Origin of the sequence: Bacillus timonensis, assembly GCF_000285535.1 — a bacterium.
Lineage (GTDB): Bacteria > Bacillota > Bacilli > Bacillales > Bacillaceae_L > Ferdinandcohnia > Ferdinandcohnia timonensis.
The window spans coordinates 219,079-276,749 of sequence record NZ_HE610988.1; the positions used below are offsets into that span (position 1 = coordinate 219,079).

The window sequence follows — 57,671 nt, forward strand, 5'->3', positions numbered from 1 at the left end:
GTCTTCAGGTGACATTGTTTTAACAGTCGCAAGCGTTCCAACAGGCATGAATGCTGGTGTTTCAAAGGAACCATGTGGAGTGTGTACAATTCCAAGCCTAGCACCGGTCTGCTTACAAGTTTTTATATGTTCGTATCTTATTGCTGTCACGTAATATTTCTCCTTTATCACGGGTGATGGAAAGTCAACACCCTAAATATCTAATTTTCATGGTTTTTTATTTAATGAGCATAGCGTCGCCAAAGCTAAAGAAACGGTATCGTTCTTTTACTGCCTCGTTATAAGCATGAAGGATATTTTCGCGCCCAGCCAATGCACTCACCAGCATGATGAGCGTAGATTTTGGGAGATGGAAATTGGTGATTAGTCCATCAATTGCCTTATATTGATATCCTGGATAAATGAAAATATTTGTCCAACCGCTCGTTTCAACGAATTTTCCGTTACTTTTCACAATAGTTTCAAGTGTTCTTGTAGAAGTAGTACCTACAGATATAATTTTTCCACCGTTTGCTTTTACGTCATTTAGCAACCTAGCAGTTTCCTCATTCATTTGATAAAACTCAGAATGCATATCATGTTCTTCTATTGTATCTGCACTAACCGGGCGGAAAGTTCCTAAACCAACATGTAATGTTATAAAGGCTGTATGTACTCCCTTGTCCCTAATTTCTTGTAGAAGTTCTTCCGTAAAATGAAGACCCGCAGTTGGTGCTGCAGCAGAACCACGATGCTTTGCATATACGGTCTGATAACGTTCTTTGTCATCTAGTTGCTCATGTATGTATGGAGGCAAAGGCATTTCACCTAATGCATCTAACACTTCATAAAAAATCCCCTCATAATGAAAGTCCAACATTCTTCCACCATGATCACCAAGTGCGGTACATGTTGCTTTTAACCGTCCATCACCAAAGCTTAATACAGTACCTTCCTTCACACGCTTCGCAGGCTTAACAAGAGTCTCCCATGTGTCCCCGTCTTTTTGTTTTAAAAGAAGGACCTCTACTTTCGCTCCTGTGTCCTCTTTCACACCATATAGTCGTGCTGGTAATACTCGTGTATCATTTAACACCAAGCAATCCCCTTCATTCAGATAGGAAAGAATGGAGCGAAAATGAGTATGGGTAATCTCACCTGTCTCTTTGTCTACTACCATTAATCGGGAAGCTTCCCGATTTTCCAGAGGAGTCTGTGCAATTAATTCTTCTGGTAAATAAAAATCAAACAAATCTAATTTCATGTTTTTCACCTTATTCCTACTTACTTTTTAACGAAATCGACCGAACACGTAAAAAATCAATGATAATATAATGCTAATTACAATAGATGTTACGATTGGAAAATAAAAAGTTGTATTTCCCTTTTTTATTACAATATCCCCAGGTAGTTTTCCTATAAAATGCATTACAAAACCAACAACTAATAATAAAATCCCCATTATCATTAGCATTTTACCCATGATTCATTACCTACTCCTTTGGAACCTCAATTTGAAAGTGTTGATACACAAGCTCTGTTACAACTCGCCCCCGTGGTGTCCGCTGTAAAAAGCCGATTTGTAAGAGATATGGCTCATAAACATCTTCAATTGTATGTGCCTCTTCCCCTATTGTTGCAGCGATAGTCTCAAGTCCAACTGGTCCACCACGAAACTTCTCAATGATTCCTTTAAGTAATTTATGGTCAATATGATCAAGTCCTAAACGGTCAACCTGCAGTAATTCTAACGACTCATTTGCCAATTTTGTTGTGATTATTCCATTTCCTCGTACTTGTGCGAAATCTCTCACCCGTCTAAGTAAACGGTTGGCAATCCTTGGTGTTCCTCTGGACCGTCTTGCAATTTCATGTGCCGCATAATCATCGATTTCAACGTCCAGTAGTTCTGCCGTTCTGATTACAATATGAGCTAATTGACTTTCATTATAATATTCAAGTCTGCTAAGTACACCAAATCTATCCCTAAGTGGTGCAGATAATGAACCTGCTCTTGTTGTAGCTCCCACTAAGGTAAAAGGAGGCAAGTCAAGTCGGACAGAGCGTGCTCCCTCCCCTTTACCAATCACGATATCTAAACAGAAATCCTCCATGGCCGGATATAGTACTTCTTCAATGGATCTTTGAAGGCGATGAATTTCATCAATAAAAAGGACATCACCAGGCTCAAGTGCTGTCAAAATAGCCGCTAAATCCCCTGGTCTTTCTATAGCTGGTCCAGAGGTTGTGCGTATATTAACTTCCATTTCGTTCGCAATAATAGTGGCTAGTGTTGTTTTCCCAAGGCCCGGCGGCCCATATAATAAAACATGATCAAGGGTTTCTTGTCTCATTTTCGCTGCTTCAATAAAGATGGATAAATTGGATTTTACTTTTTCTTGTCCAATATATTGGGATAGAGTTTGCGGTCTAAGGCTTTGTTCGATTGCTGACTCTTCGTAATTAGCACTACCTGAAACGATTCTGTCCTCCATTCAAACATCCCCCTTATTTTAAAAGCTTTTGTAATGCCTTTTTTATATATTGATCAGTTGATAACTGTTCTTTTCGTAATCCCGGCAGCACCTTATTGATTTCTTTTTCTGCATAACCCAACACTCTGAGAGCTTCAACTGCCTCATCGAGCTCATTTTGGCCAGCATTGACATTAAACTCATGATCCTCAGAAAATAAATCAGGATGTAGCGAAGGCATTAGATCGTGAAGCTTCCCTTTTAAATCTAGAATGATTTGGCGTGCTGTTTTTTTCCCTACTCCAGGAAACTTTATCAGGAACTTCTCATCCTCATTTTCAATTGCCCGAATCACTTGTTCTGGTTCACCAGAAGCCAAAATGGCAAGTCCACCTTTTGGTCCTATACCTGTAACATTTAATAATTTCAAAAATAAAGCACGCTCTTCACGTGTCTTAAAACCATACAAAGCTAAAATATCTTCTCTAACATGCTGATATGTATAAACGGTTTCCTGAGTCTCCCTTTTAAAAACAAATGGATTGGGTGTGTATATTTGATAACCAATTCCGTTATTTTCTACAACAACGTATTCCGGGTTAATGTATTCCACCGTTCCTTTTATAAATTCAATCAAACCTCTTCTCTCCCCTACTTTGCTGTACCCCATTTTATCATATTCATCGAAAAAAGACTAAATTGAATGCGACTTGGCGTATTTGCTCCAGACTTTTCAAAGGTGGGATACTAATGGCTAAATTAAAAAAGAGACTAGAAGGATTACTAGTCTCTACAATACGCCATTATTAAGGGGAAGATGTATAGGTTTTATAGGTTTCAATGACATTGATATATTCATCCTTCGAACCAACCTTGATTCCATTTTTTAACAAATCATGCTGATAACTTTCAAGCTTCTCTACATCGATTTGAAAGAATGATTGGATAACATTATCAGATCCACCAGGTTTTCCGTTGAAGATAGATAAAATTCCATCTTCCGTCAAGCCAAAATAGCCATTTGTTTTAAGCAATGGCGAAATATCATCTATACGCTGTTGAAAAACAACTTGCTCTTCGTCCTGATGAACTAAATCCCAATCCTCATATTGAGCCCAAAAATCTTCCATCGATAGGATTGTTTCTTTAAGTATCTCTTCACTAACTTCACCATCGACATAAACTCGTTCAAGAATAACTGTAACTTCTAACGGTCCATTCACCTCTTGTACAGCATCATTATTTTCTTTTGTTAATTCTGCACTGTTTCCCGAAAAGCTAGGAAAAATTAAAATAACAGCCAAACAAACAATCACTTTTCCAATCGTTCTCACTTTGGCATCACCTCTTACAATTAGTTGCCAACTATTTTCACAACGCTATAACAGCCCTCACATAGTAGTGTGACCAATATTAACAGTATTATCCATACGAACAACTTAATCCACAAAAAAAAGGATGCCCCTAAGGACATCCATTATACTTTATTAACCCCTATTGTGATTTGTGAATGGTGCTTTTAATGTATTCCCAATGTTGTTAAACAGGTCTTTTATGTCGGTATCAATCGTTTCTCGTCTGTTGCCATTACGAATATCATTATCGATATCACGAACACGTGTAAAAGTACCCTCATCTGTTACAACATTGACATTTCTATCTCCTGCTAGTGGCGCAACTGCCTTTTCAACAGCATTTTGAACGTTATTTCGATTACTATTGTCATTCGTATCGACTGCAACTAAAACGTTATCGTCTGTAACTATGACACGCGCATCATCAACATTTTTTACCTTTGAAGCACGTTCAGAAATTTTACGAACTAACTTTCCATTATCGTCGTAATAACCGTATGTTTGTACTTGGTGGTTATTGTCATTAAGATGGCTATGATAGTTGCGATCAGCATATCCATGGCCATTATCTCTCATTGTGTTTGGATTGCCATCATTATAAGGGTTAATTGTGCGGCCGTCACGATTATTCATGATACCACTGCGGCGTTGCTGATCCCGATAATTCATGATCCCAGAACGATTCTTTCTTGTTTTATTATTGTCCATAACACCGGTATGATCATTGTTTCTGTTGTTCATGACCCCAGTGCGGTTGTTATTGCCGTTTCTGTTGTTCATGACTCCGGTGCGGTTATTGTTGCCATTTCTGTTGTTCATGACTCCGGTGCGGTTATTGTTTCCGGTACGGTCCATAATTTCTGTCAATGGGCCATCATTGTCACGAGTACGATATCCGTTCCCATTACGATCCCGACCATTTTCGTTTGAGTAATAACCGATTGGTCTGGCATTATCATTATAATCCGTATTTGGCGATGCCCCTTGATTGGTATTACAAGCCGTAAGACCTCCAAGCAATAATGCTGTAGTCGAAACTGTATAGAGTATCTTCCTCAATACAATAACCCCCTTTTACCTTTTGAACATAACTAAATGTTCATCATTAGGTTGGCTCTTCAGGTGGGGGAATATTTCTGTTAGATTTTTGCAGATAACTTAACGGTACTTTTCCATTAATATTGTCAACTTTTATCATATCTGATACAAAAAATAGAAGGACGAATTTTTATTCGCCCTTAAGAATTATATCTGTGTGTTTTAATCATCTAAGTCATCATCAAAATCTGGCATATTAAACATTGGATTAAATGCCATTTGCTGATTTGGGTTCATACCCAATGGTGACCCTTGGAATCCACCTTGAAATTGTCCAGGATATCCAGGTTGCCCCATCGGAATGCCTTGTTGCGGATAAGGTCCCATGTATAGTGGCTTTGGTCCACCGCATCCACAGTCTCTTTGGTTATAAAATTGTGATGGCATCATTTGTGGTTGCCCTTGAAACATTTGTGGATTCATTGGTCCTGCAAAACCTTGTACCGGACCAACTGGGTTGTTACCTACCGCTGGGCTAACTGCTTGTGGCACATTCTGCATCGGCACACCTGGTCCAAAGCCCATTGGTCCTGGAAATCCGCCATAAAAGCCAGAACCTGGCATAACCGGTGTCATAGGCACACATGGCCCCATTGGTAATGGTGGTGCTTGCATCGGTGCCATTTGAGGCATTTGTGGGAATGCAGGCGCTTCTTCTATTTCCTCTTCCACACCAGCTACCATTTGCGGCATTTGTGGCATTTGCGGCATTTGTGCCTGCATGATATTGAAATTGTTAATATCGATTTCAAATGGATTCTGTTGTGGCATTTGAACTGGTGGCATTTGAACTGGTGCCATTTGAACCGGTACCTTTTCTTCTTTAACTTCCTCTTTTACACCTTCTGTTCGGAATCCACCCATTGGAGAATAGGGTCCTTGTGGTGGAAAACCTCCTTGAAATCCTGGAATATAATTAAATCCATAACCAGGCATTACCGGTGTGACAGGCACACAATTATTAAAATTCCAAGGCTGTTGTACTGGCATTTGTGGTGCCATTGGCATTTGTGGTGCCATTGGCATTTGTTGCATTTGCGGCATTGGTGGCATTTGTGCTTCATACTCCTCTTCTTCAAGTTCAAAGTCTTCTTCCTCTGGGACCATCATACCAGGTAAAACATTCTTTGGTGGTGTTGGTATTTGCGGCATGCCCATTAAATTAAAATTATTGATATCAATTTCTAATGGCTGAAATTGCGGCGTCTGAGGTGCTACTGGCATTTGCGGCATTTGCGGCATTTGTGGCATTTGTGGCATTACTGGCATTTGTGGCATCTGCGGCATCTGCGGCATCTGCGGCATCTGAGGAATATAAGGTCCTGTCTCGACACCTTTTACTTCCTCTTCTACCTCCGGAACCTCTTCCTCTTCCAATTCCATTACAGGAAACGGCTGAGGAGTGATTTCAGCAAACGGATGCTGAATTTGTGCCTCCTTTTTAGGTGCCAAGTTAATTTGTGCTTCTTTTTTGGCTCCACCAATTTGTGCTTCTTTTTTTACATGAACTGTCCCGGTAGGTACCTTGATTTTCATTCCTGGCATAATCATATCCGGATTACTTAACTGAGTGTTGACAGCCTTTAGTTCTTGAAAGTCGACCCCATATTTTTTTGCAATTTCCCATAAGGTGTCTCCTTTTTGAACGATATGGATTTTCACGCGATTTTCCCTCCTATACATAAGTCCATACATACTATGTCAAAATAGGCAAATTGCCACTATTTCTCATCACAACTTATGCATAGGCTTCACAATTTATGTGTAGCAAGAAGGCGGGTCAAGCTTTAAAATCTAAGAAAAAATAAAAACTCGACTAACGCCGAGTTTAATGATTAAATTCGATAATATGGATAACTACCTAACAAAGTTACCCCACTTCCCAATGCCTCTAATTCCGCTATCGCACTTGGGATTAAAATTTCATCCATTTTTTGTTCAATATCAATTAAAAATAAATAATTTCCTAGCCCTGTTTTCATCGGTCTTGATTCGATTTTTGATAAATTTAATTTTCTCCAGGCAAATACAGATAATACCTGATGTAAGGCACCGGCCTGATCAGAAGGTAAAGTAACCATTAGGGTTGTTTTATTTCCGGAGTTGTTCCTGGATAAATCCAAATCTAACATCTCTTTATGTAGAACAACAAATCGAGTATGATTATTGTCAAAATCATGAATATCCTGTTTAACAATTTTCAAGCCATATTCTTCAGCAGCAAAGGAATTTGCAATAGCTGCAATCTTTTGTTCTGGATTCTCACTTACCAATTTAGCAGCTGCACCTGTCGAACTTACTTCGATGGGTTGTATATTTGGAAAGTTATTATATAAAAATTTATAGCACTGTGCGATTGCATGTGGATGTGAATAGATTCCTTGTACTTCTTCCCAAGTATTTGTGTTGTCGGGATGCACCATTAAATGTTGTTTTATCGGAATAATCACTTCACCAACTATTTTCAATTGTTTTACATGAATGAGATAGTCAATTGTTAAATTAACCGTTCCTTCAATTGTATTTTCAATTGGAACAACTGCTACATCTACTTCCCCTTTTTCCACCGCGTCAATACATGCAGGGATTGTTCGATATGGCTTATTTTCCTTACCAGGAAACAATGCAGAAACCGCTTGTGCAGTAAACGTTGCATTTGGCCCTAAAAATCCTATGTTTCTTATACTCATCCATCTTTCCCCCTATGCTCCTGTTCCAAGAATTTCAACTTTATCTACGAATTCGAGTTTTCTAAGTTTAGCAAGGAGGTCAGTTACTTCACCGTGCATGCCTGATGTGTTTAATGAGAGTGTTACATTCGCTTTTCCCCTAAGCGGAATTGTTTGATGGATTGTTAACACGTTACAACCCGTATCTGCTACAGTTCTCAACAATTGAGACAGAGTACCTGATCGGTCCTCCAAGTGAAAAAACAAAGAGATAATCTTCTCCTTAACAGTTGTATGAAAAGGGAAGACAGTATCTTTATATTTGTAATATGCACTTCTGCTTAAATCTACTTTTTGGGTAGCTTCTGCAATCGATTGTGCTTCTCCACTGTCTAATAATTCCTTTGCGTCCAAGGTTTTTCGAACCGCTTCTGGAAGTACATCCTCACGAACAAGATAAAATTTGCCATCCATGCAAACTCCCCCCTTTACCTTCCTTTGCGCTTATTCTACAAATTCAAATTCGTAATCAAGTAATTTTACAATATCCCCGTGTTTTGCACCTTTTTCACGAAGTGCGTCATCGATTCCCATGCCACGTATCTGACGGGCAAATCGTTTTACAGATTCATCTCTTGTAAAGTCCGTCATCTTAAAGAGTTTTTCAACTCGTTCTCCAGTAATTACAAATGAACCATCACTTTCACGTGAAATAACAAAATCAACTTCCTCTTTTTCATGGCGGTACATGACGCGATGGACACTTGTATCTTCCTCAACTTCAAGTGGAAATTCTGGGGTCGTTTCAAGTAAGTCTGCAATTGTAAACAATAAGTCACGAAGACCTTGTCTTGTAACAGCCGAAATAGGAAAAATCTTGACATCATCCTGTAACTTCTCTTTAAATACGTTTAAGTTTTCTTGTGCTTCAGGAATATCCATTTTATTTGCTACCACAATTTGTGGACGTTCAGTTAAACGAAGATTGTACTCTTTTAATTCTTGATTTATGGTGAGGTAATCTTCGAATGGATCGCGCCCTTCCATTGCTGACATATCAATAACGTGAACAATGACTCTTGTTCGTTCGATATGTCTTAAAAATTGATGTCCAAGCCCAACACCTTGGTGTGCCCCTTCAATTAGACCTGGAAGGTCAGCCATCACAAAACTGCGTCCATCCTCTGTTTCAACAACACCCAGATTTGGGACTATCGTTGTAAAATGATACTCCGCAATTTTCGGCTTTGCAGCTGAAACAACAGATAATAAAGTAGATTTCCCTACACTGGGAAAACCAACAAGACCGACATCAGCTAAAACTTTAAGTTCAAGTCTTACATATCGCTCCTGTCCTGGCTCACCATTTTCCGCAATTTCTGGTGCCGGATTGGCTGGTGTCGCAAATCGAGAGTTTCCTCTTCCTCCACGTCCGCCTTTAGCAATGACTGCTCTTTGACCATGCTGGGTTAAATCTGCAATCACCACACCTGTATCATCATCTGTCACGACTGTTCCTGGGGGCACCTTTACAACCATCGGCTCTGCGTTTTTCCCATGTTGGTTTTTTGACATTCCGTGTTCCCCACGTTGTGCCTTAAAATGGCGTTGGTATCGGAAATCCATCAAGGTTCTTAAACCTTCTTCAACCTCAAAAATGACATCCGCCCCTTTTCCACCATCTCCACCTGCAGGACCGCCCATTGGAACATATTTTTCACGACGATAAGCAACCATCCCGTTACCACCGTCTCCACCTTTTACATACACTTTGACTTGATCAACAAACATCTTTTACCTCCGGTTATTATGCACCTTAATCTTTCATGCAATATGTATTGTTATATTTACTTCTTCTTTATGTACTTTATACTCTGTTATTTGTGGGAATTGATCAGATTGGCTTATCGTAGTTAACCAATTTGTTAGGTATTCCCTATCTTTTAGTATTCCACTAAAATCAAAAAAGAATCGAGTTTCCTTTGTTGAACAGTCGATAGTGAGGGATAAGTGATTTTCTCCCATTTCATCTACTGTTTCTTCCAGTATGGTAAAAAATTGTGTGCACCATTCTGTTAGTTTCGTATCATAGTTTGATAAATTTCGAATATCACCGACAACATCATAGTCCAATTGATATTTATGAGGCTCCCAATTTAAGGTCATGATTAGTGCAGCAAAAGTTGGAATTTGTAAATTTGTGAGATGTGTTTCATTTTGAGCGTCAATTACAATTTCTTCAATTATAGTCTTAACCCGATCAATTTTATTTAGTGAGATGTTCCCTTTGATTAACTGTATTTTATTTAACCAATCATGACGTGTATGTTTTAGAACTTCAATCGTACTCCAATTTTTATTCATGTCATTTCCCCTAAATTTCAATGTGTCAAAAACCACATTTAGATTTCGAATCTTGTCTAAAAATTATATCAAACCTTGGAAAATAACACTACATTCTAATCTTCATAAAAATAAAAACTCTAACCATGTGGTTAGAGTTTTGTACGATTACGCTTCTTGCGCAGCTGGGTATACACTTACTTGTTTGCGGTCACGGCCTAAACGCTCAAATTTAACAACTCCGTCAACTTTTGCGAATAGTGTGTCGTCACCACCACGGCCAACGTTTACACCTGGGTAAATTTTTGTACCGCGTTGACGGTATAAAATTGATCCACCAGTTACGAATTGACCATCAGCACGTTTTGCACCAAGACGTTTCGCGATTGAATCACGACCGTTTTTTGTACTACCTACCCCTTTTTTAGAAGCGAAGAATTGAAGGTCTAATCTTACGAACATTATTGTCCACCTCCTATTATAAAGTTGTATTTATGATTGAATTTTCATATATTGTCCATAATCAAGTTCAATCGTTTGTAGTGATACAAGCATTCCCTCTAAAAGAAGCTGTACCTTTTCCTCAATTGTATCATCCTCAAGATGAGGAATCTGACAGCGGAGAAAACCACTTTTTTCTTGCTCCAATATTGGCTCTACTTTACATAAAGCATATATCGAATTAATGGTACCAAAAGCAACAGCTGAGGCACCCGCACAAACGATATCCTTTCCAGGAACATCAAATTCAGCATGTCCACTCATTGTAAATGAGTCGATTCTACCAGAACTATTACGGTTAATAGTTATTTTTATCATGATAGAAAGCCTTATGCGTTGATTTTTTCGATTGTAACTTTAGTGTAAGGTTGACGATGACCTTGTTTTTTACGGTAGTTCTTTTTAGCCTTATATTTGAAAACAATGATCTTCTTAGCGCGACCTTGCTTTTCAACTTTAGCTGTAACAGTTGCACCTTCAACAGTTGGGCTACCAACTTTCACGTTTTCGCCACCTACGAATAAAACCTTGTCAAAAGTAACTGTTCCACCTTGTTCTACGTCAAGCTTTTCAACATAGATTTCTTGGCCTTCTTGAACTTTGATTTGCTTACCGCCAGTTTCAATAATTGCGTACATATTTGCACCTCCTAATAGTATGACTAAGACTCGCCAATACACAGGCGTTTCGGCAAATGATAAGCTGCGAACTTCTGTGTTGGCTACGCCAGTACGTTCCTCACGTAGCACTAACTACGCTCCGCTACTCCTGACTGCGCCGCCTTGAATTTCTTGCTTCTAATTTGCCTCGGTTTGTTTACCCAAAACCATGAAAACTTAAATACCTGGAATGAGCGGTTGTAGCAATGGGTGCTACAAACAATAACATGAAAATATTATCACAAAGACACATTGGAGTCAATATAAATTAGAATTTGTTGAACTATGATAAATTGTTTAGTCTTGCTTTTATGTCAGCATTACTTCCCAATTGTCTGATTTCATATTCATGTATAGGTGAAACTTTTTCCGTTAAATAAATGTGAAAGGATAAAGCTTCTTCTAGCCTTTTTTTATGCTGATTATGCTCTCCTTGAAATACATGTTTCACGTCCTTAGTTGTTTCAATCCAAATAGCCTCATAGTCCATTCCTTGAAGTTCCCATAACTCACGTTCAAGTTTAAACGCAATTGTTTCGGCAGAGTCAATTTTTCCTGTTCCTAGGCAGGTTGGACAATTCGTTTGTAAAATAGCTGAAAGATCTTGCCTTGTCTTTTTACGGGTTAGCTCGACTATACCTAGTGTAGTAAACCCATGAATCGTCACCCGATTTCTGTCATCCTTCGCAGCTCCACGCAGTGCTTGGATTACCTTTTGACGTTCATCCTCTTGCTTCATGTCAATAAAATCAACCAAGACAATTCCACTAATATCACGTAACTTAAGCTGACAAGCGATTTCTTTTGCTGCAGCAATATTTGTTTTAAATACCGTATCTCGCAAATTTTCTTTACCTTTAAATTTTCCAGTATTCACATCGACAATTGTTAAGGCTTCCGTTTGCTCAATTAACAAATATGCACCATTTTCGAGCCATACTAAATGCTTTAGTGCTCTTTCGATTTCCCGCTCAATTCCGTACGATGAAAATATATCTTCTTTTCCTTGATAAAAAGAAACCTTATCTTCACCAAATTGATTCTTTAACTGTCTAAACCACTCGGCATTATCAATCACAATTTCCTTTATATTCTCCGGGTGATGTTCAAGTAAGATTTTTTCAACTAGATTATTGGCATCAACTAAAAGACTTGGTGGCTTAAGGCGTTTTTGTTCTTCTAGTATGGCCTTGTAACGGCTTCGCCCAAATTCAAGCTCATTGAAGATTTTTGCTTCATCTTGATTTTCACAAGCGGTTCTCACAACAAGCCCCTCAGGATATTGAAGATATGTTTGTCCAAAGCGGCGCCATCTATCTCTTTCTTCCTCTTTTTTCATTTTCCGCGAAACTGCCACATAATTTCCAAACGGCAAATAGACAAGGGATGCCCCAGGAAATTCAATTAATCCGGTTAATTTGGGTCCTTTCCGCTCTGCACCCTCTTTCGTAACCTGAACAATGATTTCCTCGCCTTGTCTAATAAAATGAGAAATATTTTTTTCTTTGTCATTTGGGTCGGATAGATGGTAAGTTGCAAGCTGTTCCCTTCCTATATAGCCATTTCTGCCTAAACCAATATCGACAAAGGCCGCCTGCATACCGGGAAGAACATCAATGACTCGACCCTTGTATATATTCCCTACGATTTCTCTATGTTTTGGTTGTTGAATATTCACCTCAAGAACTTTATTTCCCTCAAGAACGGCTATTCGCTTTTCACTTGTTTTTGCATTTACAATAATTGTTTTCAAACTGCTAATCCTCACTTTGACGGAACATTTTCCTTATCAATGTACCTCAAGATGCAATGTTAATACAAGTAGAGGAGTTCACCAACCGGCTGAGTAATTTTTTTCTCATTAAAGTAAGCATGTAAAAGTTCATTTTCATCAAGGGGTTGCTGGTTTTCCCCATCCTTTCGTATCACAATTGGGTGCTTACACCCTCGTTGAAACATTGAGAGGACCGAATATACCATTTCTGTTTCATCCACAATCAACGGTTTTAATTTTGTAAAGGTATCCTGTTTTCCATAGTAGCGTTCAAGCAAAAATCTCATGAAGACAAAATGACGTTTTTTCCATTCCATAATAATTGAAAAGAAAAGGAAAGATATGATGACCCAGAGATTTAGATTGTTTGGACTATAAAATAACATTCCAATGAAAAGAAGTCCCGCTATTAGACTTGATACAAAAAGCGTCCGTTTATGCGCTTCAAAAAAAGAATGTTTATATGAAAAAAACAAATAAAGAAGCTTCCCACCGTCTAATGGCCAAATTGGGAGTAGGTTAAAGAAAAAAAGAACCACATTATGATATAAAAAGAGATCAAAAGTTTTCGGGGAAATGATAGATCCTAATAATAAGAAATAAGCAACAGTCACCATCCAAATATGCTGCAGTGGTCCTGCTAAAATAACGAATAGTTCTTCCTTGAGTGGACGGTTTCCATGCTCATCCATCTCCGCCACACCCCCAAAAGGGAGAAGTTGAATCTTTTTAATTCTCCATGAAAAAAAATGGGCACATGCAGCGTGTCCCATTTCATGGACAAATATGATTAAAAAAAGCATCAATAATTCTCTGAAGTGTGCGGTAACAACTGCAATCCCGACAATAAGCCAAAATAATGGGTGAATTTCTATTTTTCTGAGGAGATTTACATATTTATTCAAATTTTATCACCTGTATTGGATCAATAAATGTTTCACCTTGCTTGATTGCAAAATAATACGTTCCTTTTTTTCCCCTTGCGGCTCTTGAACCTTTCCAACCTCTTGACCTGTTTCCACATAATCATAAAGTTTCACTTCAACACTTCCTAAATTTCCATACCACGTTTCGGAGCCATCACTATGCTGAATAACAACTGTTTCTCCAAGATCACCTTTAACTGCAACCTCAGTAACATTACCTGCATTCATTGCTTCAACTACCTCGCTGTCGGTTTCAACAATAATTCCTTGGCCGTTTGCTTCAAAGGTTTCGGTCACTTTTCCTGCTGCGGGAATAGCGTATTTACCTGTAGCTTGAGTATCGACTTTTTCTTTATCTTGATTCATTGGGATTAGTGCAAGCGGGCTGCCAAAGGTATCTTTATACCATTCTGTTACGGCAGCAAATTGAAATTCAGTTTCCATAGTACTGGTTACAAAATGCCTGACATTTTCAAACTGTGGTGACTGATTTTTAAATATTATGCCAATCGATAACACAAGAATAGCAGAGAGTAACACCTTAAAAAGAAAAACTTCCATTCGAAAAAGAGGATGTCCTCCTTCACCAGACCCACCACCATCGAATGAGGTATATGCACTTCCACCGTATCGTTCCTCATCACTTGCTATAAAGGAAGGACCTGTTTTTTTTGGAGTAGCTGGACTGGAATATTTCGTACGCTTTCTCTTTGCAATTCGCCTTCTAATTTCATTTGCTCGGTTACTCATCTTTTTACATCATCCCTTGTCCATTTTATTTGTACAAGTTTATGACTAAAGGCGTTTAGTTATGACATTATCAAGCTAATTATCTAGTAAAACGGGCATCTTTGAAAATGAAAGAAGGATGAGATTTCTCCACATCCTTCTCCTACTACTAAAAATTATTTATTTTTTACCCGGTTTATCAGGTTTTCCTGGTTTATCAGGCTTTCCTGGCTTTCCTTTTCCTGGTTTCCCATCATCTTCTTGCACATTGATGATTAACTTACCAGTTGCAATTTGTCTTGATTCGTTACCAAACTCGTCTCTTACAATTACTTCGATTTCAGCACCGTCTGCAACTACACTAGAAACCGCTGTCCAGTATCCTTCATAGACACCAGGTGAAACTTCCTGTAGTGGAAGTTCCGTAACATCGCTCACACCTGCTGTATTTGTTAATGGTAAACGAATAGCGTAGGTTGCGTTTAATCCATGCTCACTTGTGAATTCAATCTTCACACTCTCACCTGATTTTAAATGCACATCCTCTGTTGGTTTTAAATCAGCTATGGTTAAATCGCCAAATTTAGCAGTTACAGTAATTTGGTCACTCGTTGAGTTACCTGCTTTGTCAGTTGCAACTACTTCAATGTTATTTTCACCATTTTCAACAAGAATTCGCTTTGTAAAGCTTCCATCAGTAATAGTTGCACCTTCACCATTTACTGTTACAGTATCGATATTTTCGTCCTGTACAGTACCTGTTACAGTAATTGCTTCTTTATTTGTCTTTAAACCATCTTCCGGGCTTGTAATGACGAGTTCCGGTGATGTTTGGTCAAGAATCACAACAACAGGTTCTGATGCATCGGTAATACCCGTGTTAGTTGATGCCTTAGCTGTAAGTGAATTCTCACCATCTTGTAATTCAACATCCACAGAAAAAGTACCTGCATCAGTTGTATCTGTTGTCACTACCTCTTCTCCATTGTTAAAGACATGAACAGTAGTTGTAGGGGCTGCCTTTCCTTCAACAGTAACAGATGATTCATTCGTGAAAGCTCCTGTTATTGGAGAAGTAATGGTAGGAGCTGTTACCTCATAATTGACTGTAGCACGAATCATATAGTTACCCTCAGCCTCTGGGGCTAATGACCAGGCTCCACCAACAAACTGCCAGCTACGACCTGAATACTCACCATCTTCGTCAGTTCCAAGTCCTGGTGCATTTGGATTTGGATCTGCTTGAATGTAAACCATATAGAAGTCTCCTTCTACGATGATTCCTTCAGCAGCTAGGTCCACATTTGTCCATTCGCCAGTTCGAAGAGCAGTCGCATCGATTGGCCCAGCAAGCTTCTTACCTGGAGCTCCATCTGTTCCAGTAGCATCCCAGACTTCTACTTTGAAGTTAGATCCTCCTGGTGTTGGCCATGTTGTATCCCAGAAACGGAATTGCCCTCCAGTAACGAGCGCTGCATCCTGCTCTTCACTTAATGACATTTTTACTGCCCAACCATTGCCAGCATCATAGAATGCACGTGCATTTTCTGCAGTTCCATCGTCATAACCGATTTCACCAGGATAACCAATGAATGGTCTTAATTCTATGTTTTGTGCTACTTCGCCATTTCCTTCGAGTACAACTTCAAATGATTCACTATAATAGGAAGGTGCCATTACACGAACTGTATACGTACCTTCATATGCGGTAAGTGAATACTGACCATTTTCATCTGTCTCAACTGGAGTTACATTTGCATCTTCTACAAGTAATAATGTTGCTCCTGGTACAGGTTCACCCGTTGCTGCATTGGTAATCGTACCTGATACCGTTCCTTTTGCTTTCTCCTCTAAAACGAAGTTTGCTACAGCTTCACCATCTGCCTCGACTGTTACAGTTTGTTGTGCTGCATGATACCCATAGCTTTCCGCTACTACTGTAAATTCACCTGTTCCGTGGATTAATTCATATGCACCGGTAGCAGGATTAGTTGTAACAGATCGGCCCGACTCTAACACACTCACTTGAGCGTAAATTGGTAAGGCTTGTGGACTAGTTTCATCAACATTTACTTCCTTGAAGTCGATGTGAGAACCTTCTGGCTTAATTTTTGCAGGGTCAACTTTTTCTCCTTCTTTTACTGCAACTGAGCTGTCACCACTATCAACGCTGTCACCCTTCGTAGGTTGTACTCCTAATTGGGCTTTGCTTTGAACTGTAAGTGGCTCATTTGAAAGACGAACATCATCAATGTACCAGCCATCGCGAGTAACACTGCCGTCAGTGGTTACATTGAAACCGATATAAATTCTTTGACCCGCATACTCAGATAAATCAACCTCTGCAGCTTGCCAGTTTGAAGTCGTATCTGTGATACGAAGTAATTGTGTCCAGTTTTCCATATCTGTAGAAACAAATACATGACCGTAATCCCAGTTGCGTTCAAGATTAAACCAGTTCATGTATTGTAGGTATGCTGGTCCTTCAGCTGGTAGGTCAATTGGTGGCATTACAAGAGTCATATTCGCTCGACTGCTATATTGTCCAGCTAGATTCGTAGCATATACTTTTTCTCCAGAATGTGCACCATTAGGACCACTTGTAGGAACACCCCATTGCCAAGTATCCTCGGCACCATAAGAGAACCAACCAACAGGAGTATCTTCAAAGTCTTGGAAATAACCGACAGAAATTCCTGGTTGTACAGTAACTTCATATTCATCAGTCGTTACATCATTCTGACCAAAATCAACAACCTGCCAACGATATGACACAGAAGGCTCTCCAATATCTTCTCCTGGAATCACCGCTTCGTATGTTCCTTCATTATACGTACCTGATGTTTGAGTAGCAGATACATTCGCCCATTTGCCATCTAGATTTTCATATTGAAGCACAACAGCTGTAATGCTTACGTTGTCATGTACTGAGATAGAAAGTGGTAAGTCCATGCCTGCATAGGTTTCAGAAGGCGCTGTATGTTCAAACGTTGGAGCCTCTGCATCCACACCATCTTTCGCAACTTGACCTTTGATTTTTCCAAGTCCAGAAGCAACTGAGGAAACAGCTAAATATGCATTTACCAAACCATAACCGTAACCAAAGTTAGGTGATTCTGGAAAAGTACCATCGGTTAAAGATGTTGCAGTTGAAGTAATAATTTCTTCAATTTGTTCGATCGTTAATGATGCATTTGCTTGTTTTAATAAAGCTACTACGGCAGAAATATGCGGACCTGCCATTGATGTTCCATTCCATCCACCTTCATATCCACTACCAGGAACGGAAGAACGAATATTCACACCTGGAGCCGAAATATCCGGTTTAATATCTCCTTCATATGGTGAAGGTCCTTGTAACGAGAAGTTTGCTAAACGATCATTGATATCAGTCGCTCCTGTTGCAAACGATTCAGGATAGTTTGCAGGTGTCGCAATTGACCCTGGGCCACCTGGATTAAATAAGGTTGTATTACCTGCAGAAAACTCTGGGAAAATATCGGCTGCTCTCCAGTTTTGGACCATTGGACGATACCATTCATCTAAACCAGGTCCTCCACCCCATGAGTTGTTAACAACATCTGGTGCCATATCAGGGTTGCCCCCTGGAGCTATAATCCATTCCCCTGCTTCTAATAGGTCTATATCTGATCCTCCATCTTCCGTGAACGCTTTAACAGCAATCCACTTAGCACCTGGAGCAACACCAATTTGATTTGCACCATTTGGCTCTGCACCCACCATTGTACCTGTTACATGTGTTCCATGTCCGATATCATCGTATGGAGTAGATTGACCAGTCGTTGCATCAAACCAGCTATACTGGTGGTTCGGATTATTTGGATTAGCTGGATCATAGCCACGATACTGCTCCATCAATGCTGGGTGATTCCATTGAACACCCGTATCAATACTAGCAACAACCGTACCAGATCCATCGATCCCCATCTCCCATACCTGTGGGGCCCCCACACGATCAATATTCCATTCAATGTTTTGAGGGGTTGCTTTAGATTCGACCGCTAGTGAAGATTCTTTCGTTACTGGAACATGCAATGTTCTTGTTTCATTTGGTAACACTTTTTCAACCTCAGCGAATGATGCAATTTTCTCCATAACATCTTTCGTTGCAGTTACAGCCATTCCGTTTACAATGAAGAAGGATTTAATATCCTTTGCATTACCGGATGCCTCTTCTTTTTGAAGATACGTTTTAACATCACCTTGTGTTTCAATCGCTGTTGTACGTAGCTCTGAAACAATTGCATTTCGTTTGATTGATTTTGTTTTGGCTATAGTAGATTTTTGTAAACTAGCTTTTTTAGCTGCATCATTTGCTACTTTATTTGAATCAACCTGTTCCTTGAATTTGATTAGAAATGTAACCATCTTCTCATCGGCGAATTGGTCTTGTAAGCTTTTAGAAATTTTACTAGAAGCCACATCCTTATTATTTCCTAGATAAGATGTGGAGGGTTCCTTTGCCTGAGCAAATGTTTGAGAAGCCATTACACTAGGTGCTAGTAATAACGCGCACATTACAATACTTGCAACCTTTGTTAACCTACGTTTCCCTTTTTTCCTCATCAATTTTCCTCCCTTAATTTTAATTAGCTCTGAATTTTCCTCCTCTCGATAGATTCCTATACTCCAATGTATTTGGGTCCTTCCCCATTTCTCTAAGATAGATTCCGCGTATTGCAATCGGAAATCACATTATGTAGAAGTACAGGTATGAATTAACTTTAGCTGAAAAAATACGAAAATAGTGTCGAAAAAAAGGAAAATAGTTTGAAGATTCGGAATTTGGTTAATTTGTATTATATGAAAAAAGACAAATAAGGAGTTTAGAACGAATATTATATATTCGTATGAGTTTTATTTTTTAGAGGGGCTATATTCCACAAAATGAGGTTTTTACTATATTTTACCAGTATAAAACAGATATTCTGTTTCCTAGGTAGAATGGCTTAATTGGAGATGATTAGTATGAAATAAGTTAAAAAATGATTATTTTTTCCTTACAAAATTTTAAATAAATTTACAATTAGGTTAAATATAGTGAGTTATTCCTCACTCTTTTATGTCAACAATAGGTAACACCCCCTAGTTTCCTCACTATTTTCACAAGTTTTAGGATTATATTCTTATCGATGGTGTATGGTTTACAAAGCGAGGGGTTTCTGAGTTTGATTGAATAGAAGAAAAAAATAATCTTTCGGTCACTTCTGACCAAATTTGCTTTTATGAACTTACGACTTTGTCGAAATAAAAGAAAAAACCACCCTTTTTTGTAAGGTGGTTTAACGGACGCCAAAGAATTTTTTAATCTTTGAGAACATACCTTTCGGATCGTTTTCAAGAGATTGAAGTGGAATAGATTCTCCTAAAATTCTTCGTGCGATATTTCGATATGCAATTGCTGTTTTACTGCTTGAATTTAAGGCGATTGGCTCACCACTATTGGAAGCTTTAATTACTTCATCATCATCTGCAACAATTCCAATTAAGTCAATTGAAAGATGTGTGATGATTTCATCGATATCAAGCATTTCACCTGACTTCATCATATGATTTCGAATACGATTCACAATTAGCCGTGGTGGCTCGATTTCCTCTTTTTCTAGCAATCCAATAATCCGGTCTGCATCACGAACTGCTGAAACTTCTGGTGTTGTGACAACAATTGCTTTGTCTGCTCCAGCCACAGCATTTTGAAAGCCTTGTTCAATACCAGCGGGACAGTCAATGATTATATAATCAAAATCCTGTTTTAACTCCTCGACCAATTTCTTCATTTGGCTAGGCTCTACTGCAGTTTTATCACTTGTTTGGGCAGCTGGCAGTAAATAAAGATGGTCATCGAATCTCTTATCCTTTACTAAAGCTTGTTTAAGCTTACAACGACCTTGAACAACATCCACTAAATCATAGATGATACGGTTTTCTAAGCCCATAACAACATCAAGATTTCGTAGGCCAATATCTGTATCTATTAAACAAACACGTTTTCCAAGCACCGCCAAGGAAGTGCCTACGTTAGCAGACGTGGTCGTCTTTCCGACTCCACCTTTTCCTGATGTAATAACTATAGCCTCTCCCACAGCTAGATTCCCCCTTCTAACCTTGTTAAATTAGGTCTTAAATGAGTTAACTGTTGCAATCTATCAACTACAATCATCTCATTTTCGTCCACATACGCACATTCCATAATATTGGCTTCTGTTTGAACAGAGTCTGGTGATCTATTCATAATATCGCCAATTCGAAGCTGTGTCGGTTTCATAACTGAGGCTGCAATAATAGCGTCTCGTCTCCCATAGAAACCAGCATGTGCAATTCCACGTAAGGAGCCTAATATAAATATATTTCCGCCTGCAATGACTGTGGCACCAGGATTTACATCACCGATTAGCATAAGGTCACCCTCTACCTTAATTACTTGTCCAGAACGGATTACCTTAGCGACGGAAACAATTTCATTCTTCTTTTTCATCTCTTCTGCTTCTTGTTTTGTAATCACATTACTATCGATTTCGTCCACCACTAGATGCTTTTTATTTCGAATGATGGAGCGTATTTGTTCGTCTTGATTTTGAGTTAAATACCGATTACCAATTTTTACTTTAACAGGAACAAACGGAACATCATCATTCCGTTTCTGATTCAAAGACAACTTAATTTCTAAGTCTGAAATTAGCTCTTTAAATGAACAAGAATCATCGAGATGCAACGTTAATCCGTCTTTTGTCCCTTTTATTGTCACATACTGCTGTTTTTGTCCTTTCACGACGTTCACCTCAACGATATATACTTCAACAAATGACTCCATTTTTCCTGTTAATTATCAAAAAATTTTTACAGAACCTTTTTCACTTTATTATTCTTCGATATGTAGCTTCCCTAGTAATTTCTTAAATGGGTATGCAAATACTAGTATAAATATACTATTTAATAGAATTGTCGGCAAAATACGGAATTGGAGAAATCGTTCCACTGTGATAGTCGTTGTACCTATTGCTAAATTTACACCATAAACACAAAATTCCAAAGCAAAAATACCGATAAGACTTAGAAAAGAAATTACAACAATATTTGTTTGTAAAATCCGACTTGCCCAGGAAATAAGATATGCCATAAGTGTGTAAAGAAAGAAATAAACACCTAAAACCTCTGTGTAAGCAATATCATAAAGCAGTCCAAAAATACCCCCATAAACAAGTCCCATAGGTTTATTAAAATAAACTGTAATAAAAGCTATTAAAACAAATAAAAACCTAGGAACATAAACATTTTCCTGATGAAAAATGTCCGCTGGTACTAAATCAACAAAGCTGCTTTCAAATAAAAAACAAAGGACAAAATAAGGGGAAGAACGAAACGCTTCACGATTCTTCCTCCTCTTCTTCTGGAACATTCATTGTTCTCTCAACAATAATAACATGGTCGATTTCATAAAAATCAGCCGCAGGCTTGATATATGCAGTTTTTGTTAATCCGTAATCATCTGGAACAACATCCATAACCTCACCAATATAAAGTTCACTTGGGAATATTCCGCCTAAACCAGATGTAAGCACCTTTTGATTTTTTTCGATTTTTGCATCTGGTGTATTAATTTTGAAAAGAAGAGCCTCTTTTTCTTCATCATACCCCTCTATCAGCCCCATGATTTTTGCTTCTCCTTGAATATAAGCGGAAATACGATTAATTCGATTAGGAGAACTCAATAACTGGATAGTAGATGTAAATGTATTCGCATGCTTTACTTTTCCAATTAAACCTTTTGAAGTGATTACAGCCATGTCAACTTGGACACCATGCTGCGTACCACGATTAACCGTAATGATTTCATGCCATTGATCAGGGTTTCTTCCGATTACAGTGGCCTGTATTTTATTAAAGTGATCAAGTGATTCTGTTTTTTCTAGAACATCACGTAATTTTTGATTTTCTTTCTCTAACTCCTGCACATTTGCTTCTAATTGCCCGTAGGAATCAAGCTTTTCCTTTAAGAGTTTGTTTTCTTCAAATGTATTTTCAATATGATTCACATTTTCAAAAAATCCAGCAATGGCCTGAGAGGGTTGATGAAATATACTTTGAACCCAGCCAACAGAATCCTTGATAAATTGCTCTGGCCATGATAATTTTTCACGCTCTTGTAAAGAAAATCCAATCAATGCCACTAGAACGATGATGCACACTAGTAATATAATTAATCGTTTATTGAGAAAGAATTGTGGCATGTGTTACACCCTCTAACTTTAACTTGATTTCAACACATATAGTGGGGAATAAAATTCCCCACTATAATAAGTTCATTATCGTTATCGTAAATCCTTTGATTTCCCTTTAAATAAATGAATATGGTCAAGTGCTTTACCTGTACCAATTGCAACACAATCTAATGGATTTTCTGCAATAAGGACAGGCATACTTGTTTCTTCACTAATAACCTTGTCTAAATTACGTAATAGGGCTCCGCCACCAGCTAGCACAATTCCACGATCCATAATATCTGCCGCAAGTTCAGGTGGTGTCTTTTCAAGCGTATTTTTAACGGCATCGACGATTGCGTAAACAGTATCATGGAGTGCTTGTGAAATTTCTTCTGCAGTAATTTCGATTGTTTTTGGCAATCCAGTTAATAAATCTCTTCCTCGGATTTCCATGTTTTCAACACCCTCTGGTGCTCCGGCCGAGCCAATTTCGACCTTGATTGCTTCCGCTGTACGATCACCTATCATTAAATTGTAGGTTTTGCGAATATATTGAATAATTGCATCGTCCATCTCATCACCAGCGATACGAATGGACTGACTTGTAACAATTCCACCCAAAGAGATAATTGCTACTTCAGTAGTTCCACCACCGATATCAACAATCATACTTCCAGTTGGTTCCCATACAGGCAAATTTGCCCCAATTGCAGCTGCAAATGGTTCTTCAATCGGATACGCATCTCTAGCACCAGCTTGACGTGTTGCATCGATTACTGCACGTTGTTCAACTGCTGTAATTCCTGATGGAACACAAACCATAATATATGGCTTTCTAGAAAAAAAGCTTTTCGTTTTAACTGCTTGATTAATGTAATATTTCATCATCGTTGCAGTTGTTTCATAATCAGCAATGACACCATCCTTCATTGGACGAAGGGCTACGACATTGCCGGGCGTACGACCAATCATATTTTTAGCATCATTTCCAACTGCAACAATTTGCTTTGTATCTGTTTGCATTGCAACTACAGACGGTTCTCTTACTGCAATTCCTTTACCCTTTATAAAAACAAGTGTATTAGCAGTACCTAAATCTATACCAAGGTCCCTTGTACCTATTCCAAACATAATATGTATCTTCCTTTCTGATACCGAATAAAAAGTGTTAAGTTGCGAAAAACTCATAACCAATATTATATCGTACAAAATTAAAAATTAATAGAGGATGTTCAAAAAGTCAGTCGAAAAAGACACATTGAATTTCTGCGTTAGATTGCTTCTTCGGTCCTCACGTATTAACTGCATACGCTCCAGTCTTCAAAGCTGCACCGCCTTGAACTTTTGGGTCCTTTTTACCTTCCTATTGAACACTCGTTAAATAGTCACACATAACCTTTTTCTTTTAGACTGACAAATTTGTGTTCACCAATTATTAAATGGTCTAAAAGCTCTATTCCAATTATCCTGCCACATTCAACTAACCGCTTCGTTACCTCTATATCCTCACGACTTGGAGCAGGGTCGCCGGATGGGTGATTATGAATACAAATGATGGATGCTGCTGATCTTCGAAAGGCTTCCTTATACACCTCTCTTGGATGAACAATCGAAGCATTTAAACTTCCGATAAAAATTGTTTGTCGATGTATCACCTGATTTTTTGTATTTAAATAAAGACATACAAAATGCTCTTGTGTTAAAAAGCGCATATCCTCCATCACATATTTAGCACCATCTTCAGGGGATCTAATTACATAACGGTCTTCATATTGAAGTTTACCAATTCTTCTTCCTAGTTCAACGGCAGCCATAATTTGTACGGCTTTTGCTGTCCCAATGCCTTTAATAGAGGTAATTTCTTCAACTGAAGCATCCTTTAATAATCGAAGACCTTCAAAACGATGCAATAAGCGATTTGAAAGTTGAATGACCGATTCTTCCTTTGAACCTGTTCGTAAAAGAATCGCTAAAAGCTCATGGTTAGAAAGACTGTCCGCTCCATCGGTAACCAAACGTTCCCGCGGCCTTTCTTCCCTGGGATAATCACGAATCATAAGCTCAGATGATTTCAAATAGGTTCCTCCTATCTATTGTAGTAGATACTTGGACCCACCCATCATTAAAGCTATAGACTACTATGTAATGTAACACACCATGTAGCATATCAATTTATATTTTTTGTAAATATCAAGCCTTAGCAGTGAAATCCTATATTCCTTAGTTCACGGAGTGTTCGTGACACAGGCAATCCGACTACAGAAAAATAGTCCCCTTTAATATGTTTGACGAGTGCAGATCCAAGTCCTTGAATTCCATATGAACCTGCTTTATCCTTTGGTTCGCCTGAGGCAACATATGCTTTAATTTCCTCATCCGTTAGATCCCAAAATGTTACTTCTGTTCTTTCAAAGAACAATTTCTGATTGTCCTTAAAAAGAAGTGCAACCCCTGTTATGACTTCATGTGTTTGATTTGAGAGAGTTTTTAAAACATGTATTGATTCCTGTTCGTTTTTAGGTTTACCTAAAAACTGGTTTTGAAACACAACAGCTGTATCGGCTGCAAGAATATAGGAATCAGGAAATTGTTTAGAAATTGCCTTTGCTTTTTTTAGGGCAATTGTCATGACCTTTTCTTCCGGAGTGAGTGTTTCGTCAATGGATTCATCAATATTACTGACGGAAACTTCGAAGGAAAGTTTCACATTTCTAAGAAGTTCTTTTCGTCGTGGAGAACCTGAGGCTAAAACGAGGTGTTGCATACTTTTCACCCTTTATTATTTTTTTCAGATTGGAAGATACCTGTATATCGTAACAAACAAATCTTGTCTCTACAATTATGTAAAATTAAATTTTGTTGATAATTTATTGTTTGAGACATTTTGTCTATTTATGTAAAACTCAAGAAATTCAAACCATAAAGAAGGAAAGGAGTTATTTTCTCCTTTCCTTCTTCTTTGTAAAAATTAATTTTGACTAACTTAACTCAGAAACCCACATTGTGTAGGCTTTGTATGCATTAAGTAATGATTGCTGTGTTTCCCATAGTGCTTTTTCATTTCCATCATTTTTATAGGTCTGAAGTTGAGTAAATGCAGACTGAATATTTGTTTGAAACTCTTTAAGTTGTGCATGGAGGTTGTCGGTCTTGATTCCTTTAACAGCTGCAACTTGTTTTGAGAGATTCTCCCATTTCTCGTTGTCAATTGCGCCAGTCCCGAAAGCACCGGAAGATAAAGTTATTAATTCCTTAAATACAGGAAGACTTATTTTAATTGCTTCTGAATCTTCTTTTCCTGCATTTGAATAGGAACCACCAGGGATTTCAAATGTTTTAGAAAAAAAATCCGGGAATGCTTCTGCATATTTTGCCTTGATTCCTCCAACTGAACCTTGTTCAGTTCCAATGCCAGCAAGTACGTAAAAGGAACCATCCATTTGAACAGCAGTTGCGGCAAAACCTTTGCTTGTAATATCACTTACAGTAGAATTTGCCGATTCAGCAGTTGAAAACTTTCCACCTTGAACAACACCCGTTGATAGGGTTTCTAACTCAACCGCAACTTGGCTACTTACTGGCTTATCTTTTGGGTTTTCAGCTGGTGTCGGATTTTTTCAGTAATTTGAGATGGATTCTCTGATTCGGCAGGGCCAGCATTTACATCTTCAACCACTTTTAAAATCATAAACCCAAATCCAACACCAAGAACAATTGCTAAAACAAGTGAACCGACAAATTGTTTCACAGAAAAAAGTTGTATTCCGCTATTCTTTTTTGATAGTTTTGGAATTTTACTAGGACCTTTTGTTTGCCGTAAATCTTCAATAGGAATTATAGGAATCTCTTTTTCCTTCAAGGGTTTGTTTTTTAAACTTTCATCTGGTAGAACCCAGCTAAAATCATCCTCTTCCTCCTCCTGTGCTGCAGCAACTTCATCATTTTCAATTCCAATAAGAGGTTTTTCCGTTTCGACAAATTTAGTTGTCTCTTTCCCTTCAGACTTTACCTTTGGCTCTTTGCCATTAATTTTAATAGAAATCCGATTGTGCTTGTCCATTTTTTTCACCACCTATTTAAGAAAACGCCTACTTTTTGTCAATGCTACCATAACAATAAAAAAAAGAACAAGACATTTGTCGTCTTGTTACTAGAGGTTTTCGTCAAATTCTGCACTATTCAATGTTTTTAGTAGGAACGAGTGGATTATTTTTATTGCTAGGTCCAGGTGCATCTAACTCTGGATCGAATTCTATTAATTCCTCCAAGTCCGGGTAATAGTATGTTGAAATTGTTAATGTTGTCGTTAGCATATCAGTTCCTTGATTCGTAGAGACAATTTCAGGAAAACCTGAGAATGCAATCTGTTCAACCTTTGTTATTCTCTCAAAATTCTCTAAGGAATGAATAAATTGCTCAAGTTCAAAATAACCCGGAGACTGAACTGTTAAAAAGGCGGTAAGTTTTTTAACTCCCGCAGGAAGATTAGCCTCGTGATTATCAGCATTATTCTCATTTTGACTTTCCACAACAGATTCATTCTCAACTTCTGCAATTGATTCAGTTGTAGTCGCTCCATTGTTATCATCATTAAATGTCATGCTTGTAATAAAACTATTTGAAACGGTCTCAGCTTGTTCAAGATTGAGTAAAAACTGTTCAAGTAATGGTTTGATTGGAACTTTTTTCTGTAGAGCTGTTGCATTTTCTTCTAACTGTGTTTCTTTTAAACCAGGACCTATTTCGATGGCTTCTAACTGCTTATTTAGCTCTGTTAAATCCGAATTCGCTGATTTTAATTCACTTTTCAACGGAAATATCAACAAAAAATAGACAAAAAGAAATGAAATAATTAATAAACTACTTAAAAGTAGAAAAAACAATTTTCGATTCTGTAAAAAAGGAAAAGATCTCATTCGCTCTCCTCCCTATTCATCTCTTTCTTCATAGCATCCTTGTCCATCATTAACACAAAATCAGCAGTATATCTTGGGACAACTACGGTTTCATTCGTTAGATTTTCGTATTCTGTTGTAGTAACCTGAGTTAATGTCGCATCACTTACATAAAGAGAATCATTCACATTTTTTAAAAAAAATGCAATCTCACGGTTCGAATCAAATTGAACTGTTAATTGAACAGAACCATCATCATTATACGTAAAGTTCATGATAAACCCTCGTTCAGGTAATAAAGCAGAGAGCTCTTGAAGCATAAAGACTGTTGAAATCGGATCATTTTCAGCCCATTCTACGACATTTTGGAGCTCTGTCATATCAGAAATCGGTTCGCCATGATTCCCTTCAAGTGCAATTAATTCATTTACCGTTTCAATATTATTTTGGGCAGTAGATAAGTCCTGCTTAACTTGTTTGTATTGCATCGTTAAAAAGAAGCCAGCCAGAGCGGCCAATAAAATGATAATAAGCGTAGGGATAATGATACTAACCTTTTTTTTATCTTTTTCTGGTATTAAATTGATTTCAATTAGCATACTATCCCCCTAATTAAATAGATTCATGTTAAATATCCATGTAAGGAAAGCCCAATACAATCGAAGAATCGTTCAGGAATATCTTCTCCTGCTTTTGTATGATATGGGGTATCCACGATTTTTTGAATCGGTATGTTTATGGATTGCTTTGCTCTTTCCATTAATAAACCGACAAATGGATGATCCCCTCCGATTCGTATTTGTGTAACACTTTCATTCCCCTTATGTAATGAAAAATGATAAAAGTTAATAATTCTTTCAACTTCTAATACGATGTCTTGAATTTTACCGATTAGATCTTTTTCGTCACCTATGTACACCCACTCTTCTATCCCTGATCGGCCCATTTTCACATCCCATTGTTTTGATTCCATTGATAAAGGTAGATGTCTTGTAAAAATAGGGATATCCTGATGAAAGACTGTCATATCAACTGAATCCAAGTTTACTTGAATCATTAAATAATGTTCTGCCTGTGATGTAGAATGTTGGGAATAAAAAAGTCGGTACATTGCAAGAGGAGTAATATCGGCAACCTCAGGTTTTACTTTCGCCTCTTCAAGCAGTTCCACATAATTTGAAATAATATGTTCAGGTGAAGCAATAAGGATAATTTGTTTTTCTCCATCCTTCTCACCTATTACATTTGTTTCTAGAATGGGATCCTCAAACGGCAAATGTAAAGTTTCTCCCAATTCTAAATAAAGATGCCCTTGTACTTCGTCATCTGGTATATCGAAAGGAACCGTTGTATTTCGAATAAGCATGTATGGATCTGGAACACAAAATTGAAGTTTTGCTCCTTTGATTTTCCAGTTTTCCACACATTCTTCTAATATGGTGAGTAAGGTTTCACGTTCAATAATATTTCCTTCTTCAATTACACCATATGGAAGTCTCCGCTCACCATAATTTATAATAACATTTGGCTTGATTGTTTCCACATAACGAATTGTATGATTTCGAATCATCATGCTCACACGATGACTTTTTTTTCTAAAAAGCGACATTATCACTCATCCTCAATATTATATCAGAATGTTGTAACCCATTATCAATACGCCTTGGTGTAATTGCGCGTTTTTTTGAGCTTGATCGAAAAATTACCTTTGAAATAATCGTGGCATCCTTCGTAGGATTTAACTTTATTCAGCCAAAGAGCTAAAATAAAGTTAAATACCATTCTATTATAGTATCACCGTAATAATATGTCATCAAAGAGCCTATGACAATAAAGGGTCCAAACGGAATTGGTTTGTTTCTTTTTATTTTACCAATTAACATACCAAAACCACCAATGACTGCCCCGATTAATGTCGACAAAAAGAAGGCTAGAAGGGTTTCCTTCGTTCCGAGAACAAGGCCAATCAGGAAAAAGAGTTTAATGTCTCCCCCTCCCATACCACCTTTACTAACAATAGCAATTAAGGCTAGTAGGCCAAAACCTACAATTGCCCCAATTATGGAATCCCACCATGGCGTTACTGGACTACATACACGAGCAATACCAAGAATAACAAGGAAAAACAATAAAACTTTATCAGGAATGAGCATGTAATGTATATCAGAAACAGTGATAATCATAAGCAAAGACACAAACGCTAAAGCAACGATTAGTTCTTGATTAAAGCCAACTTTGTAAAAAGAGAATGCAAATAGTAATCCTGTAAGAAGTTCTATTAATGGATAAATAGCGGAAATTTTCGTCCCACAGGTTCGACATTTTCCTTTTAAAAAGATATATGAAAAGACTGGGACTAAGTCAATTGCGGTTAATGTGCGATTACAAGATGTACAGTGGGAACGTGGTTTTACAATGGATTCGTTGTTTGGTATTCGGAGTCCAACCACATTAAAGAAGGAGCCTAGTAAAAGGCCAATGATGAATAGATAAATGAGGAGTATAGTTTCCATCGGTTCAGTCCTTTTTTGAGTATTAGAGTATGTAGAAGAAAAGACCTCGGAGTGAGGTCTCTTCTTACGGTGCTGTTTCTCCAGTTGCATCTCCTTCTTGGTCCACATGATTCCTAGTCAGATCATTTACTGAATCACTTACAGTACGTGTATTTACAAAGAAATTATTTTGAGCTGATGCAAGAGTTACATCTACCTGTTTAACTGTTACATTATTTACTGTATCTGTAAAGTAGACTTTTGAATAAGTACTATTATAAGAACTATTAGTGGGGGATTTAGGGATTTCATCTAAGAATCCACCTTCTATTAATTCATCTAAAGTATATGATTCAGTGTTTCCGGAAGCATTTTTAAGACCTGAAGCTTTCGCCAATTTAGCCGCATTTGCTATCTGTTGTGCATTCGCAATATGCGCATCCTTTTTACTATTCTCTATTACATTCCCAATTGATGGTACTGCAATTGCGGATATGATTCCTAAGATTACGACTACTGCTAGTAATTCTACTAATGTCAAACCTTTTTGGTTTTTTAACAGTTTCTTTATTTTTTTTATCATATTTCTCATCTCCTTCAAAAATGTTTATTACCTATTGTGTTTCTCTTGGTGAAAAAAATTCGAAAGGCATAAAAAACGACCAATCTATAACAAAGAATGAAATAGGTTGGTCGGTTGCACTAGTTGCTCCAAACAGTTCAAGTGCCCATTTACGAACTGTTCTTCCTCGCATCCTGTCGAATCTATTACTATTATACTATATAGCTACTGATTAGCAATGTAAATTTTTATTGGATTTTGTTAAAAATGTCGAACATCGGTATTGCAATAGAACCGACTATCGTCCCCACAACGACAGCCAGTAAAGCAATCATAATTGGCTCTATTAATGACTTCAACTGTTCTGTTATCTGATCTACTTCCGCTTCGTAATAATCGGCCACTTTGTCCAATATGATATCAAGTGAACCTGATTTTTCACCAACAACAATCATATGCGAGACCATAGGAGGAAAGACCCAGTGTTTTTGCATTGGAGTTGCTAACGATTGCCCACTTTCGAGTGAAATACGAGAATCTCTTAATACCTTTGCCATCACTTCGTTTTCAATGATTCTTTCCACAATAGAGATTGCTTGTAAAATAGGAACAGAACTTGAAAATAACGAAGCTAAGGTTCGTGTCATTCTAGCAAGTGCTGCTTGTTGAAAAACCTTTCCTATCACCGGTATCTTTAATAAAAAATAATCAAGATAGTATTTACTCCTTTTGTTCCTTCTTGCATATAAAATTCCAAAATACACGAGTAAACCGAAAAGAATGATAAGATACCAAAAGCTTTGAACAAAATCTCCTACGTTTATTACAAACCTTGTAACAGGCGGTAATTCCGAACCAAATGATTCAAACATATCGGTAAACGTAGGGACAACAGTTGCTAATAAGAAGATTACAATTCCAATCGATGATATTCCCAAAAATATGGGGTAGGTCATTGCAGATTTTACCTTTTGTATGGTTTTATATTGCTTTTCATAATAAGTCGCAAGTCGGTCTAAAATCTCATCTAAATTACCGCCCGCTTCTCCCGCCTTCAACATATTTGTAAAAAATGGTGGAAAAACCTTTCGGTGACGTTCCGCTAGTTCACTAAATGGATTTCCTTCCTCAAGGCCTTCAACGATTTCTGTTAACGCCTGTTGTAGCAATTTATTTGTAGTTTGCTGTGATAAAATCCTTGTACAGTCAACGACAGAAATACCGGCTTTTAATAAAGTTGAAAACTGACGGATGTAAATAACAAAATCCTTTGTTTTCACTTTTTTAGCTCCAAGGCTTACTTCTTTATAGAGTATTCCTTTCATTTCCTGTATTGATTTTACAGCTACCCCTTGCTCTCTTAATTGGACGATAGCCTGTCTTTGGCTTATACTTGAAACCTTGCCAGTTTTCTTTCTTCCATAGCGATCTCTGCCCTCATATTGGAACATTGGCACAACTATACACCTGCCCCTATATACGCACTAGAACTATCTGAAGAAATTTGATTTTGTTCAAGCAATTCTTTAATGGACATTTCAAGTGTATGCATCCCCGTTGCTTTACTCGTTTGCATGACACTTGGTATTTGATGAAGTTTTTCATTTCTAATTAGGTTCTTGACTGCTGCATTATTAATTAAAATTTCTGTTGCCGCAATTCTCCCCTTCTTATTGACTAACGGGAACAATCTTTGCGATATCACTGCTTGTAAAACAGAGGCAAGTTGAATACGCACCTGTGCCTGCTGACCGGTTGGGAAAACATCAATAATTCGGTCGATTGTTGCAGGGGCATCTGTTGTATGTAAAGTCCCTAATACAAGATGTCCAGTCTCAGCTGCTGTAATCGCAGTTTGGATTGTATCTAGGTCACGCATTTCTCCAACTAATATTACGTCCGGGTCCTGACGTAGACAGGCACGAAGGCCATTTGAAAATGATTTTGTATCAAATCCCACTTCACGTTGGTCAATGATACATTTACCATGCTTATGCAGATATTCAATTGGATCCTCAAGTGTTATTATGTGTCGTCGCTCTGTTTGGTTCAAATAATCAATCATCGCAGCCAATGTTGTTGATTTCCCGCTTCCAGTAGGTCCAGTGACAAGAACGAGGCCTTGGGGCTTTTTAATAATGTCTTTTAAGATACTAGGCATTTTTAAATCCTCAAGATTCGGTATTGAGGTCGGGACAATCCTAACTGCAAGACTTACACAAGAACGTTGGAAATAGGAATTGATACGGAACCTTGAAACTCCAGGAAGTCCATATGAAAAATCAAGTTCCCCTTTTTCCCGGAAAATGTCCCACTGTGAATTCGAAATAATTGCTTTTGCCATTTCTTCAGTATGCTCAGGTTTCAAGACATCATTTCCATACTGTTTTAAATCGCCATGAATTCTCATGATGGGGGCTGCACCAACAGTTAAATGTAAATCTGATGCACCAAGTTCAAATGCTGCACGTAATAATAAATGAAGCTTTTCTTTCATGTTTTCACCTCTATTCTTCCATCGTCACTCGCAATACTTCCTCAATCGTTGTGATGCCTTGTTTTACTTTTAGAAGACCATCATCAATTAAAAAGATCATTCCACTTCGTAGTGCATAGTTCTTTATTTCTGGCATTGATTTATTATTCATCATCATTGTTCGAATGGTATCATCTATAACTAAAACTTCATGTATAGCAACTCTTCCTCTATAGCCTGTCATTTTACAGCTATTACAGCCTTTACCCCGGTAAACTTTACCGACCTTTAGTCCTCTTTTTTGATACAGATTATTTTCTACTTCTGTTGGATCAAATTCTTGTTTGCAATTTGGGCAAATTTTTCGAACAAGTCTCTGTGCAACAATACATGATAAAGAGGACATAACTAAAAATGGCTCAATACCCATATCAATCAAACGAGGAATCGTCGCAATTGCACTATTGGTATGGATTGTCGATAAAACTAAGTGACCTGTTAAGGAAGCTCTAATCGCGATTTCAGCTGTTTCCAAATCTCGTATTTCCCCAATCATGATGATATTAGGGTCCTGTCTCAAAATGGAACGTAGCCCATTTGCAAAGGTTAATCCGATATTAGTATTTACTTGGACTTGATTAATTCCTTCCATTTGATATTCAACTGGGTCTTCAATCGTAATTATATTAACCACTTCATTTTTCAAGTGGTTTAATGCTGCATACAGTGTGGATGACTTTCCGGAGCCAGTTGGTCCAGTTAATAAAATCATCCCTGAGGGCAACTCAATCATTTTAATAAAACGCTGATAATTTATTTTATTAAAGTCTAATTTTGCTAGGTCGGTAACGTTGTTTCGTAAATCTAAAATCCGAATTACGACTTTTTCTCCAAAAAGGGTTGGTAAAATCGAAATTCTAAGATCAACTGGAACAGAGTCTAATTGAATCTTAATTCGCCCGTCTTGTGGGAGTCTTGTCTCGGTAATATTTAGATTGGCCATAATCTTAATTCTTGCAATAAGACTACTTTGGATATCCTTCGGCACAGTTCGATCTGTTTTTAGGAGACCATCTATTCTGTAACGAATGACAATCTTTGTTTCATGTGGGTCAATATGTATATCACTTGCTCGTTGGTGAATACCACCTGTTAGGATTTGATTTACGAGCCTTACTGCTGGAGCATCTTCACCATCCACATGAGCATTGCCAATAACCTCGATATCATTAAAATCAACACTATCGCGATAATATTTATGGATACTAGTGAATATCTCATCCTTTGTTGCGATGACCTGAGAAATTTGAAAACCTGTTGAAAGACGTAAATCATCTATCGCATAGTAATCCATTGGATCATTCATTGCAACAATTAGCTTATTGCCATCCCGGTTAATGGGAATTAAGACATTGCGAAGTGCTGCTTCTTTTGATACAAGTTCCGTTAATGAAGGATCGATTGGATACTCAGCTAAATTAATATGTGGTATTCCAAGTTGAAACTCGAGCGCTTCAATTAATTGTTGTTCTGTAATATACCCTAATTTTACTAATTCATCGCCAAGCTTCTGGTCGCGATCCTTTAATGTCAGAGCTTCTTCTATTTGGTACTCAGTTATTAATCCTGCTTTTACTAGTAAATCTCCTAGACGTTGTCTATTTTCCATAGTCAACCTCTCCTCCGAAACATATTATCTATAGGTAAATCATACTATTGTTTTCTACCAAAACAAACTTTTTTTGTGGAAAAATGTCAAATTATACTATAATGAAGGAAGTACATGTAGGTTATGGGGTGGAGTATTGTGAAACATTATTTTGGTAATTCAAAAGGGGCCGCTTTAGTTTATGTGTTAATAATTTTTGCAATTCTAACCCTTCTAGGAACCGTTATTTATTCTTTATTGACAAATAATCAGACTCAAGAAACTAGAGTCTACCATCAAAAAATGGTGACGTCACTGGCTGTTAGTGGGATGCAGACTTATGTTCAGCACCCAGAAACATTAATCGAACATTATGACTGGCAAAAAATAAATCTACCGGATGGGTCAACAATTGATTACTATCAATTTGCCGTTGACGAATCTGGAGCAAAACTATTACCAACAGCACTTATAGGTACAAACAAGTATAAAGTAAAAGTAGCTGCTATTTATGGTGACAATAACCAAAATAAAATAAAAGATGATGGTGAGGACCTTTTTATTAAAAAAGAACTAGAATTCGATTACAAAAAAGGTGATTCAATTTTAAGAACAGACAAGCCAAAATTACGTTCTTCCACCTTCGAAACAAATCAAATTTTTATTAACGGTACAGCAGAGCCTGGTGCTACCATTAAAATTTATCTTGCTCAAGGTAGTTTTGTTGAAGGAAAAGCAGACAATAAAGGGAACTTTAGTATTCCAATCACTGGCGATATGAATTCATTACCTATTGAAGTTCAAATAACAGCAACACTTAGTCCAAAATTAGAAAGCGAGAAGGTTATATATCGAATAGATTCTTGGGGTGGAAGTGGGATTGTTTTAATTATCGATAAAATAGGCACAGCCGATGAATACGAATACTACCAAACTATACGCCCAGAAATAATAAAAAACGAAGACAAAGTCGTCGTACTTACAGGGACAGACTTTGATGCGGGAGACACACCCATTTTTATTCAGGCTGCTAAACAAATAGAAATCCAAGATAATGTTACGCTCACTTCAGGTGGAGATATTAGCTTTGAAACAACGAGTGGAATCTTCGTCCACCCTAACGCTACGATTACTTTGAAGCATGGTGGCCAAGGAAATCTTACTTTTACAACTACTGACGGAGATATTACAATTGTTAATAATAGTGATATTTCGAACTCTTCCAATTCAAAAGACCCAAGAAGCATTCTTTTAAATGCTACTAACGGAAAGATTAATATTGATGGTACCACTTTAGCAGCTGATAGAGGAATATATCTCTATGGGAAAAACGGAATTTCAGCCAATGGGTCAACTTTACATGCATTACAAACAAAAAATGAAGAAATTACATTAGAAATAAAGAATGGTGAAATTTGGATTCAAAACTTTACGGCAAGCAATCCTGTTACAATACTACCAATAAGCGCAAAAGTATGTGGAAGACCAACATCAGGTACAACTTTTAATGGTGCACCCGTAGTCGAGTTCAATTGTCCAAAACCTAATACAAAAGGCTAATGATTGATAAGTATCATTCATTAGCCTTTTCTCATTTCAAATATTTTTATTGAGTAATCTAGTTTTTCTTCTGAGACTGTTTCTTCTCCATCAATATTTGATTTTACCATCTTGTACGTTACCGAAAGTTTATATATGCCATTTTGACTTGTTAGATTCATATCTGAAATATTTTCAACAGTACTTATCAAATGATCATAGGTCATTGAATCAAGTGATATAGAATTTGATTGATACAATGCTATCGATTTTTTATCTACATCAAAAAGTAATGAATAATTCTTTTGGTCAAATGTGGTAAATTTGAGTTCTTTTTCAGAAGAACGTTCATCATAGTTAATGATAGTAGGAGATGATAAGTATTCCGTTACAATTGTATTCATCAATACTTGATCAGATTTTGTTGCAAATTCCTCTTGTGTTTGATTGAAAAATAAGTTCGTTGCGGGAAATATAGCAAATCCAACGCCCATTACAACAAAGAAAATGGTGATTGCAGCAAGCAATTCTATCATTGTAATCCCTTTTTCATTTTTCATAGAATTTCTTACTCCCTCCACTTAACCGCAACCGTAATAAGCCCCTTTTTAGAAATATTATCTGTACCTGTAAACACAGCAATTCCTTGTAGAAAAACATATTTATTCGAGTCGTCCGGTAAAGAATAAGTTGGATTATTTATCTCTGTTTGAAACACAGTAACAGGGAAGTTTTCTGCTTGAGAGGTGGTTGATTTAATTTCAAAGTCTCTCGGATTTGCAGAAATGTCATTTAATGTTTGATTTAATTCTTGTTCCGCAATTCGAATGGCCTCAGTTTTATTATCGCTATTGCGTATATTAAAAGTAGTAAAACCAACTGCATTTAAAAAGACAAGTAACACGATACCGATAATTGTCATCGCAGCCAGCACTTCAAGTAGTGTGAATCCTTGTTCAGATTTTTTCATGACTACATGGTTCACCTACTTCTCCGGTATCTCTTTACCTGGAATATCAAAAAGATCCCCTTCTTCCTCATCTTCCGGTTCAGAGCCTTCATTTCCCTGGTTTCGCTCGTCTTCACTGCCATTCCCTGCTTCGCCATCCCCGTTGTTTTCTTTATTATTTTCATCTATATTTTTTTGATTGTTTTCTTCATCTGATGGATTATTTATCTCATCTATGGTGCTAACTTCAACGACTTTAAATACAGGTGCATAAAAATCAGTCGAAACTTCCCTCGAGTCAATCTGCACACCATCTGGTCCATATATTTCTTTAATAACTTTTACTCTGTATCCTTCTGATCCATATTCCTTTATCTGTTTTTGTCCTTTAGACAATAATGGACTATACTGGACGATTGTTTTTGGTTGGTAAGATTCTATGGATGTTGTTTTCACTTTATAATCATAATAGAATGGCTGTCCAAATAAAGACACTACTAATTGGTTATTTTTATTTTCAAACTTTAGTTGAAATTCATCTTGATTAGGATTTATAAAAGAAAAATCAATTTCATTAGGTATAACCAAAGCCTCATACCCTAAATCTATTGAATCAGGTTTGTTAACACTGATTTGTCGCTCAACAATATCAAAATTCGTTTGCAAAATGAGCTCATACAACAAGAAACTTAGAACATTCATGCTTTCATTGGTCATTTCAATATTGTTATCTCTAAGCAGTTTTGATACCGAAAACTTTTTTTGTGAAAAAATTGTCAATTCAGGAAAATCATTTATGAACTTCTTTAAATCTGACTTACTAGAAAGTCCTGAATACTCAGTTGAAACAAGTAATACTGATTCAGGTACCTCTGGTTGTACATACGAAATAAGATTAATTGAACGCTCACTTTTATCGAGCATTGTTGCAGTTGATACAAGGTCATTTTTCAGCCCTGTTATGTCCAAGTTATCGAGTCCTAAACTGGATACAACTTCCCCAAAAATTGTATCATTTACTGAAACAGTTATTGGATTTTGTTTTCCATCTTGAACTTTCTTCATTGTTTTCTTTACATCGAAATCGAAGATATGATTATCAAGAGTTTGATGAAACTCACTGTACTCTAACGTAAAAGTTGGTTCCTGTTTCCAATCAAGAATAGCGTTTGATACTTTTTCTTCTGCTTCATCGGATGAAAGTCCCGAAATATCAACAGTACCAACCTTCGTTCCTTGAGCATACCCTGCTCCGTGTGACAAGAGTACTTCATACGCATAGGTTCCTACCTGTGAGAAAAAAAATAGAAACAACGTAGAAATTGTTAGCACAATAAAAAATGACATCTCCATTTTATTTTTCACATGTATCCCCCCTTCACGCTACTTACTAAAATCAATTTCATCAATGATGTAGTCGTCATCTTCTGATTCTTCATCATTTTGCTCTATGATTTGTTTTTTATCGAAAGTTTGGTCAAGATAGATTCTCTCTTTTTTAATAGAATCTGGAACAGCCTCAACACTATTTTCCTTTTCGTTTTCCCCAAATAGAATTTCTCTATTTTTAAAGAAATCCTCAATCGAATCGTCTATTCGCTCCGATTCTACAACTACCTCATTTTCTGTAAATACTTTTATCGGTTTACTTTTTCTAGAAGTATTTTCTATGTTTATTTTATAATCAACTATTGGATCCAAGATTTCCAATTCATCCTCTGCCAGGCTTTTTTCTTGTTTAACAACCATTTGATTCTGTGTCGTTGTCATTTCACTAGGGTCTTTCATGGAAAGGTCAACTATCATATCGGGATGATCTTCTTCTGCTAGAGTAAAAAGGGCTGATGAAAATCTTTTTATGAGTAAATAGCTACATAATAGCGCTAATACTAATAAGATACCTGCTGTTTGCCACACATAAAACATCGAATTCGCCAGTATCCCAATGGACGCTAAAAAAGCGGAAAGGAAAATTAATATCATTTTACCCTTATTCGAAAAATGATTTGGCACTAAGTATAAAGTTGGAATTAATATGAGTAAGGCAAATAAGGTAAGTAAAATTGTTTTAAGCATTGATTTTCGTCCCCAATAAAATAAGTCATCTATTTGCATTTAGTATACCAAAGAAATGGCCCTAGAATGAACAAAAAAAGAAGTAATCTGTCTGAATCAAATGAATGTTGACAGATTTACTTCTTTTTTTTACTTGTTTATCATCTTTTTAATAAAAATCTCCTAACCTCTGAAATAAAATACAGTGATCCAGTTATAACTAACGCTGCATCTTTTTTAGAAGAAACACGCTCTACACCAGTTTCAACCGCTTTCCGCCAATCATCATTCTGAAGGATATGTTCTTGAGCAGATGAGTTTTCATATAGTTCTTGGGTGCTAGCTGCCCTTGGAAAATCAAAGCTTGTAAATGTAAGGGTTTCCGCAACAGCTTCAAGTTGTCCAATCATTGCATCTAGTTTTTTGTCGCTTAATGCGCTAAATATAATATGGACTTGTTTCTTGTTTAAATGAGCACCGATTGTCTCGACAAGGCTCTTGATGCCTTCTGGATTATGAGCACCATCCAAAATAACAAGAGGTTGCTTTGAAATTTCTTCAAAGCGGCCAATCCATGTTGTTTTTTCCAAACCTGCAGCAAGTTCACTTTGTTTTACTTGTAGAATACCGTTTGTCTGCAATATATGCACTGCCATTATGGCTAAGCTTGCATTTCTGACCTGATGTGAACCCTTCATCGTAATTTTATTATTTTGAAAGGTCTTGTTCATGGATTTTACTGTAAAAGTTTCTCCATTAGTAGATTGATGATCTAAGATGAAGAAATCTTGTCCCAATTGATAGATAGGGCTATTCATTTCTTTAGCTTTATTACTAATAACATCAATTGCTTCATTTTGATCAACAGCTGTGATAACCGGCACATTTGGTTTAATGATTCCTGCCTTTTCACTCGCAATTTCCTCTATCGTGTCACCAAGTATGTTCATGTGATCAAAACCAATGCTTGTAATTATAGAAACCAAAGGGGTGATAACATTTGTTGAATCTAGTCTTCCACCTAACCCAACCTCCATAATCACGAAATCTATTTCTGACCTTTCACCGAAATAATAGAGAGCCATGGCTGTAATGACTTCAAATTCAGTTGGGCCTCCAAACTCTGTTCCTTCTAACTCTTCAGCTAATGGTTTAATTACCTGTAAAAGAGAAACTATCTCATCATTTGAAATCGGCTTTCCATTCACACTGATACGTTCATTAAAGGTCTCGATATAAGGTGAAGTGAACGTACCAACCTGGTACCCTGCTTCTTGTAAAATGTTTCGTATATAACTTACAGTTGAGCCTTTTCCGTTTGTCCCCGCTACGTGAATTGCTTTAATCTTTTTTTCCGGATTATTAAGACGTGCCATCATCCACTCCATCCGGGCAAGTCCTGGTTTCATCCCAAGTCTTAATCTTCCATGGATCCATGAAAGTGCATCTTCATAGGTCTGTATCATATGCGTTCCCCCACATATTCAATCTGCTTTTACAATGAAGGAAAGACGAATCTGTATAGATTCGCCTCATATTCCTTTAGCCTCTTAATTCTGAAATTCTTTCACGGACTGTTTCTCGTTTTTCAAGATAATCCTTTTCTTTTGCTCGTTCTTCATCGATTACCTTTTGAGGTGCTTTCTTCACGAAACCTTCATTTCCTAGCTTCTTCTGTACACGTTCAACCTCTTTATCAAGCTTATCTAGTTCTTTTTCCAGACGCTTTATTTCTTCATCGATGTTAATAAGTCCTTCAAGTGGAAGAAATAATTCAGCTCCTGTTATAACTGAAGTCATTGCTTTGTCAGGTGAAGTTATATCAGTTGCAATCACAAGGTCACTCGGATTACAGAATCTTTCTAGATAGGAACGGTTCTTTTCTAATTGTGCAAGAACTGTTTCATCCTTTGCTTTAATATGAAGCTTGATTTGCTTACTCATTGGTGTATTAACTTCTGCACGGATATTACGAACTGAGCGGATAATATCAACCAATAGTCGCATCTCCCCGGCAGCTTGATCATCCGTTAATTCAGGTTTCACTTCTGGCCATTTTGCAACAGTAATGGATTCGCCATTATGCGGCAAGTTTTGCCATATTTCCTCGGTAATAAACGGCATGAAAGGATGTAGTAGTCTCATTGTGTTGTCTAACACATATGCAAGAATTGATCTGGTTGTTTTCTTAGCTTGCTCATCTTCGCCATATAAAGGAAGTTTCGCCATTTCAATATACCAATCACAGAAATCATCCCAGATGAAGTTATATAATACTCTTCCTACTTCACCAAATTCATATTTATCGGCAAGCTTTGTAACAGATTCGATTGTTTCATTTAGACGAGTTAAAATCCATTTATCTGCAACAGATTTTTCACCACTAAAGTCGATTTCTTCAAACTTTAGATTATCCATATTCATCAGGGCAAAACGTGACGCATTCCAAATCTTATTCGCAAAGTTCCAAGTTGCTTCAACTTTTTCCATACTAAAGCGTAAATCTTGGCCTGGTGAACTTCCTGTTGATAGGAAGTAACGTAATGAATCGGCACCGTATTTTGCGATGACATCCATTGGGTCAACACCATTTCCAAGTGATTTACTCATTTTTCGACCTTCGGCATCACGCACTAGACCGTGGATAAGAACATCTTTAAATGGACGCTTTCCAGTGAATTCTAAGCCTTGGAAAATCATTCTCGATACCCAGAAGAAAATAATATCATAGCCTGTTACGAGAGCATCTGTTGGATAGTAGCGTTTAAAGTCTGCCGCTTCTTTATCAGGCCAGCCCATTGTTGAAAATGGCCATAATGCTGAACTAAACCATGTATCTAAAACATCTTTGTCCTGTTCCCAATTTTCGATATCAGCAGGTGGTTCATGATCAACATAAACTTCACCTGTTTCTTTATGGTACCAAGCTGGAATTCTGTGTCCCCACCAAAGTTGACGTGAAATACACCAATCCCGAATGTTTTCCATCCAATGTAGGTACGTTTTTTCGAAACGGTCTGGAACAAATTGTACCTTGTCTTCCTGTGATTGAAGTTTAATTGCCTCATCTGCTAATGGTTGCATTTTTACGAACCATTGTGTGGATAAATATGGCTCTACAACAGCACCGCTACGCTCACTGTGACCAACTGAATGTAGATGGTCTTCAATTTTAAAGAGTACCCCTTCCTCTTGAAGATCCTTAACAATTTGCTTTCTGCACTCAAAGCGATCCATGCCTTGATATTTACCGGCATTTGCATTCATGGTTCCATCTTCATTCATGACTAATACACGTTCAAGATTATGACGATTTCCTACTTCAAAGTCATTAGGATCATGGGCAGGTGTAATTTTAACAGCACCTGAACCAAATTCCATTTCAACATATTCATCACCAACAATTGGGATTTCTCTACCCACGATTGGAAGAATAACTGTCTTACCGATTAAATGCTTGAAACGCTCATCCTCAGGATGAACTGCAATAGCTGTATCACCTAACATTGTTTCTGGTCTAGTTGTTGCAATTTCAATAGACCCGCTTCCATCTGCTAATGGATAGCGCATATGATAAAACGCACCTTGAACATCTTTATAGATTACTTCAATATCAGATAGTGCGGTCTTTGTTGCTGGATCCCAGTTAATGATATATTCGCCACGATAAATAAGACCTTTTTTATAAAGAGTAACGAACACTTCACGTACAGCCTTTGATAGACCTTCGTCAAGTGTAAATCTTTCTCTAGAATAATCGAGTCCTAGTCCTAGCTTTGACCATTGCTCACGAATATGGCTGGCATACTGTTCCTTCCATTTCCACGTTTCTTCAACAAACTTTTCACGGCCTAAGTCATAGCGAGTTTTGCCTTCCTCACAAAGCTTAGCCTCAACTTTCGCTTGTGTAGCAATACCGGCATGGTCCATTCCGGGAAGCCACAAAACATCATAGCCTTGCATTCGTTTAATTCGTGTAAGGATATCCTGTAACGTTGTATCCCATGCATGTCCAAGGTGTAACTTTCCTGTTACGTTTGGTGGTGGAATGACAATTGTATAAGGTTTTTTCGTTGCATCATCTTTTGCTTCAAAAAATTTACCATCCAGCCAATACTGATAGCGACCTGCTTCAATCGCTTGCGGGTCATACTTTGTTGATAACGTTGTTTCCTTTCCTTCCATAAGAGTTCCTCCTCCAATAAGTTTCAAATGTCCAATCAAATGCGACTTGGCGTATTTGTTTTAGCTTCATCTGAATAAATAAAAAACTCCACTCATCCTACTAAAAGGACGAATGGAGTCTATTCGCGGTACCACCTTTTTTCATAGATAAATAAAAAAATCTATGCTCTCAAGAAAAGATAACGGCTTTTCACCGGCTTTTACTACTTCATTTCATAAAAGCTACTTAAGGGCGACCTTCCATCGTTACGTTCCTAAGAAATCTCACAGCAAATGACTTCTCTCTCTGAAGGGGTTTTCGATGTACTCTTCCCTCTCATCGTATGTATCAATTATGGATATTTGAGTTCTTTAAGAATTTTACTACTTATTATTGCGAATTTCAATAGCTATCGTAAATAAGGGTAGCCAAGTTTTTAATACTTTATTCCTTTTGATTCGTTTTTGTTACAAACATTTTATCTAGTGTTGAAAGGAACTATTCTGCTTTTCCAAGCATAGTTTAATTATAGGATTCCTCGAAAGGAGAGATCAGCATGAAAAGACGCCACTTTAGAAAATATTCCTATCCCCATTGGGTACGGCAGTGTAGAGATGTTTGTCACCAATTTATCATCCCAATTACAATTGTTCAAACTGTGCGAACCATCTTTTTACCAACTTCATTTGATGTGCTTTTTTTAGCCATCCTCATATTACTTGCAGTTGCCTTCCATTTAGATTGGGTGTAAAAAATCCCATACTTTACTCTGTATGGGATTCTTCTTCCATTTCTTTTCTTTTCTGTTCTGCTTCCAATAGCTTTACTGATACAAATTCAATATTTTTAGTTAGCCAATATGCTCGTTGTAAAACTTGGACATGTTCTAACTCCGACTTTTTTTGTTTATTATAGGAATAATTACGAACACAACGATAGACTGGTTCAGGGAATGCTAAATGGCTTAAAAAGAGATAAAATTCCTCCTCCCGCAATGGAAACCGACTTTGATAGGACTCAAACCATTCAAGGCAGTCCGTACATAATGTCGGATAGGTTTTTAAAACCCGATAATAGAGACTTACCAAATCATTGATTGGATTTGCATATCCTGCCCTCTCAAAATTTGAAAGATAGCCTTTTCCATTATTATCATATAAAAAATGGGTATCTGATAGATTATTTAAGGTTAAAGCGGTTCGGAAGGACTTTCTCTCGGCTATCAACTCATGCCACCTATCTAGCTGGGTTCTTGCAAACGATGCAGCAAGATTGCTTTCATAATAATAGGTACAGAACTGAAGTTCAAAGGGTGACATATACCACTTCTGCTCAGCCTTTTCAACAAAGCCTTCCATAAATTGATTCCGTTCTTCCCATTTCTTAATGATTGTCTGATAATATCCAGTCATCTCATTTTCATCATTTATTTGTTGTGTTCTCATTGTTGTTAGGTGTATTCTTGCGACTTCTTTAATAAAGGCATGATGATGGTCGGCCCGAAGTTCAGGAGAATGTTTTTTTAACCATGGCATAAGGTAATAGGATTTTTGATTATGGTAGACAATGTATTTCCCTTCGATTGTTGGGTAAATAGGTACGGCCCTTGTGTAGCCCCGCTGGAATAATTGTTGGAGGTAAGTAGGAAAAGACGGATTGATTCTATCTGAAATGGATTTTAGAGCAAATATACCTTTATTTGTGACAACTTTTGTTATCTTGCCAAATTGATTAAATGACGAGGGCTGTAGATTATATTGTTTTAAGATGGGCCCGATACTACTAACATCGTTATTATACACTGGGCCAATCACTCTCTTTCCTTGCGATTTTAAAAGTATAGATTCATAAACAAAACAGGGCGAGGTTATTCTCCTCACCCTCTTGATTCGTTTTACGTAGTAGCTTGAACAGGGATATATAAGAGCTGTCCTTCAGAGACGGAATCTGTATTTAGTGAATTTACTCTTATTAGTTGTTGAACGGAAATATTATATCGTTCTGAAATCTTTTCTAATGAGTCTCCATGCTGAACGATACAGATTTTCATTGTAGTGTGGTCATCGACCTCGTCTCTACCGAAAATTTTGGTTAATAATAGCTCATTTTCACTACGTTTAGCATGTTCCTCACTCTGCTCTCTTTGCTCCGATACCTCTTTTTCCTGTACGGCAGTAGAGCTTTTCTTATTTTCATGATCAGATCCAAAAAATAATTGGTTGTCATGTCTAGCTTTCACTTCGATAGAAGGTGTTAAAACAGCTTGAACTTCTTCTCGTTCATTCTCGTCAACAATCTCGACTTCCTCTTGTTCCTGATAGACTTCCTTTCTAGCCTCTACTTCAAAAGGAACAAATAAATCAGCATCTGTTTCATCCTTTTGGTCACTTACTGCAATAATACCTTCATCATCTATCCGATTATGTAGTACTACCTCTTCTTCAATTTGCAGTACTACTTCTTCTTCCTTGCGTTTTTCGTCTACATTCGCTTGAACCTCTTGTTCCTCACGTTTCTCCTCTGCAGTCTCCTGAAGTTCTTCTAGTTCCTCGCGTTTTTCTTCTGCACTGACCTGAACCTCTTCTTGCTCTTCAGGTTTTTCTTCTGAAGCTAATTGAACGTCTTCTTCCTCTACAAACGAACTATTTCTAACAAGCTCAAGTTCCTCTTCAGCCGGTTGTTCAGCCACAACAGGATCTTGTTCATTTTCTATTACAACTTCTGCCTCTGCAACTTCCTTCTTAGGCGATTGAGTGATGCCATGGATACCGCTAATTGCTAAATCAGCAACGATCTGCAAACAACCACGCTTTGGGATTTCATAGTCAAATGTTTCAATCGAAACATACACATCATCTAAGCTTTGAACACGATCTTGTGGAATCGTAATATCAACCGGGAAGCGATGGTTTAGTTCACTTATCCCATCCTCTCTTGTAAAAACCTCATTCACAAGGCGAACGGAAGCAAAATCACGGTCTTCCTCTTCATCTTTGTTTTCATCTATTCGATATTCACCTGATAGCTGTAATGCACCGCGAATGGACACATATTGGTCATGCTCTTGAATTACAATATCCGGGTCAAGTGATATTGAGATGAGCTCTGAGACTTCCTGTCCCTTTTGAAACCAGACTGATTCCTCTACTGAAAATCGTAAGTTTTCAGACATCAGCTACTCCTCCTTTCAGTCCCCTTCTAACAGATTTACTATGACATTACAATTTTTATGATAATATCGGGCTATTTATGATAAGTTCTTAAAATAAAAAGGCAGACTCAGTTCTTTCTATCTGAGTCTGCCTTAAAATACTTTGATTAGCCTTTAAGTTTTGAAAATGCTTTTTCAGCTGCTTGAATTGTTTTTTCGATATCTTCAGCAGAATGGGCGGTTGAAAGGAAAAGCCCTTCGAATTGAGATGGTGGAAGGAAGACACCTTCATTTGCCATTTCACGATAATACGTTGCAAAGTACTCTAAATTAGATGTTTTTGCAACATCATAGTTAATTACTTTTTCATTCGTAAAGAAGAATCCAATCATTGAACCAGCACGATTGATGCAATGTGGAATGTCGTATTTCTTAGCCGCTTCGGAAAGACCTACTTCTAATCGGTCTGCTTTCTTTTTAAATTCTGTGTAGTCCTCTGGTTTTAGCTGTGATAAAGTTTCATAGCCTGCAGTCATTGCTAACGGGTTACCAGAAAGTGTACCTGCTTGATAAATTGGTCCAGCTGGTGCGATTTTTTCCATGATGTCAGCACGTCCACCAAATGCACCTACAGGGAGGCCCCCACCTATTACTTTTCCAAGACAAGTAATGTCTGGAGTGACACCAAAATAACCTTGGGCACAATTATAATCAACACGGAAACCTGTCATAACTTCATCAAAGATTAACAATGTACCATATTGTGTAGTAATTTCACGAAGACCTTCAAGGAATCCAGGCTGAGGAGGTACAACACCCATGTTTCCTGCAACTGGTTCTACAATTACTCCAGCAATATCCTCTCCGAACTGTTCAAAAGCATACTTAACTGCTTCCAAATCATTATAGGGAACAGTAATGGTATTTTTAGCAATTCCCTCGGGTACGCCTGGGCTATCAGGTAAACCTAGTGTAGCAACTCCTGAGCCTGCCTTTATTAATAATGAATCACCATGACCATGGTAACACCCTTCAAATTTTAAAATTTTATTGCGACTTGTATAACCTCTAGCTAAACGCAACGCACTCATTGTTGCCTCTGTACCAGAGTTAACCATTCGAACAATTTCAATCGAAGGAACTCGTTCAATTACAAGCTTAGCAAGCTTATTTTCTGATAAAGTTGGAGCGCCAAAGCTTGTCCCCAATTCTGTTGCTTTTTTAAGAGCTTCAACAACTTGATCATTCGCATGACCATGAATAAGCGGTCCCCATGATAGGACGTAATCTATGTATTCATTACCATCAATATCATATATTTTTGAGCCTTTCCCACGTTCCATGAAGATTGGATCCATATTTACAGATTTGAAAGCACGAACTGGGCTATTTACTCCACCTGGCATAAGATGTATGCTTTCCGAAAATGCCGCTTTTGACTTTTCATAACTTCTCATCTTCGTAACCCCTTTCTTTAATGGACCTGACCCCCATACAAAAGCGGTCAGGCACTGAAAAAACAATTTTTTGCTGCATTATTTTTCTTGTAACCAACGTGCAACATCTTTTGAATAGTACGTAATAATAAGATCGGCACCTGCACGTTTCATTCCTGTTAGCATTTCCATAACAATTTCTTTTTCATTTATCCAACCATTTTGTGCAGCTGCTTTAATCATAGAATATTCTCCACTAACATTATAAGCAACAACTGGCGCATTAAAATGATTCTTAACATCGCGAACAATATCTAAGTATGACAGTGCTGGTTTTACGATTAAGAAATCTGCACCCTCTTCAATATCGGATTCTGCTTCACGTAATGCTTCTAGGCGGTTTGCATAATCCATTTGATACGTTTTACGGTCACCAAAAGAAGGAGCACTTTGAGCAGCATCACGGAACGGACCATAATAAGCAGATGAATATTTTACTGCATATGACATGATTGGCACGTTTTCATAGCCTGCCTCATCTAAGCCTTGACGAATCGCAGCAACAAAGCCGTCCATCATATTGGATGGGGCAATAATATCCGCGCCCGCTTTTGCTTGGCTTATAGCTGTTTGTGCTAATAATTCAAGCGATGGGTCATTAAGTACTTGTCCATTTTCAATAACGCCACAGTGACCGTGTGATGTATATTCACAAAGACAAGTGTCTGCAATCACAATTAATTCAGGATGTTTTTCTTTTGTTAGGCGAGTTGCCTCTTGAACGATACCATGATCATGATAAGCCCCTGTACCAACCTCATCTTTTTCATCTGGTACACCAAATAAAATAACAGATTTAATGCCTAACTCAACAATTTCATCAAGTTCATGTTCAAGTAAATCTAATGAAATATTATAAACTCCTGGCATTGAGGAAACTTCTACTTTTTTATTTTCGCCTTCCACAATAAATAATGGATATATTAAATCGTCGGTATGTAGATGTGTTTCACGTACTAATGCTCTCATATTTGCAGATTGTCGTAATCTTCTATGTCTAGCAAATTGTAATTTTTCCATTTTTATTTTCCTCCTTGTGCTTGTAAGAAATCAATGATGTCCTTGAGTAAATAGTCAATCGTGTAGTTTTTAGGACAAATGTGAATCGGTATGTGTAATTGTTCAGCTGCTTTTCTAGTTTCCGGTCCGATGCAAGCAAATATCACGTGTTTTGTCCATTCTTTCCACTCTGTATGTTCGACCATCTTATAAAACTGCTTAATTGTCGATGGGCTTGTAAACGTTATAATATCAATTCGTCTCTCTTTTAATAATTCAATTAATTGTTCCTTTTCACGAGAATCTCCAACTGTTTCATAAACAATTAAATCAGTTGCAACGCCACCATACTTCGTAATCTCATCCACTAAATAAGAGCGTGATAAATTCCCACGAGCTAGTAAAAAACGAGTCCCTTTTCTCACATACGGTTTTAAGCTCTCAAATAATCCTTCTGCAATAAACTCATCAGGCACCAATTCAGGTTTAAACCCCTTTGCTAACAAAGCCTTTTCAGTTTTTGAACCAACAACCGCAATTTTAGGCATTGAAACTTTCATTCCCGCATTTTTCACTACTTGATCATAATAATTAAAAAAATAATCAATCCCATTTTTACTTGTGAAAATCAACCAATCATACAAGTGTAACTTCTTTATTGTTTCTTCTATGATAGTGCTATCTTTTGGTTTTTGAAACGTAAGCAGTGGTATTTCAATTGGAGTTCCGCCGGCTGCAGTAATTTTATTCGAAAATTCTACAGCCTGCTTCTTACCTCTTGTATTTAAAATTGTTTTCCCAAAAAGAGGTTTTTCGCCTTCCATTACTGGTTAAGCTCCTCTTTCACTTGGTCAATTAATTCCTTTGCACCAAGGTCTGATAATTTTCTCGCTGCTTCATATCCAACATCAATTGGGTTTTTCCCATAAACTTGTTCTTTATATATCGTTTTTCCATCTGGAGAGCCTACTAACGCAGTCAATGCAATCTCCTTATCGTCTGACATCGTTGCATGAGCAGCAATCGGAATTTGACAACCTCCCTCCATTTTATGAAGGAAAGCACGTTCAGCAGCAACTGTGTTTTGTGTATATTCATCATTTAATTTTGATAATGCAAGCAATAATTCCGTATCATCCTCGCGACATTCAATCGCAAGAGCACCTTGTCCAACTGCAGGTAAACAAACCTCGGGTTCCACAAATTCTGACACAACATCATCAGACCATCCCATTCGTTTTAAACCTGCTGCAGCTAATACAATGGCATCGTAATCTTCATTTTGAAGTTTTGACAGTCTTGTATCGATATTTCCACGAATCCATTTTATTTCAATATCGTCTCTTTTTGCGAGAAGTTGTGCACTTCTTCGTAGGCTACTTGTTCCGACAATAGCACCGCTAGGGAGGTTTTCAAAGGTTACTTCACCTTTTGAAATGATAACATCACGGTGGTCTTCTCTTTTCGGAACACATCCGATTACAAGGCCATCAGGTAATACAGCAGGCATATCTTTCATACTGTGGACAGCCATATCAATTTCCTTATCATACAGGGCCTGTTCAATTTCTTTTACAAAAAGACCCTTACCACCAACCTTTGATAATGTAACATCAAGGATTTTATCACCTTTTGTAACAATTTCCTTTACCTCAAACTCATAGGGAACACCTAAGCTTTTAAGTTGCTTGATTACCCAATTTGTTTGTGTAATCGCTAATTTACTCCTACGAGAACCCACAATAATTTTTCTCATACATGCTCCTCCTGTCTATGAATGCCAAAAATGAAAACTCGATAAGCTACCAAATAAAAAGAAATTAATAAGTAAAAGTAAAAATGCTCCAATATTCCAATTGGCAATTGGTTTACCTTGAAGCTTTTGTACAACCCTTTTATATAAGTACCATGCATAGATAGCCAATACAAAAAACGATCCTAATACCTTTGCATCATAAAAATAAAAATTTTCAACCTTTATATAGGCCCAAAGCACCCCTAAAATTAGCGCTAATAAAAGCATGGGCACCCCAATCAGATTCAATACATATGACATATGGTCTAGCTTTGTTAAATCATCAAGTCGAAGGAGTCGTTTCCCCCATTTTTTTTGTTTTAACAAATTGTATTGAAGCAAATATAGGATTGAAAAAACAAATGATATTGAAAAAGCCCCATACGAAAGAATTGCCATTGAAATATGAATCATAAGAAGTTCTGAAACAAGTTGACTTTCCACAGCGCTCGAACCATGTTGTCCTGGTGCAAATGTGTGTACAGCCATAATAAAAAAACCTAATAAATTGGTGAAAAAGACAATGAAATCTACCCTCAAAAACTTGTTTAGAATGAGCGAGAGAGTGATAAGGACCCAAGCATAAAAATAGAGTCCTTCAACCATCGACAAAATCGGTAATCTACCGGTAGTAAACAATCTTGTTAATAGAAAAATCGACTGAATTACCCACACAAATGCAAGTAACCAGAAGGCAAACTTGTTTACCTTCCGGTTATTATGAAGAAAGTCTATAAAATAAAGTAGGACACTCAAGGCATAGAGAATAACAGTAAACTCATGTAATCTCATTATATTCATCTCTACCATACCGATTTTCCCCTCATTATGACTGTAGAGAAGGCTGCTGTTTATTAACTACTACCGTGTTCAAATTACTTTTTTCCTTCTGCATACCCCGCTCAGAAACAACTGCTTCCTCAATATCAAAAATCTTCATAAATAGCGCTAGTGATTCCTCTGCATGTGGTTGTGCAGCAAGTTCCTTTGCTTGTAAGATTGGGTCACGTAATAATTGATTAATGATACTCTTTGTATGTTTATTTAATACTTTTCTCTCACGTTCAGAAAGATTCGGCAATTTCCGTTCAATACTTTCCATTGTTTCAGCCTGAATGGCTAATGCTTTATTACGAAGGGCTGAAATGACTGGAACAACACCTAGAGTGTTCAACCAATTCTTGAATTCAACAATTTCACTTTCAATCATGAGCTCAATTGCTTCAGCTGCTACTTTACGTTCCTGAATATTCGCTTCCACAATTCCTTCTAAATCATCGATATCATATAAAAAGACACTTTCTAAATCGGAAAGCTCCGGGTCTAAGTCCCTTGGTACAGCAATATCAACCATAAATAATGGTCGACCCTTTCTCATACGTTCTACATCCTGCATCATTTCTTTTGTAATGACATAACCCTTTGCACCTGTAGAACTTATCATAATGTCAGCATCAACTAAAGCACACTGAAGTTCCTCAAGTGTCTTTGCTTGTCCATTAAATTTATCGGCAAGAACTTGTGCTTTTTCAAAGGTACGATTTATAACAGTAACTTTACCAACACCAGAACCATGTAGGTTTTGCGCGGCTAATTCACCCATTTTCCCTGCACCTAAGATGAGAACATTTTTATTTGAAAGATCTCCGAAAATTTTCTTAGCAAGCTCAACAGCAGCATAACTTACTGAAACAGCGTTTGAGCCGATTTCAGTTTCAGAATGTGCACGCTTTGCCAATGTAATGGATTGTTTAAATAAATGATTAAAAACAGTTCCAGATGTACCCTTTTCTTGCGCAGATAAAAAGCTTGAACGCACTTGTCCAAGTATCTGGGTTTCCCCAACAACCATTGAATTCAAACCACACGTTACATGAAACAGATGTTCAACCGCACCTTCATCTTCAAAGATAGTCAAGTACGGTGTAAATTCTTCTTTATCAATACCAAACCATTGTGAAAGGAAATCTTTAATATAATAGCGTCCTGTATGCAATTGGTCTACAACAGCATATATTTCTGTTCGATTACACGTTGAAACAATAATGTTTTCTAAAATGCTCTTTTTCCCCTTCAATTCCTTCATTGCTTGTACAATGCTATCAGAATCAAAGGTTAATTTTTCACGTATTTCAACAGGGGCTGTTCTATAATTAAGTCCGACCATTATTGTATGCATATTTTCTCACCCCAACTTTTTTATAATAAATGGAACTTTATTCGTCCAAAAAACTACTACTATTATACCATGTTCGATGATTACGATTGTCGAAAAAAGTGTGAACAGTTTTTGACAACCTATGCTAAGATGAATTTATAATAAAAAAAGTGCAAGCCGTCCCATCATAATGATGTGCTGTCTTAACTTCCATCGTTACATTAACAAAAAAACATTGTCAAATCAAGTAACTAGCACGGGGGATAATATGAAAAAAAATAATCTCTTTTCTGGCATCATCCTTGTTGGAATCGGATGCTATCTCTTGTTCCAACAGTTAGGTATACCAGTAATTACTAACTTCTATTCATGGCAGACACTTGTCATCATTGTTGGAATTGCCTTTTTAGTTCAAGCCTATGTAGAAAACAATCCAAGTAGCATTTTACCTGGTGTGATCCTCGCTGGGTTTGGATTTCACTTTCACAGCATCAACCAACTAAGCTTTTGGCCAAAACAACCTGGTACTTTATTATTTATTATTGGCCTAGGAATGTTGTTTACATATTTCAAGACAAAAAATGGACTATTCCATAGTGTCGTTTTATTATTTGTTTCATTATTATTCCTAAACTATGGCCGATTTATGGACTGGCTAGGCTTTTTGAAGGGTGGATTTTCCTTTATTTTAAACTATTGGCCACTTCTATTAGTCGGAATCGGTTTATATTTATTATTTATTAGAAAAAAGTAAATTATACCAAAATCAAAAACACCCACGAGTCCAATCTCGTGGGTGTTATACAATAAAAAAGTATCCCACGTATTCCCCCATGAGATACCCACTTTCCCTTATAAAATTGAATTCAGAAAATCCCTGGTTCGCTGTTCTTTTGGATTTTCAAAAATATCTTTTGGACGACCAACTTCGACTATTTTTCCATCATGCATGTATATAACTCGATCTGCAACTTCTCTTGCAAAACCCATTTCATGTGTTACAACGACCATTGTCATGCCCTCATTCGCTAATTGCTTCATTGTAGTAAGGACCTCACCGACTAATTCCGGGTCAAGTGCAGATGTTGGTTCATCGAATAACATGATTTCAGGTTTCATCGCTAATGCTCTCGCTATTGCAACACGCTGCTTTTGACCACCTGATAATTTTGAGGGATATACATTTTCTTTATCAGATAATCCTACTTTTCGAAGCAATTCACTCGCCTGCTCAATTGCTTCTTGTTTTGGAATTTTTTTGACGTGCGTTGGTGCTTCAATGACATTTTGAAGAACCGTCATATGTGGAAATAGATTAAAATGCTGAAATACCATACCCACTCTTTGCCTTATTTCATTTAAATCATGGATGTTCGAATCAATTTTTTTATCCTTAATGAAAATTTCTCCACTTTCCTTAATCTCTAAAAAGTTCAAACATCGCAGCAATGTGCTTTTACCAGAGCCACTCGCTCCAATTAAACAAACAACCTCACTTTCGTGTACGACCAAGTTAATATTTTTTAATACATGTAAGGTCCCGAAGGATTTATTTACATTTTCAACTCTTATCATTTCCTTCTTTTCCAACACATTTCACCGTCCTTATTTATCACTGGCAGCTAACTTTTTCTCAAGCAACCCAACTAGAATAGTAAAAATGAGCACGAGAATTAAATAATAAATTGCAACAATAAACAAATAGGTCATATAGTCAAAATTATTAGATCCTAATGTTGTAGAAACATTAAAGAGCTCATTTAATCCGATAAATGCTGCTAGTGAAGAATCCTTTAATCCAATAATAAATTGATTTCCAAGTGGTGGTATTGCTCTTCTGAACGCTTGAGGAAGGATGATTCTTCGCATTGTTAACATTCTACTCATTCCTAAAGATTGTCCAGCTTCCATTTGTCCACTATCAATAGATTGAATTGCTCCCCGAAAAATTTCTGCTATATATGCTCCATTATGAAATGCCAACCCCAAAGTTACCGACCAAAACATGGATATATTTAATTGTGACAAACCAAAATAAAAAACAAAAATTTGTACAATTAACGGTGTTCCTCTTACTAAATATATATACAAATCTGCTATCTTTACGAGAATGGTTTTTCCCGAAATTTTTAAGAATGCAAATAGTAAACCGATAAACACTGCGATGATAATAGCTACAATTGTTACTTGTAATGTGAGAAGCATCCCTTTTAAAAAGACGGGATATGATTCAATCAATTGCTCAATGATATGACTAAGTTCAGGCAATTTCATTCACTCTCCTTTAGAAAAAGAAACGAATGCGTAGGAAAAACACATTCGTTTCGAAGAATTTATGTTACTCTTCCGGATTAGTCGTAATATCTTCTTTGAAATACTTTTCACTAATTTTTTTCAGAGTTCCATCTTCCCTAAGTTTTTCTAATGCTTCATTTATTTTTTTCAGTAATTCTTCATTATCTTTTGCAACCGCAATCGCTTGCTCACTTAAGCCGAGAATATCTTTCCCTTCAATATCTACACCGTTTCCGATTGCTTCTTTCCCTGTTAGGAAGTCTGTGATTACTGCATCATGTTTCCCAATCGACAATGCTTCCAATGCAGTAACATCACTGTCATATTGAATGACATTGTTAGTGACCTCTTGTGCCGTTTTTGCGTATGTTGATCCTTTTGAAACAGCGATTTCCAAATCTTTCAGATCATCTAGGCTTTGAACATTACTATCCGGTCTTACAAATATTTGGGGACCTGAATAATAATAAGGCGTTGAGAAATTAACTTGCTCTTTACGTTCATCTGTTATCGTATGGCTTGCCACTGCAGCATCAAAACGGCCTGTTTTTACCCCTTCTACAATACTATTAAATTTAAACCTTTTTTGAGTAGGTTCTAAGCCTAGCTCCTCAGCAATTGCCTCTGCTACGTCGATATCGAAGCCTGTCATAATTCCGTCCCCATCTGTAACACTAAATGGATTGTATTCTCCAGATGAAGCAAATGTAAACTTACCATCCTCAACTAATTTCATCCCACCTGACGATGATGTTTTACTACCACAAGCACCCATAACACCGACAATCATCAACAACACTATAATAGCAGCGAGTCTCTTCTTCACCGTTCTTACTTCCCCCTTTTTATTCCTACTAAAAATTCATGACGAAATTCGCTAGTAGAGAATACCTAATATTCCTTATATCTTATTAGTCCAACCACTTACATATAACCTAATCGGTAAAATCACCCTTGAATCTCCTCGTTTCTTCATATTGGCTTAAGAATCGCTAAGCCTTGTTTTTTCTTACTGAAAAAAAAACAGTTGAGCAAATTGCCTCAACTGTTTTCGTCGTTCATATAAGATTGTAAGACGGTCCAAGCTTCCTCTTTTCCTAAGCCAGTTTCTGAAGAGAATTTAATAAGATGGTCTCCCGGCTCAATCTCTAGAGTTTCGCGGACAACCTTTACATGTTTATCCCATTTTCCTTTTGGAATTTTATCTGCTTTTGTTGCAATTACGACAACTGGTAGTTCATAATGTTTTGCAAAATCATACATTAGTACATCATCGTTTGTTGGAGGGTGACGTAAATCAACAATTAAAACAACTGCTTTAAGTTGTTCTCGTGTTGTTAAATACGTTTCAATCATTTTCCCCCATGCTTCTCTTTCTTTTTTTGATACCTTGGCATACCCATAACCTGGAACATCCACAAAATACAATAATTCATTGATAATGAAAAAGTTCAAGGTTTGCGTTTTACCAGGCTTTGACGACGTTCGGGCTAATGCTTTACGATTTATCATTTTATTAATAAATGATGACTTTCCAACATTCGAACGGCCTGCCAGTGCAAATTCAGGCAAATCTCCTTCTGGGTATTGTTCTGGTTTTACGGCACTTATCACAATATCTGCACTTGTTACTTTCATAATCTCTCCTTAAGTTAACGCATGTTTTAAGACTTCATCTAAATGAGAAACAGGAACAAATTCCACATCTTCTCTTACACTTTCAGGAATATCTTCTAGGTCTTTCTCATTTTCTTTTGGGAACAAAATTTTCGTTAATCCTGCACGATGGGCACTTAGTGATTTTTCCTTTAAGCCACCAATTGGTAGGACACGTCCTCTTAATGTAATCTCTCCTGTCATTCCAACTTCCTTACGAACCGCTCTTCCAGTAAGAGCAGAGATAAGTGCAGTTGCAATTGTAATTCCTGCTGATGGTCCATCCTTTGGAACCGCGCCTTCAGGAACGTGGATATGAATATCATTTTTCTCATAAAAATCTGGGTCGATTTTTAATTCTTCCGCCTTTGATCGAATATAGCTAAATGCTGCTTGAGCAGATTCTTTCATTACATCTCCTAGCTTACCTGTAAGGACAAGCTTTCCTTTACCAGGTGCTAGGGAAACTTCGATTGATAGGGTGTCCCCCCCGAATACGGTATATGCAAGTCCAGTAGCAACCCCAATTTGATCTTCAATTTCCGCTTGACCATAGCGGAATATAGGTTTTCCTAAAAATTCAATAACATTTTTATCAGTTATGACAACTC

58 protein-coding genes, 1 riboswitch and 2 other annotated features (2 of these 61 only partly in view) are annotated in these 57,671 nt (G+C 37.3%); of the genes, 3 read left to right on the forward strand and 55 right to left on the reverse strand.

Annotation, left to right across the window (positions count from 1 at the left end; genetic code table 11):
• The 36 genes from tgt to BTHG_RS18865 all read right to left on the reverse strand — a co-directional run.
• Positions 1-150 carry the start of a tRNA guanosine(34) transglycosylase Tgt gene (gene tgt / locus BTHG_RS18690; protein ID WP_010678265.1) on the reverse strand. It extends 990 nt beyond the left edge of the window, so the window shows 150 of its 1,140 coding nt (coding positions 1-150); its start codon is at positions 148-150; its stop codon lies beyond the left edge, outside the window.
• 67 nt (positions 151-217) lie between these two features.
• A complete protein-coding gene (gene queA / locus BTHG_RS18695) occupies positions 218-1,243 on the reverse strand; it encodes a tRNA preQ1(34) S-adenosylmethionine ribosyltransferase-isomerase QueA (protein WP_010678266.1) in 1,026 nt (341 codons plus the stop codon).
• 27 nt (positions 1,244-1,270) lie between these two features.
• Positions 1,271-1,462 (reverse strand): DUF2905 domain-containing protein, encoded by a 192-nt coding sequence (locus BTHG_RS18700; RefSeq protein ID WP_010678267.1) that lies wholly within the window; start codon positions 1,460-1,462, stop codon positions 1,271-1,273.
• 10 nt (positions 1,463-1,472) lie between these two features.
• On the reverse strand, positions 1,473-2,474 hold the full coding sequence (gene ruvB, locus BTHG_RS18705; protein ID WP_010678268.1) for a Holliday junction branch migration DNA helicase RuvB: 1,002 nt from the start codon (positions 2,472-2,474) through the stop codon (positions 1,473-1,475).
• A 13-nt stretch (positions 2,475-2,487) separates the two neighbouring features.
• On the reverse strand, positions 2,488-3,090 hold the full coding sequence (ruvA, locus tag BTHG_RS18710) for a Holliday junction branch migration protein RuvA (protein ID WP_010678269.1): 603 nt from the start codon (positions 3,088-3,090) through the stop codon (positions 2,488-2,490).
• A 169-nt stretch (positions 3,091-3,259) separates the two neighbouring features.
• Positions 3,260-3,787, reverse strand: coding sequence for an intercompartmental signaling factor BofC (locus BTHG_RS18715; RefSeq protein WP_010678270.1), 528 nt, complete (start codon positions 3,785-3,787; stop codon positions 3,260-3,262).
• 153 nt (positions 3,788-3,940) lie between these two features.
• The gene (locus BTHG_RS25400; protein WP_010678271.1) at positions 3,941-4,867 is read right to left on the reverse strand and encodes a YhcN/YlaJ family sporulation lipoprotein; all 927 of its coding nucleotides are present in this window, start codon (positions 4,865-4,867) and stop codon (positions 3,941-3,943) included.
• 201 nt (positions 4,868-5,068) lie between these two features.
• On the reverse strand, positions 5,069-6,568 hold the full coding sequence (safA, locus tag BTHG_RS27500; protein WP_010678272.1) for a SafA/ExsA family spore coat assembly protein: 1,500 nt from the start codon (positions 6,566-6,568) through the stop codon (positions 5,069-5,071).
• 173 nt (positions 6,569-6,741) lie between these two features.
• A complete protein-coding gene (gene pheA, locus BTHG_RS18730; protein WP_010678273.1) occupies positions 6,742-7,596 on the reverse strand; it encodes a prephenate dehydratase in 855 nt (284 codons plus the stop codon).
• A 12-nt stretch (positions 7,597-7,608) separates the two neighbouring features.
• Positions 7,609-8,049: an ACT domain-containing protein gene (locus BTHG_RS18735; protein ID WP_010678274.1), complete on the reverse strand. Its 441-nt coding sequence runs from the start codon at positions 8,047-8,049 to the stop codon at positions 7,609-7,611.
• A gap of 30 nt (positions 8,050-8,079) precedes the next feature.
• Complete coding sequence (gene obgE / locus BTHG_RS18740; protein ID WP_010678275.1) at positions 8,080-9,366, reverse strand: GTPase ObgE; 1,287 nt, start codon at positions 9,364-9,366, stop codon at positions 8,080-8,082.
• A 33-nt stretch (positions 9,367-9,399) separates the two neighbouring features.
• Complete coding sequence (locus BTHG_RS18745) at positions 9,400-9,939, reverse strand: sporulation initiation phosphotransferase B (protein WP_010678276.1); 540 nt, start codon at positions 9,937-9,939, stop codon at positions 9,400-9,402.
• Between the two features lie 147 nt (positions 9,940-10,086).
• Positions 10,087-10,380 carry a 50S ribosomal protein L27 gene (gene rpmA / locus BTHG_RS18750; RefSeq protein WP_010678277.1) on the reverse strand — a complete coding sequence of 98 codons (294 nt, stop codon included), beginning with the start codon at positions 10,378-10,380 and terminating at the stop codon, positions 10,087-10,089.
• Positions 10,381-10,410: 30 nt separating this feature from the next.
• The gene (locus BTHG_RS18755; RefSeq protein ID WP_010678278.1) at positions 10,411-10,737 is read right to left on the reverse strand and encodes a ribosomal-processing cysteine protease Prp; all 327 of its coding nucleotides are present in this window, start codon (positions 10,735-10,737) and stop codon (positions 10,411-10,413) included.
• 11 nt (positions 10,738-10,748) lie between these two features.
• A complete protein-coding gene (gene rplU / locus BTHG_RS18760) occupies positions 10,749-11,057 on the reverse strand; it encodes a 50S ribosomal protein L21 (RefSeq protein ID WP_010678279.1) in 309 nt (102 codons plus the stop codon).
• A gap of 16 nt (positions 11,058-11,073) precedes the next feature.
• Positions 11,074-11,288 (reverse strand) — a sequence feature (ribosomal protein L21 leader region).
• 73 nt (positions 11,289-11,361) lie between these two features.
• Positions 11,362-12,831, reverse strand: coding sequence for an Rne/Rng family ribonuclease (locus BTHG_RS18765; RefSeq protein ID WP_010678280.1), 1,470 nt, complete (start codon positions 12,829-12,831; stop codon positions 11,362-11,364).
• A gap of 59 nt (positions 12,832-12,890) precedes the next feature.
• Complete coding sequence (locus BTHG_RS18770) at positions 12,891-13,757, reverse strand: M50 family metallopeptidase (protein WP_010678281.1); 867 nt, start codon at positions 13,755-13,757, stop codon at positions 12,891-12,893.
• Between the two features lie 6 nt (positions 13,758-13,763).
• Positions 13,764-14,528 (reverse strand): peptidoglycan DD-metalloendopeptidase family protein, encoded by a 765-nt coding sequence (locus BTHG_RS25410; RefSeq protein WP_010678282.1) that lies wholly within the window; start codon positions 14,526-14,528, stop codon positions 13,764-13,766.
• 159 nt (positions 14,529-14,687) lie between these two features.
• A complete protein-coding gene (locus tag BTHG_RS18780) occupies positions 14,688-19,094 on the reverse strand; it encodes a S8 family peptidase (protein ID WP_010678283.1) in 4,407 nt (1,468 codons plus the stop codon).
• A gap of 716 nt (positions 19,095-19,810) precedes the next feature.
• Positions 19,811-20,611, reverse strand: coding sequence for a septum site-determining protein MinD (gene minD, locus BTHG_RS18785; protein ID WP_010678284.1), 801 nt, complete (start codon positions 20,609-20,611; stop codon positions 19,811-19,813).
• 2 nt (positions 20,612-20,613) lie between these two features.
• The gene (gene minC / locus BTHG_RS18790) at positions 20,614-21,339 is read right to left on the reverse strand and encodes a septum site-determining protein MinC (RefSeq protein ID WP_042342269.1); all 726 of its coding nucleotides are present in this window, start codon (positions 21,337-21,339) and stop codon (positions 20,614-20,616) included.
• A 48-nt stretch (positions 21,340-21,387) separates the two neighbouring features.
• Positions 21,388-21,924, reverse strand: a complete 537-nt coding sequence (mreD, locus tag BTHG_RS25415) for a rod shape-determining protein MreD (protein WP_010678286.1) — start codon at positions 21,922-21,924, stop codon at positions 21,388-21,390.
• Positions 21,893-22,756 (reverse strand): rod shape-determining protein MreC, encoded by an 864-nt coding sequence (gene mreC / locus BTHG_RS18800; protein ID WP_010678287.1) that lies wholly within the window; start codon positions 22,754-22,756, stop codon positions 21,893-21,895. The genes mreD and mreC overlap by 32 nt, the downstream gene beginning before the upstream one ends.
• Positions 22,757-22,837: 81 nt before the next feature.
• Positions 22,838-23,860 carry a rod shape-determining protein gene (locus BTHG_RS18805; RefSeq protein ID WP_010678288.1) on the reverse strand — a complete coding sequence of 341 codons (1,023 nt, stop codon included), beginning with the start codon at positions 23,858-23,860 and terminating at the stop codon, positions 22,838-22,840.
• A gap of 254 nt (positions 23,861-24,114) precedes the next feature.
• Positions 24,115-24,786 carry a RadC family protein gene (radC, locus tag BTHG_RS18810; protein WP_042342329.1) on the reverse strand — a complete coding sequence of 224 codons (672 nt, stop codon included), beginning with the start codon at positions 24,784-24,786 and terminating at the stop codon, positions 24,115-24,117.
• A gap of 140 nt (positions 24,787-24,926) precedes the next feature.
• Positions 24,927-25,493 carry a Maf family protein gene (locus BTHG_RS18815; RefSeq protein ID WP_010678290.1) on the reverse strand — a complete coding sequence of 189 codons (567 nt, stop codon included), beginning with the start codon at positions 25,491-25,493 and terminating at the stop codon, positions 24,927-24,929.
• 214 nt (positions 25,494-25,707) lie between these two features.
• Positions 25,708-26,169 carry a hypothetical protein gene (locus BTHG_RS18820; RefSeq protein ID WP_010678291.1) on the reverse strand — a complete coding sequence of 154 codons (462 nt, stop codon included), beginning with the start codon at positions 26,167-26,169 and terminating at the stop codon, positions 25,708-25,710.
• A gap of 134 nt (positions 26,170-26,303) precedes the next feature.
• The gene (locus tag BTHG_RS18825; RefSeq protein WP_010678292.1) at positions 26,304-26,789 is read right to left on the reverse strand and encodes a hypothetical protein; all 486 of its coding nucleotides are present in this window, start codon (positions 26,787-26,789) and stop codon (positions 26,304-26,306) included.
• A gap of 115 nt (positions 26,790-26,904) precedes the next feature.
• The gene (locus BTHG_RS18830; RefSeq protein ID WP_010678293.1) at positions 26,905-27,645 is read right to left on the reverse strand and encodes a hypothetical protein; all 741 of its coding nucleotides are present in this window, start codon (positions 27,643-27,645) and stop codon (positions 26,905-26,907) included.
• On the reverse strand, positions 27,642-28,223 hold the full coding sequence (locus BTHG_RS18835) for a PilN domain-containing protein (protein WP_010678294.1): 582 nt from the start codon (positions 28,221-28,223) through the stop codon (positions 27,642-27,644). The genes BTHG_RS18830 and BTHG_RS18835 overlap by 4 nt, the downstream gene beginning before the upstream one ends.
• 23 nt (positions 28,224-28,246) lie before the next feature.
• A complete protein-coding gene (gene pilM / locus BTHG_RS25995) occupies positions 28,247-29,233 on the reverse strand; it encodes a type IV pilus biogenesis protein PilM (RefSeq protein ID WP_010678295.1) in 987 nt (328 codons plus the stop codon).
• 151 nt (positions 29,234-29,384) lie between these two features.
• On the reverse strand, positions 29,385-30,137 hold the full coding sequence (locus tag BTHG_RS18845; protein ID WP_010678296.1) for a prepilin peptidase: 753 nt from the start codon (positions 30,135-30,137) through the stop codon (positions 29,385-29,387).
• 64 nt (positions 30,138-30,201) lie between these two features.
• Entirely contained in the window at positions 30,202-30,699 is a 498-nt protein-coding gene (locus tag BTHG_RS18850) for a prepilin-type N-terminal cleavage/methylation domain-containing protein (RefSeq protein ID WP_010678297.1), read from the reverse strand.
• A gap of 99 nt (positions 30,700-30,798) precedes the next feature.
• A riboswitch (cyclic di-GMP riboswitch) is annotated at positions 30,799-30,882 on the reverse strand.
• Between the two features lie 44 nt (positions 30,883-30,926).
• The gene (locus BTHG_RS18855) at positions 30,927-32,135 is read right to left on the reverse strand and encodes a type II secretion system F family protein (RefSeq protein ID WP_010678298.1); all 1,209 of its coding nucleotides are present in this window, start codon (positions 32,133-32,135) and stop codon (positions 30,927-30,929) included.
• A 2-nt stretch (positions 32,136-32,137) separates the two neighbouring features.
• A complete protein-coding gene (locus BTHG_RS18860) occupies positions 32,138-33,175 on the reverse strand; it encodes a type IV pilus twitching motility protein PilT (protein ID WP_010678299.1) in 1,038 nt (345 codons plus the stop codon).
• A gap of 10 nt (positions 33,176-33,185) precedes the next feature.
• Positions 33,186-34,823, reverse strand: a complete 1,638-nt coding sequence (locus BTHG_RS18865) for a GspE/PulE family protein (protein ID WP_010678300.1) — start codon at positions 34,821-34,823, stop codon at positions 33,186-33,188.
• 138 nt (positions 34,824-34,961) lie between these two features.
• On the opposite strand from BTHG_RS18865, the gene BTHG_RS18870 reads away from it, so the two are divergent.
• The gene (locus tag BTHG_RS18870; protein WP_148361265.1) at positions 34,962-36,362 is read left to right on the forward strand and encodes an Ig-like domain-containing protein; all 1,401 of its coding nucleotides are present in this window, start codon (positions 34,962-34,964) and stop codon (positions 36,360-36,362) included.
• Positions 36,363-36,382: 20 nt separating this feature from the next.
• On the opposite strand, the gene BTHG_RS18875 is transcribed toward BTHG_RS18870, so the two are convergent.
• From BTHG_RS18875 to BTHG_RS18900, 6 genes are all read right to left on the reverse strand, one after another.
• Entirely contained in the window at positions 36,383-36,901 is a 519-nt protein-coding gene (locus BTHG_RS18875; RefSeq protein ID WP_010678302.1) for a prepilin-type N-terminal cleavage/methylation domain-containing protein, read from the reverse strand.
• 8 nt (positions 36,902-36,909) lie between these two features.
• Positions 36,910-37,311: a type IV pilus modification PilV family protein gene (locus BTHG_RS18880; protein ID WP_010678303.1), complete on the reverse strand. Its 402-nt coding sequence runs from the start codon at positions 37,309-37,311 to the stop codon at positions 36,910-36,912.
• Positions 37,312-37,326: 15 nt separating this feature from the next.
• Positions 37,327-38,655: a G5 domain-containing protein gene (locus BTHG_RS18885; protein WP_010678304.1), complete on the reverse strand. Its 1,329-nt coding sequence runs from the start codon at positions 38,653-38,655 to the stop codon at positions 37,327-37,329.
• Between the two features lie 18 nt (positions 38,656-38,673).
• Positions 38,674-39,366 (reverse strand): hypothetical protein, encoded by a 693-nt coding sequence (locus BTHG_RS18890; RefSeq protein ID WP_010678305.1) that lies wholly within the window; start codon positions 39,364-39,366, stop codon positions 38,674-38,676.
• A gap of 140 nt (positions 39,367-39,506) precedes the next feature.
• Positions 39,507-40,811, reverse strand: coding sequence for a bifunctional folylpolyglutamate synthase/dihydrofolate synthase (locus tag BTHG_RS18895; protein WP_010678306.1), 1,305 nt, complete (start codon positions 40,809-40,811; stop codon positions 39,507-39,509).
• Between the two features lie 76 nt (positions 40,812-40,887).
• A complete protein-coding gene (locus BTHG_RS18900) occupies positions 40,888-43,530 on the reverse strand; it encodes a valine--tRNA ligase (RefSeq protein WP_010678307.1) in 2,643 nt (880 codons plus the stop codon).
• Positions 43,531-43,631: 101 nt separating this feature from the next.
• Positions 43,632-43,859, reverse strand: a binding site (T-box leader).
• Positions 43,860-44,066: 207 nt separating this feature from the next.
• Here BTHG_RS18900 and BTHG_RS18905 point away from each other — a divergent pair.
• Positions 44,067-44,261 (forward strand): hypothetical protein, encoded by a 195-nt coding sequence (locus BTHG_RS18905; RefSeq protein ID WP_010678308.1) that lies wholly within the window; start codon positions 44,067-44,069, stop codon positions 44,259-44,261.
• A 13-nt stretch (positions 44,262-44,274) separates the two neighbouring features.
• On the opposite strand, the gene ysxE is transcribed toward BTHG_RS18905, so the two are convergent.
• The 8 genes from ysxE to hemA form a co-directional block, all read right to left on the reverse strand.
• A complete protein-coding gene (gene ysxE / locus BTHG_RS18910) occupies positions 44,275-45,312 on the reverse strand; it encodes a spore coat protein YsxE (RefSeq protein ID WP_010678309.1) in 1,038 nt (345 codons plus the stop codon).
• Between the two features lie 92 nt (positions 45,313-45,404).
• Entirely contained in the window at positions 45,405-46,682 is a 1,278-nt protein-coding gene (spoVID, locus tag BTHG_RS18915) for a stage VI sporulation protein D (RefSeq protein ID WP_010678310.1), read from the reverse strand.
• 146 nt (positions 46,683-46,828) lie between these two features.
• On the reverse strand, positions 46,829-48,118 hold the full coding sequence (hemL, locus tag BTHG_RS18920; RefSeq protein ID WP_010678311.1) for a glutamate-1-semialdehyde 2,1-aminomutase: 1,290 nt from the start codon (positions 48,116-48,118) through the stop codon (positions 46,829-46,831).
• Positions 48,119-48,196: 78 nt separating this feature from the next.
• Entirely contained in the window at positions 48,197-49,177 is a 981-nt protein-coding gene (hemB, locus tag BTHG_RS18925; RefSeq protein ID WP_010678312.1) for a porphobilinogen synthase, read from the reverse strand.
• A gap of 2 nt (positions 49,178-49,179) precedes the next feature.
• Positions 49,180-49,980, reverse strand: a complete 801-nt coding sequence (locus BTHG_RS18930) for a uroporphyrinogen-III synthase (RefSeq protein ID WP_010678313.1) — start codon at positions 49,978-49,980, stop codon at positions 49,180-49,182.
• Positions 49,980-50,912, reverse strand: a complete 933-nt coding sequence (hemC, locus tag BTHG_RS18935) for a hydroxymethylbilane synthase (RefSeq protein WP_010678314.1) — start codon at positions 50,910-50,912, stop codon at positions 49,980-49,982. The genes BTHG_RS18930 and hemC overlap by 1 nt, the downstream gene beginning before the upstream one ends.
• 15 nt (positions 50,913-50,927) lie before the next feature.
• On the reverse strand, positions 50,928-51,761 hold the full coding sequence (locus tag BTHG_RS18940; RefSeq protein ID WP_010678315.1) for a cytochrome C assembly family protein: 834 nt from the start codon (positions 51,759-51,761) through the stop codon (positions 50,928-50,930).
• A gap of 16 nt (positions 51,762-51,777) precedes the next feature.
• Positions 51,778-53,130, reverse strand: coding sequence for a glutamyl-tRNA reductase (gene hemA, locus BTHG_RS18945; RefSeq protein ID WP_010678316.1), 1,353 nt, complete (start codon positions 53,128-53,130; stop codon positions 51,778-51,780).
• A gap of 247 nt (positions 53,131-53,377) precedes the next feature.
• Here hemA and BTHG_RS18950 point away from each other — a divergent pair, with 247 nt between their 5' ends.
• Positions 53,378-53,863, forward strand: coding sequence for a LiaI-LiaF-like domain-containing protein (locus tag BTHG_RS18950; protein ID WP_010678317.1), 486 nt, complete (start codon positions 53,378-53,380; stop codon positions 53,861-53,863).
• A 98-nt stretch (positions 53,864-53,961) separates the two neighbouring features.
• Here the strand turns inward: BTHG_RS18950 and BTHG_RS18955 are convergent, their stop codons facing one another.
• The 5 genes from BTHG_RS18955 to lon form a co-directional block, all read right to left on the reverse strand.
• The gene (locus BTHG_RS18955; protein WP_010678318.1) at positions 53,962-54,684 is read right to left on the reverse strand and encodes an amino acid ABC transporter ATP-binding protein; all 723 of its coding nucleotides are present in this window, start codon (positions 54,682-54,684) and stop codon (positions 53,962-53,964) included.
• A 30-nt stretch (positions 54,685-54,714) separates the two neighbouring features.
• Entirely contained in the window at positions 54,715-55,383 is a 669-nt protein-coding gene (locus BTHG_RS18960) for an amino acid ABC transporter permease (RefSeq protein ID WP_042342277.1), read from the reverse strand.
• 64 nt (positions 55,384-55,447) lie between these two features.
• Positions 55,448-56,230, reverse strand: a complete 783-nt coding sequence (locus BTHG_RS18965; protein ID WP_010678320.1) for a transporter substrate-binding domain-containing protein — start codon at positions 56,228-56,230, stop codon at positions 55,448-55,450.
• A gap of 215 nt (positions 56,231-56,445) precedes the next feature.
• On the reverse strand, positions 56,446-57,042 hold the full coding sequence (yihA, locus tag BTHG_RS18970) for a ribosome biogenesis GTP-binding protein YihA/YsxC (RefSeq protein WP_010678321.1): 597 nt from the start codon (positions 57,040-57,042) through the stop codon (positions 56,446-56,448).
• 9 nt (positions 57,043-57,051) lie between these two features.
• On the reverse strand, positions 57,052-57,671 hold the 3' portion of the coding sequence (gene lon, locus BTHG_RS18975) for an endopeptidase La (RefSeq protein ID WP_010678322.1). 1,693 nt of this gene lie beyond the right edge of the window; the window shows 620 of its 2,313 coding nt (coding positions 1,694-2,313); the start codon falls outside the window, past its right edge; its stop codon occupies positions 57,052-57,054.

Excerpts from the sequence above, each read along its gene's own strand:
- BTHG_RS18735 (WP_010678274.1), bottom strand. The coding sequence starts at position 8,049 with ATGGATGGCAAATTTTATCTTGTTCGTGAGGATGTACTTCCAGAAGCG.
- BTHG_RS18860 (WP_010678299.1), bottom strand. The coding sequence starts at position 33,175 with ATGAAAGAAAAGCTTCATTTATTATTACGTGCAGCATTTGAACTTGGT.
- BTHG_RS18825 (WP_010678292.1), bottom strand. The coding sequence starts at position 26,789 with ATGGACAAGCACAATCGGATTTCTATTAAAATTAATGGCAAAGAGCCA.
- mreD (WP_010678286.1), bottom strand. The coding sequence starts at position 21,924 with ATGTTCCAGAAGAAGAGGAGGAAGAATCGTGAAGCGTTTCGTTCTTCC.
- BTHG_RS18900 (WP_010678307.1), bottom strand. The coding sequence starts at position 43,530 with ATGGAAGGAAAGGAAACAACGTTATCAACAAAGTATGACCCGCAAGCG.
- BTHG_RS18850 (WP_010678297.1), bottom strand. The coding sequence starts at position 30,699 with ATGATAAAAAAAATAAAGAAACTGTTAAAAAACCAAAAAGGTTTGACA.
- BTHG_RS18820 (WP_010678291.1), bottom strand. The coding sequence starts at position 26,169 with ATGGATGGTTCCTTTTACGTACTTGCTGGCATTGGAACTGAACAAGGT.
- BTHG_RS18880 (WP_010678303.1), bottom strand. The coding sequence starts at position 37,311 with ATGAAAAAATCTGAACAAGGATTCACACTACTTGAAGTGCTGGCTGCG.
- BTHG_RS18755 (WP_010678278.1), bottom strand. The coding sequence starts at position 10,737 with ATGATAAAAATAACTATTAACCGTAATAGTTCTGGTAGAATCGACTCA.
- yihA (WP_010678321.1), bottom strand. The coding sequence starts at position 57,042 with ATGAAAGTAACAAGTGCAGATATTGTGATAAGTGCCGTAAAACCAGAA.
- rplU (WP_010678279.1), bottom strand. The coding sequence starts at position 11,057 with ATGTACGCAATTATTGAAACTGGCGGTAAGCAAATCAAAGTTCAAGAA.
- mreC (WP_010678287.1), bottom strand. The coding sequence starts at position 22,756 with ATGCCACAATTCTTTCTCAATAAACGATTAATTATATTACTAGTGTGC.
- BTHG_RS18865 (WP_010678300.1), bottom strand. The coding sequence starts at position 34,823 with ATGGAAAATAGACAACGTCTAGGAGATTTACTAGTAAAAGCAGGATTA.
- obgE (WP_010678275.1), bottom strand. The coding sequence starts at position 9,366 with ATGTTTGTTGATCAAGTCAAAGTGTATGTAAAAGGTGGAGACGGTGGT.
- BTHG_RS18960 (WP_042342277.1), bottom strand. The coding sequence starts at position 55,383 with ATGAAATTGCCTGAACTTAGTCATATCATTGAGCAATTGATTGAATCA.
- rpmA (WP_010678277.1), bottom strand. The coding sequence starts at position 10,380 with ATGTTCGTAAGATTAGACCTTCAATTCTTCGCTTCTAAAAAAGGGGTA.
- BTHG_RS18745 (WP_010678276.1), bottom strand. The coding sequence starts at position 9,939 with ATGAATAAAAATTGGAGTACGATTGAAGTTCTAAAACATACACGTCAT.
- spoVID (WP_010678310.1), bottom strand. The coding sequence starts at position 46,682 with ATGTCTGAAAACTTACGATTTTCAGTAGAGGAATCAGTCTGGTTTCAA.
- BTHG_RS18890 (WP_010678305.1), bottom strand. The coding sequence starts at position 39,366 with ATGCTTAAAACAATTTTACTTACCTTATTTGCCTTACTCATATTAATT.
- pheA (WP_010678273.1), bottom strand. The coding sequence starts at position 7,596 with ATGAGTATAAGAAACATAGGATTTTTAGGGCCAAATGCAACGTTTACT.
- ruvB (WP_010678268.1), bottom strand. The coding sequence starts at position 2,474 with ATGGAGGACAGAATCGTTTCAGGTAGTGCTAATTACGAAGAGTCAGCA.
- BTHG_RS18955 (WP_010678318.1), bottom strand. The coding sequence starts at position 54,684 with ATGATAAGAGTTGAAAATGTAAATAAATCCTTCGGGACCTTACATGTA.
- pilM (WP_010678295.1), bottom strand. The coding sequence starts at position 29,233 with ATGTCGCTTTTTAGAAAAAAAAGTCATCGTGTGAGCATGATGATTCGA.
- BTHG_RS25410 (WP_010678282.1), bottom strand. The coding sequence starts at position 14,528 with ATGAGTAACCGAGCAAATGAAATTAGAAGGCGAATTGCAAAGAGAAAG.
- hemB (WP_010678312.1), bottom strand. The coding sequence starts at position 49,177 with ATGGAAAAATTACAATTTGCTAGACATAGAAGATTACGACAATCTGCA.
- BTHG_RS18815 (WP_010678290.1), bottom strand. The coding sequence starts at position 25,493 with ATGCAACACCTCGTTTTAGCCTCAGGTTCTCCACGACGAAAAGAACTT.
- BTHG_RS18780 (WP_010678283.1), bottom strand. The coding sequence starts at position 19,094 with ATGAGGAAAAAAGGGAAACGTAGGTTAACAAAGGTTGCAAGTATTGTA.
- BTHG_RS18805 (WP_010678288.1), bottom strand. The coding sequence starts at position 23,860 with ATGTTTGGAATAGGTACAAGGGACCTTGGTATAGATTTAGGTACTGCT.
- BTHG_RS18875 (WP_010678302.1), bottom strand. The coding sequence starts at position 36,901 with ATGAAAAATGAAAAAGGGATTACAATGATAGAATTGCTTGCTGCAATC.
- BTHG_RS18940 (WP_010678315.1), bottom strand. The coding sequence starts at position 51,761 with ATGGTAGAGATGAATATAATGAGATTACATGAGTTTACTGTTATTCTC.
- hemA (WP_010678316.1), bottom strand. The coding sequence starts at position 53,130 with ATGCATACAATAATGGTCGGACTTAATTATAGAACAGCCCCTGTTGAA.
- BTHG_RS18905 (WP_010678308.1), top strand. The coding sequence starts at position 44,067 with ATGAAAAGACGCCACTTTAGAAAATATTCCTATCCCCATTGGGTACGG.
- BTHG_RS18835 (WP_010678294.1), bottom strand. The coding sequence starts at position 28,223 with ATGCTAATTGAAATCAATTTAATACCAGAAAAAGATAAAAAAAAGGTT.
- queA (WP_010678266.1), bottom strand. The coding sequence starts at position 1,243 with ATGAAATTAGATTTGTTTGATTTTTATTTACCAGAAGAATTAATTGCA.
- BTHG_RS18895 (WP_010678306.1), bottom strand. The coding sequence starts at position 40,811 with ATGATACAGACCTATGAAGATGCACTTTCATGGATCCATGGAAGATTA.
- radC (WP_042342329.1), bottom strand. The coding sequence starts at position 24,786 with ATGATTCGTGATTATCCCAGGGAAGAAAGGCCGCGGGAACGTTTGGTT.
- hemL (WP_010678311.1), bottom strand. The coding sequence starts at position 48,118 with ATGAGAAGTTATGAAAAGTCAAAAGCGGCATTTTCGGAAAGCATACAT.
- BTHG_RS18830 (WP_010678293.1), bottom strand. The coding sequence starts at position 27,645 with ATGAGATCTTTTCCTTTTTTACAGAATCGAAAATTGTTTTTTCTACTT.
- BTHG_RS18930 (WP_010678313.1), bottom strand. The coding sequence starts at position 49,980 with ATGGAAGGCGAAAAACCTCTTTTTGGGAAAACAATTTTAAATACAAGA.
- BTHG_RS18700 (WP_010678267.1), bottom strand. The coding sequence starts at position 1,462 with ATGGGTAAAATGCTAATGATAATGGGGATTTTATTATTAGTTGTTGGT.
- hemC (WP_010678314.1), bottom strand. The coding sequence starts at position 50,912 with ATGAGAAAAATTATTGTGGGTTCTCGTAGGAGTAAATTAGCGATTACA.
- BTHG_RS18845 (WP_010678296.1), bottom strand. The coding sequence starts at position 30,137 with ATGGAAACTATACTCCTCATTTATCTATTCATCATTGGCCTTTTACTA.
- minC (WP_042342269.1), bottom strand. The coding sequence starts at position 21,339 with ATGGAGTCATTTGTTGAAGTATATATCGTTGAGGTGAACGTCGTGAAA.
- BTHG_RS18950 (WP_010678317.1), top strand. The coding sequence starts at position 53,378 with ATGAAAAAAAATAATCTCTTTTCTGGCATCATCCTTGTTGGAATCGGA.